Here is a 50281-nt window from a genome sequence, read left to right on the forward strand (position 1 = left end):
TGACCGGCGATGTCCGGAGCGGACCCGTGCACCGGCTCATACATCGCCTTGCGCTTGCCGGTCGCCGGATCGGGCGCGCCGAGCGAGGCGGAAGGCAGCATGCCGAGCGAGCCGGTCAGCATCGCCGCCACGTCCGACAGCATGTCGCCGAACAGGTTGTCGGTGACGATCACGTCGAACTGCTTCGGCCAGCGCACAAGCTGCATGCCGCCAGCATCGGCCAGCATGTGCTCCAGCTCAACATCGGCATAGTCGGCATGGGCCTGGGTCACGACCTCGTTCCAGAGCACGCCGGACTTCATGACGTTGCGCTTTTCCATCGAGGTGACCTTGCCGCGCCGGGTGCGCGCCAGATCGAAGGCGACGCGGGCGATGCGGTCGATTTCGTAGGTCTCGTAAACCTGGGTGTCGACGGCCCGCTTCTGGCCGTTGCCGAGATCGGTGATCTCCTTCGGCTCGCCGAAATAGACACCGCCGGTCAGCTCGCGCACGATCAGGATGTCGAGGCCTTCGACCACGTCACGCTTCAGCGAGGAGGCGCCGGCCAGCGCCGGGTAGCAGATCGCCGGGCGCAGGTTGGCGAAGAGCTGCAGATCCTTGCGCAGGCGCAAGAGGCCGGCCTCGGGGCGCACGTCATAGGGAACGCCGTCCCACTTCGGGCCGCCAACCGCGCCGAAGATCACCGCGTCGGAGGCCTGAGCCAGGTCCATCGCCGCGTCGGAAATCGCCGCGCCGTGTGCGTCATAGGCCGCACCACCCACCAGATCCTCTTCGGTCTCGAACTGCGCGGTGCCGCGCGCGTTGAACCAGGCGAGGACCTTCTTCACTTCCTGCATGATTTCCGTGCCGATGCCGTCGCCCGGCAGGAGGAGGAGCTTGTGGGTGGACATATGATGCGTTTCCTCTTGAACGTCTGACGATGGGTCGCTCTGCCGGATCGGGAGAGCCGAGGCGGGAAGCGGAGCGTTGCGCTCCGAAAAAGGGCCGCTCGCCCGGGGCGGCCGGAGCAACCTGGCGTCTGATGGGACGAAGGTTGCTCTAGAACGTTGCGCCGGCCTTGGCAAGCGCCGGACGGGTGCGAAGGGTCCCGGGCCGGTGCGGTGTCATCACCACGCTTCGCCGGTTCCAACGGTTGCGGCGAGGCTTTCCAGCGCGACATTGCCGCCGCAGACGAGAACGCCGACCCGTTCGCCGGGCGCGGGCCGGTAGGCGCCGCTCAGCAGCGCGGCAAGCGCGGTCGCCGCGCCCGGTTCGGCGGCGATCTGCGTCTCGGTCCAGAGCCGGGCCTGGGCCGCAAGGATCGCGTCATCCTCGACCAGCACGCTGTGATCGAGCCGGTCCGCGCAGATCCGGTAGACCAGATCGCCGCAGCGCCGGGCGCCGAGACTGTCGGCGGCGATGCTCTCCACCGGCACGTCGACCGGCCCGCCGGCGGCGAGCGCGGCATTGAGCGCGGCGGAACCGCTGGGTTCGACGCCCACCACCTTTATCCGTCCCTGCAGCCAGGTGGCCATGCCGGAGATGAGACCGCCGCCGCCGACGGCGATCAGCACGGTGTCGAGATCAGGCGTCTGTTCTTCCCATTCGGCGGCGGTGGTGCCCTGGCCGGCGATGGTCGGGGCGGCGTCATAGGCGTGGATGTCGCGAGCGCCGGTTTCGGCCCGGTGACGGGCGCAGGCCTCGGCCGCATCGGCATAGCGGGCGCCGCCCACATGCAGCCGGGCGCCATAGGAGCGGATCCGGGCGATCTTCGCTGGCGAGGAGGTTTCGGGCACGAAGATATCGGCCGGCACACCGAGCGCCCGGGCGGCATAGGCGACGGCGGCGCCATGGTTGCCGCCGGAGGCGGCAGCAACGCCCGCCGCCGGGATCTCCTGCGACAGCAGCGTGTTGAACGCGCCGCGCACCTTGAAGGAGCCGGAATGCTGGAACAGTTCGAGCTTGAGGGAGACCGAATAGGGTAGCCCGAAACTGCCGGCGCCGCTCTCCATCACCGGCGTTTGCCGGATCCGCTCGCGCACCCGTTGCCAGGCCGCTTCGATATCCTGCCGATCCACTGTCATGTCCGGTTCGTTCTCCTGTTGCGCCATCAGCGCGATATCATCCGCCGGCCGCGAGCGCCATCGCGCCGCGCCAGACCAGACTTCCGGCCAGTCCCGTCATGAGAAGGCGAAAGCCGATGCGGAAGCCGTGTTCCGGCATGCGTCCGAGCAGCCGGGTTCCGAGCAAGGTGCCGATGAACCCGGCGGCGATCATCAGAACGATCAGCCCGGCCCAGGGGGCGAAGGCGAAGCCGAGCAGGCCGAAGACGACGATCTTCAGGACGTGCATCATCAGCGCGGTCATCGCCTGGGTCGCGACGAAGCCGTGGCGGGTCAGACCGAGCGCGGAGAGGACCGCGCCACCGATGGGGCCGGCGGCGCCGAAGAACATGCTGAGAGTGGTGGCGACGAAGCCGGCTGCGGCCATTGCCCGTTTCGGCATGTGGCCGAGGCGCGGACCATGACCCCAGACCATCCACAGAAGGAACAGCCCGAGACCGATCCGCAGCACCGGCGCCGGCAGGGTGATGGCGATCGAGCCGCCGAGCAGGGCGCCGGCCAGCCCGCCCAGCGCGAACCACAGGGCGGCGGGCCAGTTGACATGACGGCGCAGGACAAGCGCCCGGCCGGCGTTGGAACCCAGCTGCACCACCCCATGGACCGGCACCAGCGCGGGTACCGGCAGCACCTGCGCCATCACCGCGATCAGGGTGATGCCGCCACCAAGGCCGAGAGCGGCGGACAGCGCCGAGGTCAGCAGGCTGATGGCGATCAGCAAGAGGGCAACGGCCGGCGCCATGTCCGGCGGCAGCCAGGCGGCCAGGCTCATGTCCAGCGGGTCCGGGCGTAGTCCATGGCCTCGCGCAGATCGAGCTTGCGGGTGGAGTTGCCGCTGCGGACATAGAAATGCAGTTTGCCGCCCTCGCTCAGATAGACCGCGCGCGGCGCCGGCTGGACCAGCACCATGCACACATCCTTGCCGTCGATGACGGTGAAGGTGGTCTGGATCGCCGGGCAGAGGTCGCCGCCGAGAAAGCGGGTGACAATGTCGTTGACGGTGCGTTCGAAACCGTCCCGGTTGGGATGGCGCAAGGTGGCGTAGTCGGCCTCAAGCCCGAGCACCGTGCCATCGTCGGCCACGCCGATCAGCAGCCGGCCGCCATGGGCATTGAAGAAGCCGGCGATGGTCTTGGCAATGACCGTCTCCAGCCCCTTGTTGATGTTCCGTTCCTTCAGGTCCCAGCGCATGGTCGACTTGAATTCCACCTCGGCGGTTTCGCCGCCGCTGATGAACTCGGGAATCTGTTCGCCATGGGCGGCGCTGAGAAAGCGCAGACGGCGCGAGGTTTCGAGGTAGGAACGGGTGAAGAGGCCAAAGCCGAGGCCGACGAGCCCGCCGACCGCGGCGAAGGCGAGCACCATGTGCAGGTGCCGGGGGACCACCAGCAACAGCAGCCGGTCAGTGAGAAAGTCCCCCAGAGAGGGGACATTCGGCTGGATCGCCCGGTATTCCAGCCAGACGATGGTCAGCACCGCCGGATGCAGCAGAACGATGCCGATCAGCGCGCCGGCAAGCACGTAGACGACGAGAAGAGACAGGCGTGAACTTAGGAGAGCCATGAACCGCTCTTGGATGATGGGTGGGCAATGGAAACCGCCTGCCCGTCCGTGTCAAGGCATCGGACCGGGGAGAGGGTGTTCCCGTTTCCCCGATCCGCTTCGGTTCTGGCCTCAGGCGGCCGGCATGGCGGTCTCCACCAGCTTGACCCAATAAGAGCAGCCGACCGGGATCAGCTCGTCGTTGAAGTCATAGGCCGGGTGGTGAAGGCCGGCGCTGTCGCCATTGCCGGCGAAGATGAAGGCGCCGGGCCGTTCCTCCAGCATGAAGGAGAAATCCTCGCCGCCCATGGTCGGCGCGATGTCGGTGTTGACGTTGTCCTTGCCAACGATCTCGCGGGCGACGGAAACCGCGAAGTCGGTCTGGTCGGCGTGATTGGCGGTGATCGGGTAGTCGCGCCGATAGGTGACGGTGGCCTTGGCGCCATAGGCTTCGGCGATGGTCGGGACGAGCGCCTTCAGCCGTGCTTCGGCCAGATCGCGGATGTCCGGATCGAGGGTGCGCACCGTGCCGCGCAGGGTGGCGGTCTGCGGGATCACATTGTCGGTGAAGCCGGCATTGAAGGTGGTGATCGACACGACCACCGACTTCAGCGGATCGGCGTTGCGGCTGGCGATCGACTGCACCGCCTGGACGATGTGGCTGCCGACCAGGATGGTGTCGATGCCCTCATGCGGCTTGGCGGCATGGCAGCCCTTGCCTTCGATGTCGATCTGCAGCCGGTCGGCGGCGGCCATGATCGAGCCGGGACGAATATGGAAGGTGCCGACCGGCGCGCCGGGCAGGTTGTGCATGCCATAGACTTCCTGGATGCCGAAGCGGTCCATCAGCCCATCGTCGATCATGGCCTTGGCGCCGGCGCCGCCCTCTTCCGCCGGCTGGAAGATGACGATGACCGTGCCGTCGAAATTGCGGGTTTCGGAGAGGTATTTCGCCGCGCCAAGCAGCATGGCCGTGTGGCCGTCATGACCGCAGGCGTGCATCTTGCCGGGAATGGTGGAGGCATAAGGCTTGCCGGTGATTTCCTCCAGCGGCAGCGCGTCCATGTCGGCGCGCAGGCCGATCACCTTGCCGGAGCCGTTGGCGCGGCCCCTGATCACGCCGACCACACCGGTGCGGCCAATGCCGGTGGCGATCTCGTCGACGCCGAAGGCCTTCAGCTTGTCGGCAACCAGCTCCGCCGTGCGATGGGTGTCGTAAAGCAGCTCCGGATGGGCATGGATATCCCGGCGCCATTCGGTGATTTCCTCGGCAAGGTCGGCAAAGCGGTTGATTGTCGGCATGGGGGTCCCCGGTGAAGTCGATAGACGGCTGGCGCCAAGCGCCGAATGGCGCGTGGCGAGAGGTGTATATCTGACGCGGACAATCGTCCCGACGCAAGCCCCGCCGGCGTCTGCCCGGCAGAATTCGCCCGTTCGCGAAGGGGGCAGGGCCGATCAAATCGGGAGGGGGTCAGGCCAGCAGCCGGTAGACGCTGCTGCGTTTGATCGAAAGATCCTCCAGCGAGCGGTTGACCGGAACTTCATAGGTGGCGACGGCGCGCAGCCGGTCGGTCGGCAGGTAGGTACGGCCCGGATCGCCGATATAGACCTCGCTGCCGGCGGCGAGCACCCGGTCGAGCCAGGCAAGCACCTGATCGGCCATCGGCTTTTCGTAAAAGACGTCGCCGCAGAACAGAACATCGGCTTGCGGCGGCGGTTCCTTCAGGCGATCGCCCTCGGCGAACTCGATCCGGACGTCATTGAGCTCGGCATTGAGCGCAGTGGCGACACGGGCGAAGCGGTCGATGTCGCAGGCGGTGATGCTGGCCGCGCCGGCCCGGGCGGCGGCGATGGCGACGAGACCGGAGCCGGTGGCGAAATCGAACACCTGGCGGCCTGCGACCAACTCCGGCGTGTCGAGGACGAACCGGGCCAGCGCCTGACCGCCGGCCCAGGCGAAGGCCCAGAACGGTGGCGGCAGGCCGAGTTCACCCAGATCGTCCTCGGTCTTCTGCCAGAGGGCGACGGCCTCGTCCGCCAGATGGAGGCGGAGTTCCGGTGCGTGCGGGACCGGGTGCACCCGGGTGTTCTCGCGAATGAAACGCACCGGATCGGTGATGGCGCTCATTCCGGGTCGAGACCGCCCATCTCGCAGACGATGGCCCATTCCTCCGCCGTCACCGGCTGGACCGACAGGCGCATGGAGGTGACCAGCGACATCTCCGAAAGGCGCGGCTCGGCCTTGACGGCGGCGAGGGTGACGGGTTTGGGCATGTCGCGCACGGCCTTCACGTCGACGCATTCCCAGCGCGGATCATCGGTGGTGCTGTCCGGATGGATCTCGCGGCAGATCTCGACAATGCCGACCACCTCCTTGCCGATGTTGGAATGGTAGAAGAAGCCACGGTCGCCGATCTTCATCTCGCGCATGTTGTTGCGCGCCTGATAGTTGCGGATGCCGTCCCATTCCTCGCCGGCGTCGCCCTTGGCCTTTTGCATCTCCCACGACCATTTGTCGGGTTCGGATTTGAACAGCCAGTAGCGCACCTCAGGCCTCCGGATTCTTGAGGGCCCAGTTCCAGGGCCGGATCTCGACGGTTTCGAACAGTCCAGCCCGCGCATAGGGGTCTTCCTGGGAGACGGCGAGCGCCTCGTCGCGGCTTTCGGCCTCGATCACCACCAGGCTGCCGGTCATGCCGCCATCGTCGTTGAGGAACGGGCCGGCGGCCTTCAGCCGATCGCCCATGGCGGTGAGGAAGGCGAGATGGTCGGCGCGGGTGTCGAGGCGAATTTGCTGCGCACCGGGTTTGTCGGTGCAAATCAAGGCGTAGAGCATGGAAGGGTCCTTGTCTGTCGTGGACGCCGGTCTGTCTGGGGCGCCGGTTTGTCTGGGACGCCGGATCGGCGATCGCCGCTGGCGGGAAGGATAGACGGAACGGCGCGGTCTTCAAGATGGGGAAACGGGCCGATCAGGTCTCGCGCCGGAGCGGCCGGGTCATCAGCCGGGTCAGCGCATCGTCAAGGTCGAGCTCGCCCGCCAGCACCGACGCCACCGCCTCGCAGATCGGCAGGTCGACGCTTGTCTTGCGGCCAAGCGCCACGGCGACGGGGGCGGAAAAGACCCCTTCGGCCAGCTTCTGCCCCTTCTCGGTCAGCGAGGCGACCGTCGCCCCTTCGCCGAGCGCAATGCCGAAGGCGAAATTGCGCGATTGCGGCGAGGCGCAGGTCAGCACCAGATCGCCGAGGCCGGAAAGGCCGGTCAGCGTCTCGGGCCGGGCGCCAAGGGCAAGGCCGAGGCGGGTCAGCTCGGCAAAGCCGCGCGCGGTCAGCGCGGCAAGGGCGCTCGCCCCCCATTTCTTGCCGGCGACGGCGCCGCAGGCGATGGCCAGGACATTCTTCAGCGCCCCGCCGATCTGCACCCCGACAATGTCGGTGGCCGCGTAGGGGCGGAACTGCGGGCTGGCGAGGGCCTGGGACAGGGCGTCGGCGAGGGCGCCATCGGCGGCGGCGACGGTAACCGCAGTCGGTAGGCCGGCGGCAACGTCGGTGGCAAAACTCGGCCCGGAGAGGATCGCCGGGCGGGCCGCTTTGAGCGTTTCGGCAAGCACGTCGGTCAGCAGGAGGCCGCTGTCGCGTTCGATGCCCTTGGCGCAGAGCACCACCGGGGTTGCCGGGGCGAGCAGCGGGGAAAGAGCCGCGGCCATCGTCCGGGTGGTCTGCGCCGGGGTGACCAAGAGCACCGCATCGGCGCCGCTGACGGCTTCGGCAAGATCGGAGGTGGCGGGAAGGCGCGGGGTCAAGGTCAGGCCGGGCAGATAGGCCGGGTTCTCGCCGCGCGCGTTGAGCGCGGCAACGGTGGCCGGATCGCGTGCCCACAGCACGGTGTCGCGGCCGGCGCGGGCGGCGACGAGGGCAAGCGCCGTTCCCCAGGCGCCGCCGCCCAGAACGGCAATCCGCCGGATCTCGCTCATGCGCCGGCTCCGAGCCGGTCCCACAGCGTCGGCAACGGGGCATGAAAGCCGGTGAAGAACCGGGTGGGGAGCGAGGCGGCGGCCTCGGCGATGTCCAGCCAGAACAGTTCGAAGCGGATCGGGTCGCCGCCGGCGGAGGGGCTCATCTCGAAATGCTCCCAGGAGTGATGCGGCTTTTGCGGCGCGCGGGCATGATAGAGCCGGCGTAGATGCACATCCCGCCCCTGGTCGTTGTCAAACAGCACGGTCTGCTCGGCGATGGGCTCCAGCGCGTGCGGCAGACCAAGGCCGGTTTCCTCGGAAAACTCGCGCAAGGCCGCCTGCAGGTGGCTTTCGCCCGGATCGACGGTGCCGCCGGGGACCTGGAGCCCGACATAGGGCTGGTCCGGCTGGCGGAAGACCAGAAGATCCCGGCCCACGGTCAGGTAGACATAGGCCTTGTGCTTGATCCGGTCGATCCGCTCCGGCATGGCGGTGACGACGACACCTTCAAGGAAGCGGGCATCCATCAGGCTTTCGCTCCCTTGCGGCCGGAGCCCAGGAGGGCGGCGGCATTGGCGTCGAGCGGCCAGCGCGGGCGTGGCGGCACGGCGCGGTCGTCGATGCTCTCGCCCCGGGCGGCAGCGTCGCGCAGCCGTTCGATCCCGGCCCAGGCGATCATCGCCGCGTTGTCGGTGCACAGCCGCGCCGGCGGGGCGGCAAGCCGGGCGCCGGCCTCACCGACCATCTGCGACAGGCGCTGGCGGATCGCACCATTGGCGGCAACGCCGCCGGCGACCACCAGCACGGGCGGGGTGCCGGGGTACGCCTCGGAAAACAGCGCCAGCGCCCGTCGGCTCTTCTCGCCGATGACATCGGCAACCGCGCTCTGGAAGGCGGCGCACAGGTCGGCGACATCGGCCGGGGACAGCGGCGCGGCCGCATGAGCGGCGGTGCGCACGGCGGTTTTCAAGCCGGCAAAGGACATGTCGATCCCGGGCCGGTCGAGCATCGGCCGGGGCAGGGCAAAGCGGGTCGGATCGGCCGAGTTGCCGGCGGCCTGTTCCACCGCCGGTCCGCCCGGATAGGCAAGGCCCAGCAGCTTGGCGGTCTTGTCGAAGGCCTCGCCCACCGCATCATCGATGGTCGAGCCGAGGCGGCGGTAGGTGCCGACCCCTTCCACCAGCAGAAACTGGGTGTGCCCGCCGGAAACCAGCAGCAACAGATAGGGGAACGCCAGATCCTCGGTCAGCCGGGCGGTGAGGGCATGGCCCTCCAGATGGTTCACCGCCACCAGCGGCTTGCCGGCGGCCATGGCCACCGCCTTGGCGGTCATCAGGCCGACGATCACGCCGCCGATCAGCCCGGGGCCGGCGGTGGCGGCGATGGCGTCGAGGTCGTCCCAGCCGGTGCCGGCCTCGCTCATGGCGCTCTGGACGATCCGGTCCAGCAGGCTGATATGGGCGCGGGCGGCGATTTCCGGCACGACGCCACCAAATGCCGCATGTTCACTTGCCTGCGAGCGTATGATGTTGGACAACACATGGGCGCGGCCGTCGGCGTCAAGACGCACCACGGCGGCCGCGGTTTCATCGCAGCTCGTCTCGATGCCGAGCACGGTCAGTGGCGCCGGGGCGCTCGATCGGGATATCATGCCGGCCGCATCGGCCGACGACAGGTCAGGGCTTATCATTCCACTCCGCCTACCGGACATCACCGCCTAACACCAGGAACGATCTCCTTGCAAACAAAACAATCCGGGCACACGCAACAATCCGGGCAGCCGGACGCAGGCGACCAGGCCTGGCCCGCCGGCCGCATCCTTCGAATCGGCACGCGCGGCAGCGCGCTGGCGCTGGCTCAGGCGCATGAAACCCGCGCCCGGCTGATGGCCGCCCATGGCTTGAGCGAAGAGGCGTTCGAGATCGTCGTCATCAAGACCTCCGGCGACCGCATTCTCGACCGGCCGCTGTCGGAGGCCGGCGGCAAGGGGCTGTTCACCAAGGAGCTGGAAAACGCCATGCTGGCGGGCGAGATCGACATCGCCGTCCATTCCTCCAAGGACATGCCCACGGTGCTGCCCGATGGGCTGGAGCTGGTCGCCTTCCTGCCGCGTGAGGATGTGCGCGACGCCTTCATCTCGCCCAAGGCGGCGCGGCTGCAGGATCTGCCGCAAGGGGCGGTGGTCGGTTCGTCGAGCCTGCGCCGTCAGGCGATGATCAAGCGCCTCAGGCCGGATATCGAAGTGGTAATGTATCGCGGCAACGTGCAGCGGCGGCTGGAAAAGCTGGCCGAGGGCGTGGTTGATGCCACCCTGCTGGCCAATGCCGGATTGCGCCGGCTTGGCATGGCCCACGTGATCACCTCGGTGATCGAGACCTCGGAGTTCCTGCCGGCGGTCGGACAGGGGGCGATCTGCATCGAGGCGCGGGGCGACGATCAGGCAGTGCGGGCGTTTCTGGCGCCGATCCATCACCGGGAGACGGAAATCTGCCTTGCCGCCGAGCGGGCGTTCCTGTTCGAGCTGGATGGCTCCTGCCGCACGCCGATCGGCGGGCTGGCGCGGCTTGAGGGCGACACCCTGTCGTTTCGCGGGCTGATCCTGTCGCCGGACGGGCGCGAGGCGCATGAGACCGAGCGCGAGGGGCCGGCGGCGCAGGCGGCGGCCCTTGGCCAGGATGCGGGCGCGGAGCTGAAACGGCGCGGCGGACCGAATTTCTTCAAGGTCTGACCCGGTGACGCGCGTGCTCGTCACCCGTCCGGAACCTGCCGCCTCGCGGACGGCGGAGTTGTTGCGCCGTCATGGCCACGAGCCTGTCGTCGCGCCGCTGTTCAAGCCGGTCGATCTGGATGTGGACGACTGGCCGGAGCCTGAGGGGCTCGGGGCGCTGGCGGTGACCAGTGCGCGGGCGATCACCGCCATGGAGGCGCATCCCATCTGGCCACGGCTGGCTGCCTTGCCAGTGTTCGCGGTCGGTCCGGCCTGCGGCGCGGCGGCCCGTGCCGCCGGCTGTTCGCGGGTAACGGTTGCCGGTGGTACCATGGACACGCTGGCCGAAACGATTGTCGAGGGGCGACCGGCACGGCCGGTGCTCTATCTTGCCGGGCGGCATCGCTCGGGCGATCTGTGCGGCGCGTTGGCGCAGTCGGGTATCGGCTGCGGCATGCGTGAGGTCTATGCCATGGAACGGGCCGGCGACCCGCCTGCCATGGTGCGGGCGGCGCTCACATCGGGTGCGCTGCGGCATCTGCTGGTGTATTCGCGGCGGGGCGGGCAGGCGCTGGCGGATGTGCTGGGGCGCCTCGACCGGCCGCCTCCGCCCTTGCGGGTCTACGCGTTGTCGGAGAATGCGGGGGACCCGCTGCGGCCATTCGGCACATTGGCGGTTGCCGAAAACCCGAGCGAGGCGGCGTTGATCGCGCTTTTTGACGCTGCATGTTAAGCAGGGTTTGTTTTGCGCTGCGAAACCGGCGATCCTGAAGGCAGGGCCGGGGCGGGCGAGGATGGACAGCGGGCGCTGAGCGCCCGGGAAGGGAGAGACAGTCGATGGCTGCTGACAGCAAGAAGCCGGATTCCAAGGGCGCGAGCGGCAAGGAAAAGCCCGGGGCTGCCTCGGCTTCGGGCCGCAAACCTGTCACGATCGACCTGGAGGCGAGGGAAGTGAAGGGTGGCGCGACGCCCAAGACCGCTTCCGGCTCCGCGACGGCTGCCGGTGCCGCGCGCGGCGGATCGGTTTCCGCCCAAAGCAAAACGCCGGATCAGGGCAAGCCTGCGTCCGAGGCCCCCAGTCCAAAGGCCCCCAGTCAGGCGGCAGCCAGTCAGACGACCTCCGGCAAAGCCGCTTCGGAAAAGCCGGCGAGCGACAAGCCGGCAGCGGCAAAACCGACGGGCGCTCAGGCCTCGGCACAGGCCGCTTCGGCGAAACCGGCTGCGACCGCCGGGCAATCCGCCGCGACCGCTTCGGCGGCCAGTGCCAGCGGTGCTACTGCGAAACCGGCCTCTGGTCCTTCCGCTTCTGGCGCCGCTGCCTCCGGCACGACCTCCTCGCCCCCAGGGGATGCGGGTACGGCGCGAACCGAAACGCCGAAGGACGACAAGAGCGCATCCGCCGCCGCAAAACCGGCATCCTCAGGTGCTGCGCCGGCAAAGGAGCCGGTCACGGCAGAGCCGGCGGCACGGCAATTCGGCAGTGGGATCGGCGGGCTTCTGATTGCCGCGCTTGCCGGCGGCGCGGTGGCGCTTGGCGGTGCCTACGGGCTGCAGCGGGGCGGATATCTGCCGCTGCCATCCGGCCCGGCCGGACAGGAGATGCAGGCGGAGGTCGCGGCCACGCAAAGCCGTGTTGCCGGGCTTGAGGATCGGCTTGCGGAGCTGGCCAAGGGCGGGGACACCGGCGCGGCGCTGACCGCGCTGACGAGCCGGGTTGCCGCGCTTGAAACCGCGCTGAAGGCGGCGGAAGGCGCCGGTGCGCAGGAGGTTGCCGCGCGGGTGGCCGACGTCGAGGCGGGCCTTGGCGAATTGCGCCGCTTCGTCTCCTCCGGCGGCGCCGGCGAGACCGCCGCGCTGGCCAGCCTGCAGGAAAGCCAGGCGGCAATGGACAAGACCCTTGGCGCGGTGAGCAAGAGCCTTGGCGAACAGGGCGAGCGGATCGGGGCGCTGGCAACCAGCGTCGAGCCGCTGAGCGCGCGCCTCGACCAGACCGGCGGCGCGCTCGCCGGACTGACGCAGACGGTGACGGAACTTGGCGAGAAGACCGCCACGCTCGGCACCAAGCTGGAAGAACGGGCCGGCGAGATGGCCAGTCTTGTCGCCCGTGTCACCACTTTGGGTGATCAGGCGGGCGCGGCGCGTGAGGCGATCAGCGAACGGCTTGCCACGTTGGAGGGCCGGTTCACGCCGCTGGAAGAGCAGCTTGGCGGCATCGGCGCGCGGGAAACCGCCGCCCGCGCCATCGCCGTGTCGACGCTGAAGGCGACCCTCGATCAGGGCAAGCCCTTCGAGACCGAGCTTGCCGCCGTCGCCTCGGCCCTGCCGAAGGACACCGACCTCGGCGCCCTGCGCGCGGTGGCCAAAACCGGTGTTGCGACCCGGCAGGCGCTGCTTAGCGAGTTCCCGGCGGTGGCGCGGGCGATGACGGCGCGGCTCGACCAGCCGGCGGAGGGCGATTTCGTCGACAGCTTCCTGTCCAACGCCCGCTCGCTGGTGTCCATCCGGCAGCCGGGCGAGAGCGATGCGGCAACGCCGCAGGGCGCGCTGGGCCGCATGGAGGCGCGGGTCGCCCGGGGCGATCTGACCGGGGCGCTGGAAGCCTATGACAGCCTGCCGGAAAACGTTCGGGCGGCTGGTGCCGACTGGGCTGCGGCGGCGCGGGCGCGGCTTGCCGCCGACCGGCTGGTGGATCAGGTGACCGGGGAGGTGCTGTCCTCCCTGTCTGGATCCGGAGGCTAAGGGAATGCGAAAGGCAGGCGTTGCTGCCGTGCCCAAGATATGTCCGGTGTGCGCCGGATCACCCGGGACACGGCGCGTGCCGGGCGGTCGGTGACCTCAGGGGGAGAACAAGGCCATGATACGTGTACTGATTTTCATTGCCCTGGTGTTTGCCGCGGCGCTTGGTCTCGCCTGGGTGGCGGACCGCCCCGGCATGTTGACCCTGGACTGGCAGGGCTACCGGATCGAAACCGGTCTGATGACCGCGGCGGTGGCGCTGGTGGCGTTCGTGGCGCTGGCGATCATCGCCTGGAACGTGGTGCTGGTCATCCTGCGCTCGCCCGATCTTCTCGGTCGGTTCTGGCGCCGCCGGCGCAAGGACCGCGGCTATGCCGCCTTGTCGAAGGGCATGCTGGCGCTGGGTGTTGGTGATGCGGCGGCCGCGACTCGCCATGGCGGCGAAGCGGCCAAGCTCTTGAAGGGCGATCCGGCCAGCGCCTTGCTGCTGGCGCAGACCGCACAGCTCGCCGGTCGTCATGACGAGGCGCGGGCTCGGTTCGAGAAGATGCTGGAGGATCCGGCACTGCGTCCGGTCGGCCTGCACGGGCTTTACGTGGAGGCGGAGCGGCTCGACGAGCCGGTGGCGGCGCGGCACTACGCGGAAGAGGCGGCAGCGCTGGTGCCCGGTCTCGACTGGGCCGGGCGCGCGGTGCTTGGCTACCAGGCGGTGGCCGGCGACTGGGCCGATGCGATCAAGACGCTGGAAAAGAACTACGCGGCCAAGCTGATCGACAAGAAGACCTTCCGCCGGCACAAGGCGGTGCTGCTCACTGCCCATGCGCTGGAGCAGGAAGACCGGGATCCGGATGGCGCGCGGGCGCTGGCCAACGAGGCGGCGGGCCTCGCTCCGGGGCTGGTTCCGGCGGCCGTTCTGGCGGCGCGGCTGGCCACCCGGCGCGGCGATATCCGCAAGGCGCTGAAGGTGGTCGAGGCGGCCTGGAAGGTGACGCCGCATCCGGAGCTGGCCGAGGCCTATGCCCATGCGCGCACCGGCGATTCGGCGCAGGACCGGCTGAAGCGGGTCAAGGCGCTGGCGGCGCTGCGGGCGCATAGCACGGAAGGGACGTTGGCGCTGGCCCGGGCGGCAATCGAGGCGGGCGATTTCGCCCTGGCCCGGACCCAGCTCAAGGGCGCGCTGCGCAATGCGCCGACCCAGCGGGCCTTCCTGATGATGGCCGACCTGGAGGAAAAGGAACACGGCGATCGCGGCCGGGTGCGCGAATGGCTGGCCCGGGCGGTGCGGGCGCCGGCGGATCCCATGTGGGTCACGGAGGGCGCCGTGAGCGAGACCTGGGCGCCGGTGTCGCCGGTGGATGGGCGGCTCGATGCGTTCGAATGGACCACGCCGCCGGCAACGCTCGACCATCACGGTGACGCGCTGGAGGCGATTGACGACGCGCTCCTGGAAGCACTGCCCGAGCCGGTCCGTGGGGCAGAAGATGATGCGCTGGTGATCCTGCCGTCGACGCCAACGGAGGCGGAAGACGCGACCTCCGGTGATGCGGAAGTGCCTGCCGTGACGTCCGCACCGCAGCCCGAGCGCGCCGCTGCAAAGGCAGAAAAGCCTGAGGCGGAGGCGGCGAAACCCGCCGAGGCCAAGCCCACGGCGGGCGATGCTTCGCCTGCGAAGACCGAGGCGCCGCAGCGCATGGAGCCCGCGCCGGAGAAGAAGGCGGCGACCGGCGATGGCGCGGCGAGGGTAGGGGACGCGGCGAAGCCCGCGCCGGAGTCCGGGACGGGCAAGGCAGCGCCGGCGAAGGGGCCGGGCTCGGTCGCCGATGTGATTGCCGGCGGCGACGCCTCGCGGCCAATCGAGTTTCCGCTGAAGCACATGCCGGACGATCCCGGGCCCGAGGGGGACGAGGATGACGAGGCGCCGCGCAAGCCGGGGTTCCGCTTCTTCAACTGACGGGCGGCCCGGGGCCCGGGTGCCTTTTCGGCGGCGGGTGAAAACCGGTGAGGTCTGGCGCAAAACCCTCTTGCGCCGGGCCGCCCGGTCCGCTATCAAGCGGCCACCTCGGTCGTTCTTCGCGTGCGGGACCAATCTGGTTTGCGGGCGATGATTTTGAATGATGAGGGAAACATACGGGGCCTTGATGCCCCGGTTTGGTGCGCCGGTGTAGCTCAGTTGGTAGAGCACGTCATTCGTAATGATGGGGTCGGCGGTTCGAGTCCGTTCACCGGCACCACTTCCCCTGAAAATCCTTTCAGAACAGCCCGTTACCGTCAGACCTACCCATGGGCGTCTCACCGGCGGCTCATGCCGCCGTCTCGGCGTCATTGAGGGCGAGAGATCGTCCCGGTGAGCGGCCGTTCTCGCTTGTTTCCAGTTTCTGGCGGCAATCGCCCGGCCCGATGTCCATGCGGCGTAGGGCGCCTCAGAAAAGAGCGGTGTTTCGCCCGCTGGTGCTCAGGCACCCCCACAGACGGCGGCGGTGGCCGGATCGCCGGCCACCGGCTCCCAGGCGTTCTCGGGCAGGCTGACCGGGTCGACGGTCTCATTCGGCATCAGGTCGATGCGCCGCTGACCCTCGCAATCGTAAACCTGTCGCAGCTCGCGCGGGGGCATCAGCCGGGTGAACAGATGCAGGTTTACCTGGCGATAGCGGGCGGCCTTGGCATTGGTCTGGACGCTGCCGAGATCGACAGCGGCGAAGCGGTTGATGCGCGGCACCAGATAGGTCCAGGGCTGCAGCAGGTTCGAGGTCTCGTAGGTCTGGGTCACCGTGAAGCTGTCGGGCAGCTCCTGCGCGGTGCGGCTGAACCAGGTGTATTCCGACCAGATGGTGAAGGTGATCATGGCGATGGCGGCGGCGAAGGGGGCGATCCAGCCCGGCATCCGCCGGCCGGTGGTGCGATTGATGATGATGAATGTGCCGGCAACGGCGATACCGAGGACAAAGGTGCCGATCAGGGTAAAAATCATGCTGTGTGCCGTCTTTCGTGGTTGTTCGCCGGTGTCGGGATGCAGTGCGGGGCTTGGGGGCCGTGCGGTCAGCTCAGCGCGGCGTGACCGTAGCTGATGGCCGACTGCATGGTCTTGATCACGCCGAATGCATCCCGGAGATGGTTGCGCTCCAGCTCCGACAGGCTGTTCGGAGCCATGAAGTTATCCGGTTTCTGGCCGGCGCGCACTTGCCGCGCCTGATGGGCAAGGCGGATGTTGCAGATCAGGTCATAGGCGTCGAGAAGATCGCTGCCGCCGGAGGGGCTGAGCACGGGGGTGTCGCGCGCCGCGATCAGCCGGTCGCGGGTGTTGACCGGTTCCAGACCCGCCTGCAACGCATAAAGCCGGGCAAGGTCGACGATCGGCACGACGCCGGAGTGTTTCAGATCGACGGTGTGCTTGTGCTCGCCCGAGCGGATCAGGGCAAAACCCCGGAACAGACTGAGCGGCGGGGTGTGCTTCAGGGAATTGGCGGTCATGTGGGCGCGAAAGATCGAGTTGCGCCGGGCCTTGTCCAGGGTGGCGCGGTGCATGCCGGCAAAAAGGCTTTCCTCGCCATGGATCGGCCGCAGATCGAACATGACGCTGGCCAGCATCTGCGCCATGGGATCGGGGCGGGCGATCCAGCCGTCGAAATAGCCCTTCCAGACCGACACCGGCTGCCGCCAGCGCGGATTGGTCGCCATCATGTCGCCGGGGCAATAATAGTAGCCGCAGGCGTCGAGCCCGTCGCTGACGGAGCGGGCAAAACCGGCAAACCATGCGTCATGCTCTTCGGGAACGAAGGCGTCGTCGAGGATCAGGCAATTGTCCTGATCGGATACGCCGGTCTGCTCGCTGCGTCCCTGCGAGCCGCAGGCAAGCCAGAGATAGGGCACCGGCGGCGGGCCGAGATCGGCCTCGGCCAGCTGGATCAGCCGGCGGGTCAGCGCATCGGTGACACTGGTGATCAGCTGGCCGATCCGATGCGCCTCGACGCCGAGGCCGACGAGCTTGGCAAGCAGGCGCGGGACCGTGCCAACGACGGCGGCAAGGTCGGCGATCTCGGTCAGACCGCCGATGTCGGAAATGATCGCCACCGCCGACAGGGACTGACGCTGGATGAGGTTGGTGCGGGTCAGGATGCCGACGGGCCGGCCGTCATCGACGACCGGCAGATGGCCGATGCCGTGCGAGCTCATCGCCAGCAGCGCTTCGAACAGCAAGGCCCCCGGGGCCAGGGACAGGGCGTTGGGGGTGATCACTTCGCCGATCGGTAGCTGCGGATCGCGGCCCTCGGCAAGCACTCGGGTTGTGAGGTCGCTGGTGGTCAGGATGCCGTCGAGGTGGTTCTTGGTACCGACCAGCACACAGGAGATGCCCCGGTCGCGCATCACTTCCGCCGCGGCCCTGGCGCTGGTGCTTGCCGGCAGGATCACCGGCGCGGGGGTCATCACATCGCGGATCTCGGCGAGCCCCAGGGCGGCGCCGTTGTCGGGGTTCGCGGCGGGCTGGCGCTGGGGCGTGTTGCGCAGCCGGTCGAAATAGGCTCCGAAGGAGGGGTGTCGCTCCAGCAACTGGCGAAACACGGTGACCGGAAGGCGCAGGATGGTGGTGTCGCTTTCCGCAACCGCCCGATGGGCGGACCGGCCGTTGCGCAAGAGGCTGCGGGCGGCGAAGATCTCGCCGGGCATGGAGCGGGAAATCAATCGCCCTTCGGGAGAATAAAGGTCGACCACACCGTCAAGAACGATGTGCAGCGCGTCCAGCGGAGCGTCGATGCCGAGGATCTCGGCGTCCGCCGGATAGCTCTGCGGATCGAGCAGGCCGGAGAGGGTGTCCAGCGCTGAGGCGGGCAGAAGGTCGAATGGGTGATGGCGGGAAATGAAGCTGTGCAGCGCGGCCGGGTCTGCGGTCATGAATGCGCCTTTCGCCGGAAAGCGGATCGGGCGGGCCGGTCCGGGAGGGGCGAACCCCGCCCATGGGCGGGGTTCAGGCTTGTCACGGTGACCGACGGCCTTAATGGTCGACGGCGGCCCCGGCTCCGGAGGGCACGCGAATGCTCTCCACCAGTTCCTGGATCTCCCGCGGCGGGGCTTCCGACGCATTGGAGACGAAATAGGCAACGGCGAAGTTGATGATCGCGCCAACCGCACCGAAGGCCTCCGGCGAGATGCCGAGCAGCCAGTTGGATGCATTGTTGGGCAGCATATTGGTTCCCGGAATGAAGAACCAGCCCTTGTAGATGAAGATGTAGACCACGGTGATGATCAGGCCCGACAGCATGCCGGCGATCGCCCCCCTGGAGTTCATCCGCTTGGAGAAGATGCCCAGCATCAGCACCGGGAACAGGGACGCGGCGGCGATACCGAAGGCCAGTGCCACCACCTGTGCCGCGAAGCCCGGCGGGTTGAGCCCGAGATAGGCGGCAATCACGATCGCCACGGCCATGGACAGACGGGCTGCCAGAAGCTCTCCCTTTTCCGAAATGTTCGGATTGTAGATGCTCTTGATCAGATCGTGCGACACGGCCGAGGAAATGGCCATCAGCAGGCCGGCCGCAGTGGACAGCGCCGCGGCAAGGCCGCCGGCCGCCACCAGGGCGATCACCCAGTTGGGCAGGTTGGCGATTTCCGGATTGGCAAGCACCATGATGTCCCGGTCGACGGTCACCATTTCGTTGCCCTTCCAGCCGAACTCGGCCGCCTTGGCGTTAAAGGCCTCGTTCTTGTCGTTGTAGTACTGAATCCGGCCGTCGCCGTTCTTGTCCTCGAACTTGAGAAGACCGGTGGTCTCCCAGCTCTTGAACCAGCGCGGGCGCTCGTCATAGGCAAGGTTGCCATCCGGAGCGCCGATCTCGCCGGTCTGGATGGTGTTCATCAGGTTGAGCCGCGCCATCGCACCGACGCCCGGAGCGGTGGTGTAGAGCAGGGCGATGAAAACGAGCGCCCAGCCGGCCGACCAGCGTGCATCGGCTACCTTCGGCACCGTGAAGAAGCGGATGATCACATGCGGCAGCCCGGCGGTGCCGATCATCAGCGACAGGGTGAAGAGGGTCATGTTGAGGACACTGAGTGGATCGCCGCTTTGGGCTGTGTACTCATTGAACCCCAGATCGGTCACCACCTGGTCAAGCGTGGCGAGAAGCGGCTGGCCGCTGCCCACGTGATCGGAGAACAGGCCGATCTGCGGCAGGGCATTGCCGGTCAGGGCCAGCGAGATGAAGATCGCCGGAACGGTGTAGGCGAGGATCAGCACGCAATACTGCGCCACCTGGGTGTAGGTGATGCCCTTCATGCCGCCAAGCACGGCGTAGATGAAGACGATGCCGGTGCCGATCAGGAGACCGGTGGAGGCATCCACCTCAAGGAAGCGCGAGAAGGCAACGCCGACGCCCTTCATCTGGCCGATCACATAGGTGATCGAGGCGACGATCAGGCAGATCACCGCGACGATACGGGCGGTCTGCGAGTAGAAGCGGTCGCCGATGAATTCCGGCACGGTGTATTTGCCGAACTTGCGCAGATAGGGCGCAAGCAGCATCGCCAGCAGCACATAGCCGCCGGTCCAGCCCATCAGGTAGAGCGAGGCGCCATAGCCGTTGAAGGCGATGATGCCGGCCATGGAGATGAAGGAGGCGGCCGACATCCAGTCCGCCGCGGTGGCCATGCCGTTGGTGACCGGGTGAACGCCGCGGCCGGCGGCATAGAATTCGCTCGTCGATCCGGCACGTGCCCAGATGGCGATGCCGATGTACAGCGCGAAGGACGCGCCGACGACGATATATGTAAGTGTCTTGAGATCCATCGAATTTCCTCCCGGTCTACTCTTCGACGCCGTACTTCTTGTCCATGGCGTTCATGCGCCAGGCATAGAAGAAGATCAGGAACAGGAAGACGTAGATCGATCCCTGCTGGGCAAACCAGAATCCGAGATCGCTGCCGCCAATCTTGATCGAGGTCAGGAGGGGCCGGAACAGGATGCCCAGGCCAAACGAGACAAACGCCCAGACGATCAGGCAGTTCCGGATCAGGCGTACATTGGCCTTCCAATAGGCTTGGCCGGAGTCACTTTCGCTGCTCATGCAATTTCCTCCACTTTGTTCTTTCCGTTCGCGCGGGGGAAAGGGCATCTGCATGGTTTGCGGCGACTGGGCCGGAGGGAGCGCTGCCGCCGCCTTCCGCAGGTCCCGATCCGCCCGACGCAATCGGCGCTCCTCTCGCCATGCGTCACCGCCCTTTTCCACACGTGCCGATTGATGGATCCGCTCCGCTCGACCGGCCGGCAATGGACCGTGCAAATGCCGCAAGGTCATCACCATGATCTCGACAATACAGGCAAGTCAGGGGCGGGCGAACCGCGACATTCGGGTAATACGGTGGTGGCAAGAGGACCAAGAGTCGCGGAGGGGCGAGCGGAGAGAAATCCGTTCAGGCAATTGAATAGTCACGAAAAACTACTTCTTGGCCGGGGCGCGGTCGATCAGCCGGGTCAGGGCCGTGCGCAGGGTGTCGATTTCCTCGATGCCGATGGCCGCGATCAACCGGTCCTGGTGTTCCTGGGCGCGCGCAATCAGCTCATCCACCCGGGCTTCTCCTTGCGGAGTGAGCGCAACCCAGGCCCGGCGCCGGTCGTCCGGGTCGGTGGTGCGGGTGAGGAGCTGTTGGCCGACCAGCTTGTCGACGGTCTTGCTGATCGCCGGCTGGTTGGCAAGGCAACGGCTGGCAAGCTCGCCGATGGTCAGCCCGTCGGTTCCCTTCAGGGAGGCGAGCACCCGCCAGACGGCGACGGAGACCCCGCTGGCGCGGACCTGGTCGTGAAACTCGGCACTGGCAACGCTGGAAGCGCGGGCCAGCAGGTAGAGCAGATAGCCGTCGACGAACCGGTGCTGGGTGCTCATGAACTGGAAATACCGTAATGCGGTGTTGCATAGCGGCCGCCATGATAGATCAGCGGTTCGCGATCGGCGTGGTCGAAGGCCTCGACCTGCCCGAGAAACACCACGTGGTCGCCTCCGTCCACCCGGGTGCTGTTGCGGCATTCGAACACGGCGGTGACGCCGGCCAGCACCGGCACGCCGCAGGCGCCCATCTGCCAGTCGACCCTTTCGAAGCGGTCCTGCTCCGGACGGGCGAAGCGGTTCGACAGGCCGGTCTGGTCGGAGGCGAGAATGTTGATCGCGTAGTGGCCGGCCCCTTCGAAGGTGGCCATATTGCGTGAGGTGCGGGCAAGGCTCCACAGCACCATCGGCGGATCGAGCGAGACCGAGTTGAAGGAATTGGCGGTCAACCCCACCGGCCGACCAGAAGCGTCGACAGTGGTGACGATCGTCACCCCGGTGACGAAACGGCCCAATGCGTTGCGCAGGCTGCGGTGGTCGGTCGACATCGCCATCCGGATCCTCGAGTTCGTTCAGAGTTCAAAATATTCCTTTTCATATAATAATGATATTGCTACGATCCGCAAAATTCTTTTTGCATCCTGCGTGGAATGGGGGTTCTGCGTAACATTGGGAGGGGTGGATGCTGGCAGACCGGATTGAGGGCAAGTGGATCGATGCCTTCGCGGCGGTGTTTCGCCTGTGCAAGGTCACCGAGACCGAAACGGTGGCGATCCTGTCGGAAACCCAGTCGCGGCATCTCAATGTGCATCTCGCCGAACTGGCGTTGCAGCGGCTCGGAGCGAAGGTGTTTCACGTGGTGGTGCCGACCCCGCGCCAGGACGCGCCGGTGCCGGTGCGCTCCACCGGCGCCTCGTCGGCGCTCACCGGACAGGATGCGGCGATTGCCGGGCTGGCGGCCTGCGCCATGGTGGTCGACCTGACCGTCGACGGGTTGCTGCACGCACCGGAATTGCCCCGGGTCATCGCCCAGGGCGCGCGGCTCTTGATGATCTCCAACGAGCATCCGGAGGCGCTGGAGCGGCTGGTGCCGGCCGTGCGCGACAAGGAGCGGGTGAAAAAGGCGATTGGCCTGTGCAAGGGCGCGGCGCGGATGCGGGTCAGCTCTCCCGCCGGTACCGATCTGACAATCGACATGGACGGCGCCAGCACCGTCGGTGTCTGGGGCTGGTGCGACCGGCCGGGCAGTGTCGCCCATTGGCCGGCCGGGCTGGTGGTCAGTTTCCCCGCCGCCGGCAAGGTCAATGGCACGCTGGTGCTCGATGCGGGCGACGTCAATCTCACCTTCAAGCGCTATCTGGAGCGGCCGGTGACGCTCACCATCGTTGATGACTATGTCACCGCGATTGATGGCGAAGGCACGGATGCGGAGTTGACCCGGCGCTATTTCGCCGCCTGGAAGGACAAGGACGCCTATGCGGTGTCGCATGTGGGCTTCGGCATGAACGAGGGCGCCCGCTACGAGGCGCTTGCCATGTACGACCAGCGCGAGACCAACGGCACCGAGGTGCGGGCGTTTGCCGGTAATTTCCTGTTTTCCACCGGCGCCAATGAATTCGCCGGCCGCTACACCAAGGGCCATTTCGACATTCCGGTGCGCGGCTGCACCATCGCGCTCGACGGGGTGCCGGTGGTCGAGGAGGGCAGCCTGGTGGAGGATTTGCGGTGAGGGTGGCCGGGGTCGTGCGGCCCGGGCACTGCGGCGCGCCGGTCGTCCTGTTGCATGGCATCGGTGCGGGCGCGGAGATGTTCGCGCCGCAGCTCGCCGGTCTTGCCTCCGGTCACGACGTGATCGGCTGGAACCTGCCGGGCTACGGCGGCACCAGGCTCGCCGGGCCGATGAGCTTCGAGAGCCTGTCGGACGGGCTGCTGGCGCTTTTCGATGAGCTTGGGCTGGACCGGGCGGTGATCGTCGGCCATTCCATCGGCGGAATGGTGGCGCAGGAGTTCACCGCCCGCCATCCGCAGCGGGTGCGGGCGCTGGTGCTGTCGGCCACCACCTCCGCCTTCGGCAGCCGCGACGGGGCGTTTCAGAAGAAATTCGTTGCCGACCGGCTGGCGCCGCTCGATGCGGGCCGGACCATGGCGGAGCTCGCCGGGCAGTTCGTTCCGGGCCTTGTCGGGTCGGCGGCGCACCCGGATGCGGTTCCGGCGGCCATCGCCGCCATGAGCCGGGTGCCGGACGACACCTTCCGCGCGGCGATCCGCTGCCTTGCCACATTCGACCGGCGGGCGGATCTCCCCCGGATCTGCGTTCCCACGTTGCTGATCGCCGGGGAGGAGGATCGCAACGCGCCGGAGCCGACCATGCGCAAGATGGCCGAACGGATCGCCGGCGCGCGCCTTGTGGTGCTGCCCGGCATCGGTCATCTCGCCTCGCTGGAATGCCCGGAGGTCTTTACCGATCATTTGCGGGGGTTTCTAGCGTCCCTGCCGGAGGAGGAGAGCCGATCATGAACGCCGCCGACCCAGACACGTTCGACCTGGACGCCCCGATTTTCGATCCGGATGCGTTTCGCCTGACCGATCAGGAGCGAGAGTTGACGGCGCTGGCCCGGCGCACCGGCAAGGCCCGGTTCGCCCCGCGCGCGGCCGAGTTCGACCGCGATGCCCGTTTTCCCACCGAGAACTACCGGGACATGCATGAGGCCGGTCTGCTCGGCGCCTGCGTGCCGAAGGAAAACGGCGGGCATGGGGCGCCGTTTCGCACCTACATGATGACGGCGGCGGAAATCGGCCGCTACTGCGGCTCCACCGCCCTGACCTGGAACATGCATGTGTGTTCCTGCCTGTGGACCGGCGCCCTCACCGACGATCTCGACATGACAGCGGAGCAGCGCGCCAAGCATATGGAGCGGCGGGCGGTTCACTACGCGCGCATTCTGAAGGACGGGGCGATCTACTCCCAGCCGTTTTCCGAGGGCGGCGCGGCGGCGGCCGGCGCGGTGCCGTTTTCCACCAGCGCCCGGAAGGTTGATGGCGGCTGGCTGATCAACGGCAAGAAGATCTTCGCCTCGCTCTCCGGACACGCCGACTATTATGGTGTCCTCTGCGGTGAGATGAAGGAGGGGGAGCGCCCCTCGCGTCGGGACACCATGTATATCGCCGTGCCGGCCCGGGCCGAGGGGGTGGAGGTCGTCGGCGACTGGGACCCGCTGGGCATGCGCGGCACGGTCTCGCGCACGCTGCTTTTCAAGGACGTGTTCGTCTCCGAGGATGAGCAATTGATGCCGCGCGGCGTCTATTACCAGGCGGCGAGCCGCTGGCCGCACATGTTCATGACCCTGTCGCCGACCTATATGGGCATTGCCCAGGCGGCGTTCGATTTCACCGTCAAGTATCTGCGCGGTGAATGGCCGGGCCTGCCGCCGGTCAAGCGGCGGATGTTCCCGACCAAGCAGATGGGCGTTGCCCAGATGCATCTGATGCTGGAGCAGACCAAGGCGCTGTGGTTTCAGGCGATCACCGAGGCCGGGCCCGATCCCTCCCGCGAACAGATGCTGCGTGCCTGGGCCGCCCATTACACGGTGATGGAGAACGCCAACGAGATCTGCCAGCTTGCCATTCGCACCTGCGGCGGCCAGTCGATGCTGAAGACCTTGCCGCTGGAACGGCTTTACCGCGACAGCCGCTGCGGCGCGCTGATGCTGCCCTGGACGGCGGAGATCTGTCTCGACCGGATCGGCCGGGAAAGCCTCTACCTGCCGGGGGAAGACGACACGTGACGTCGATCGACAGCTGGATCGAGGCCCATGCGCGGTTCACGCCGGACAAGGCGGCGATCCGGTTCGAGGCTGGCGATCTGACCTATGCGCAATTCGCCGCGGCCATCGGCGGGGCCGCGCACTGGCTGGCCCGCGCCCATGGCATCGGCCGGGGCGACCGGGTGGCGTTTCTCGGCACCAACGCGCCGGACATGCTGGTGCTTCTGTTCGCTGCCGCGCGCCTCGGTGCGATCCTGGTGCCGCTCAACTGGCGCCTGGCCCCGCCGGAACTGGCTCACGCGGTTCGCGACAGCGGCGCGGCGCTCTTGGTGCATCAGCCGGCGTTTGCCGCAACGGTGGCGGAGATGGCGGTGCTCGGCGCGGCGCCTCGGGTCCAGATGAGCGATGCGCGCTCCGGCGGGCTTGCCGCATTCTTGGCCGGCACCGCCGCGCTGTCGGCGGGTGAGGGCGAAGGCGGGGCGGAGGATCCGCTGCTGATCGTCTACACCTCCGGCACCACCGGCCGGCCGAAGGGGGCGGTGCTGACCCAGCGGGCGTTGACCGCCAATGCGCTGAACGCCCTGCACATGCACGACATGACCAGCCGCGATCTGGTTCTGACCGTGCTGCCGATGTTTCATGTGGGCGGGCTCAACATCCAGACCACGCCGGCGCTCTATGCCGGGGCGACGGTGCTGCTGCACGAACGCTTTCATCCCGAGAGCTGTCTGGAGGCGATCGCCGGCGAGCGGCCCGACCTCACCGTGCTGGTACCGGCGACCCTCTCGGCGCTGATTGCTCATCCGCGCTGGAGTGATGCGGATCTGTCGTCCTTGCGGGCAATCGCCACCGGCTCCTCCGATGTGCCCCGGCATCTGATGCAGGCCTTTTGCGAACGCGGCGTGCCGGTGATCCAGATCTACGGCTCGACCGAGACCGGTCCGGTGGCGATCTACCAACGGGTGCAGGATGCGGCGGAGGAATTCGGCGCCATTGGCCGACCGGGTCTGCACACCGAGGCGCGGATCACCCGGGACGGGGAGCCGCTGGGGGTCGGCGAGATCGGCGAGATCGAGCTGCGCGGCACCAATATCACCCAAGGCTACTGGAACCGGCCGGAGGCACGGACGGAGAGTTTTCGCGCCGGCGGGTGGTTTCGCACCGGCGATCTCGGGAGCATCGACGCGCGGGGTGTGTTCTGGTTTCGCGACCGGCTGAAGAACGTGATCATTTCCGGCGGCGAGAACATCTACCCCGCCGAACTGGAACGGGTGCTGGGCGAGCTTTCCCAGGTGGCCGAGGCGGCGGTGGTTGGGGTCAAGGACCCGCAATGGGGCGAATGTCCCGTGGCGGTGGTGGTCGCCCGCGCACCGCAGGAACGGGACGCGCAGGCGGTGCTGGAGGGGTTCAACGGCCGTCTTGCCCGCTACAAGCATCCCAAGTCGGTTGTTTTCGTTGAGGAGTTGCCGAGAAATGCCCTCGGCAAAGTGAGGCTGGATCGGGTAAGAAATATGGCGGAGGATGCGCTTGCATCCGGGACGGAGACAAAAGAAGCCTGATTTGCGCCGGTCGCGGAACGATACCAAGGAGAGGGAACTTCATGCGGAAAGTCATTGCAGCGCTGGCGACGGCGGTCACGCTCGGTCTGGCACCGGCGGCTTTTGCCGACACCACCTTGCGGGTTTCGAACTGGCTTCCGCCGTCGCATCCGATCGTCAAGGACATCCTCGCCCCCTGGGGCAAGCAGGTGGAGACGGCAACGGACGGCCGGGTCAAGGTGGAGATCATGTCCTCGCCGATCGGCAAGCCGCCGGCACAGTTCGACCTGATCCGTTCCGGCGCTGCCGATATCGGCTATGGCGTGCATGGTTACACGCCGGGCCGTTTCAAGCTGACGCCGCTGGTCGAGGGCCCGTTCCTGTCCGACAGCGCCGAGGCGCTGTCCGTCGCCTACTGGAAGGTGCATGAGGCGATGCTCGCCAAGGCGGAGGAGCACAAGGGTGTCAAGGTTCTGACCGTCTTCACCCATGGTCCGGGCATGATCTACACCACCGCCAAGCCGGTGGCGAAGCTGGCAGATGCAGCTGGCCTGAAGATGCGGATCGGTGGCGGTATCGTTGCCGAAGTGGCCGAGCGGCTCGGCATGGTCGGTGTTCCGGCGCCCTCGCCGCAGGTCTATGAAATTCTCGCCAACGGCGTGGCCGATGGCATCCTGTTTCCCGCCGAATCCGTTCCGTTCTTCCGCATCGAGGAGGTTATCCGGCACGGGGTGTCGGTGCCCGGCGGGCTCTACAACACCTCCTTCTTCGTGGTCATGAACGCCAAGACCTGGAACCGGCTGTCCGATGAGGACAAGGCGGCGATCGACAGCGTCTCCGGCGAGGCGATGGCGCGGCTGGCGGGCGCCGCATGGGATGCGGCGGATGAGGCCGGGCTTGCCGTGATGACCGCGAAGGGTGTGACCCTGACCGAGGCCGACGAAGCCATGACGGCGGAACTGGCCGAGGCGCTGGCCGGCATCGAGGACGGCTTCCTTGCCGCCGCGCAGGAACGGGGCATCGACGGCAAGGCGGCGCTGGAAATGCTGCGGGCGGAAGTCAACGCGGCCGAATGAGCGCCTCTCCCACCAGAACCCCGGGGTCGGGCGATCCCGGGGGCGTTGCCGGAGTGCTCGCCTGGGGCTTGCGGCTCGCCGCGTCTCTGCTGCTGCTGGTGATGATGATCGTCACCTTTGTCGATGTGGTCGGGCGCTATGTCTTCAACGCGCCGCTTGCCGGCGCCTATGAACTGACCGAGGTGCTGCTGGCGCTGGTGGTGTTCATCGGCCTGCCGATCGTCACCTTTCGCCGCGAACATGTCACCGTCGATCTGGTGACCAGCCGGTTGCCCGCCGTGCTCCGTCGGGGCCTTGCCGTTCTGGCCGGGGTGGTGGTGCTCCTGGTGCTGGCGGTGCTGGCCTGGCGGCTGGGGCTGCTGGCCATCGACTTCACCGAGTATGGCGACACCACCGTCAACCTGAAGATCCCGCTCGGCCCCGTGGCCGCCGTGATGGCGGTGCTGGCCGCCCTGTCCGCGCTTGCCGCCCTTCTCGTGCTGTTTCGGCGCTGAAACCTGGACCTTTCTGCCATGGAAACCTGGCTTCCCGGCCTTGTCATCCTCCTGATCGTGATGTTCGCCGGCGTGCCCATCGCCATGGCGATGGCCGCCGTCGGCGGTCTCGGCCTTGCGGTGATCCTCGGCTTCCAGCCGGCGATGACCATCGTCGGCCAGACCACCTTCGATACCGGCCTGTCCTATCCGCTTTCGGTGGTGCCGCTGTTCGTGCTGATGGGCAATCTGGTGACGCGGGCCGGGCTGTCGGACGAGCTCTACGCTGCCTGTCATGCCTGGCTGGGGCACCGGCGCGGCGGTCTTGCGATGGCCACGGCGGTCGCTTGCGGCGGCTTCTCGGCGGTGTGCGGCTCCTCGCTGGCAACGGCGGCGACCATGGGCAAGGTGGCGCTGCCGCAGATGCGCCGCTACCGCTATGACGACGGGCTCGCCAGCGGGGTGATCGCCGCCGGCGGCACGCTGGGCATCCTCATTCCGCCGAGTGTCATTCTGGTGCTCTATGGCGTGACCGCCCAGCAGGACATCGCCCGGCTGTTCATCGCCGGCATCGTGCCCGGCCTACTCGGCGTTCTCGGTTATATGGCGGCGGTGCAGGTGGTGTGCTGGCGTCGTCCGGAGGCGGGCCCGCGCGCCGAGCGGATGGGCTATCGCGACCGGTTCGCCGCGCTCGGCGGGGTTGCCGGGATCCTCGGCCTGTTCGTCTTGGTGATCGGGGGCATTTATGCCGGCATCTTCACCGCCACCGAGGCGGCGGGCATCGGCGCCACCGGCGCCTTCGTTATCGCGCTGGCCCGGCGGCGGCTGACCTTGCGCAATCTCCTGGAAACGCTGGCCGACACGGCGGCGACGACCACCATGATGTTCATGGTGCTGATCGGGGCGCTGATCTTTTCCAATTTCGTCAACATCGCCGGGTTGCCCGACTTTCTGTCCTCTATGGCGCGGGCCTCCGATCTGCCGGCCTGGGCGATCCTGGCGGCGGTGCTGATGGTCTATCTCTGCCTCGGCATGGTGCTGGAAAGCCTGTCGATGGTGCTCCTGACCGTGCCGATCTTTGCGCCCGTCATGGCCGGGCTCGGCTACGATCTGGTGTGGTTCGGCATCATCGTCGTGGTGGTCACCGAGATCAGTCTGATCACCCCGCCGGTCGGTCTCAACGTCTTCGTGCTGAAAACGGTGCTGCCGGACGTGCCGCTGTCGACGATCTTCCGCGGCATCCTGCCGTTCGTCGTCGCCGATGTGGTGCGGCTGGCGCTGCTGGCGGCGGTGCCGACGCTGGTGCTCTTCCTGCCGGATCTGATGCGCTAGCGCCAAGGCCTTGCGGGGCGGGAGCGCCGGTTCTGGCGGCAATCGCGATAAATTGTCGGGTCGGGGAGGCTGGTTTGACCGCCTGGGGGCGCATTTGCGACAACTCCAATCTTGACCCGGATCGCGTTTCTGCGCCATTGAAGGGCGTGGGTGCGATAGATCCACCCAAAGGTTTGGAGCGGATGCGGATCACGGGCATATCAACACGCGACAGGCGGGCCTTCCTGGCCACGCGCCTTGCATCGCGCGTCGTGATGCAGGACCGGCGACGTCTGCCCTCGCGCTTCCACGCCAGGCTGAGCGCGGCGTACGGGACGCGGCTCGCCGGCTGATCCGCCCGCGAGCCCCGGCCGGCGCATCCGGCCCGCATTCCCCCTGTTCCCAAGGAGACACCGATGAGCACGTCGAGAACCCTCTACGACAAGATCTGGGACGACCATGTCGTCGACACGCAGGACGATGGCACGGCCCTGCTCTACATCGACCGCCACCTGGTGCACGAAGTGACCAGCCCGCAGGCCTTCGAAGGTCTGCGCATGACCGGGCGCGCCGTGCGCCAGCCGGCCAAGACGCTGGCGGTGGTCGACCACAACGTGCCGACGACCGACCGCAGCCATGGCATCGACGATCCGGAATCGGCCCTGCAGGTCGACACGCTGGCGAAGAACGCCGGCGAATTCGGCATCGAGTATTACAGCGAGACCGACCAGCGTCAGGGCGTTGTTCATATCGTCGGTCCGGAACAGGGCTTTACCCTGCCGGGCATGACCATCGTTTGCGGCGACAGCCACACCTCGACCCATGGCGCCTTCGGCGCGCTGGCCCACGGCATCGGCACCTCGGAGGTGGAGCATGTGCTCGCCACCCAGACGCTGATCCAGAAGAAGGCCAAGAACATGCGGGTGACCGTCGACGGCGAATTGCCCGACGGCGTCACCGCGAAGGACATCATCCTGGCCATCATCGGCGAGATCGGCACCGCCGGCGGCACCGGCCATGTGATCGAATACGCCGGCGAAGCGATCCGCGCGCTCAGCATGGAAGGGCGGATGACCGTCTGCAACATGTCGATCGAGGCTGGTGCCCGCGCCGGCCTGATTGCGCCGGACGAGAAGACCTTCGAATATATTCAGGGCCGGCCGAAGGCGCCGAAGGGCGCTGCCTGGGACCAGGCCGTGGCTTATTGGAAGACGCTGTTCACCGACGAGGGCGCGACCTTCGACAGGGAGATCCGGCTCGATGCCGCCAACCTGCCGCCGATCGTCACCTGGGGCTCCAGCCCCGAGGACGTCATTTCGGTGACTGGGTGTGTGCCGGATCCGGAAGAGATCGCGGACGAGAACCGCCGCGCCTCCAAGCGCCGGGCGCTGCAGTACATGGGCCTTGAGGCGGGTACGCCGATCACCGACATCGCCATCGATCGGGTGTTCATCGGCTCCTGCACCAACGGCCGGATCGAGGATCTGCGCGCCGCCGCCAAGGTGATTGGCGGACACAAGGTCAAGGACGGCGTCAGCGCCATGGTCGTTCCGGGCTCCGGTCTGGTCAAGGCGCAGGCGGAAGCCGAAGGCCTCGACAAGATCTTCCGCGAAGCCGGCTTCGAATGGCGCGAGCCGGGCTGTTCCATGTGTCTGGCGATGAACGCCGACAAGCTGGAGCCGGGCGAGCGCTGTGCCTCCACCTCGAACCGCAACTTCGAGGGTCGGCAGGGCTTCAAGGGCCGCACCCATCTGGTGTCGCCGGCAATGGCGGCGGCGGCGGCGATCGCCGGTCATTTCGTCGATATTCGCGATTGGCCGACCGCCTGAGCCGTTTCCGCGTCGACTTGACGCGGTGGCACCGGTTCAGCTCGAAGAGCTATTTGTTTTTCAAAGGCTTCGATCTGAGCCAGATAAGACTTTCATGAGAAACGGAGCGGGCAGCGGTGAAAAAACCGCTGCCCGCTTGTCTTTTTTGCGGGCTTCACAAGACTGTCACTGTCGCTCTACACTATGGGGGACGTCGGGAGACGCAACGTCGTTGCGTGATGTCGGCGGACTTATGCATGAGGAGCGAAGGTGTGAACGTCGCCGTCTCTCCAGGTGCTCATCCGGCCCTGGTGCTTAACGCGGACTATCGTCCACTCGCCTATTATCCGCTGTCCCTGTGGGCATGGCAGGATGCGGTCAAGGCCGTTTTCCTCGATCGGGTCAACATCGTCTCGGAATATGACCATGTTGTCCGAAGTCCGAGTAGCGAGTTCCGGCTTCCCAGCGTCGTCAGTCTCAAGAGTTACATCAAGCCAAGTCGTTTTCCCGCCTTTACCCGTTTCAACGTTTTCCTTCGCGACAGATTTCAGTGCCAATATTGCGGCGCCCGCGACGAACTGACCTTCGATCATCTCGTGCCCCGCTCGAAGGGTGGACAGACCACCTGGGCCAATGTGATCACCGCCTGCTCTCCCTGCAATCTCAGAAAAGCCAACAAATCCTGTGCCGAAATCGGCATGTGGCCGATGCAGATGCCGTTCCCGCCGACGGTTCAGGACCTGCACCGGAATGGCCGCCTCTTCCCGCCCAACTACCTGCACGACAGCTGGCTCGACTTCCTCTACTGGGACACCGAACTGGAGCCGTGATCGGGTGGACCGTGGCCTTAGGCCCACAGCGGGTGAACCCGTTAGCCGTTTGCTAACCTCTTCGCGAAGTTGATCTGTTCCCGGTTCGGGATCTTAACGCTGCGGCAGCGCCGGTGTGGCAGTGTACCGGCGGCGGCAGGCGCCGGAAGAACAGGGCCGGGCGTGACGAGGTGAAGAGGAAAAGCGGTGTGAGCGACAAACCCGTGTCCAGGTGCGGTCGGCGCCTGGTTCGCCGTTTTGGCGGCGACCGGCGCGGCGCGGTGTTGCCGCTGGTGGCGATCGTACTGGTCTTTCTGATCGTGGTTGCTGGCGCGGGGCTCGATTTCGCCCGGGCGATCAATCAGAAGCAGGGCATTTCCCAGAGCCTTGATGCGGCGATGCTGGCGGTGGCCCGGGAACTGTCGGTGCGCAACATGAGCGCGGCGGAAATCAAGGCCTATCTCGATTCCAACTACGCGGCCTATTTCGGTGCGAATGCGGCCGGCTCCCTCATTCCCGGCGTCGAGGTGGTGGTCGATGAGCCGGTGGTCGATTCGCTCGCGCGGCGTGTGCAGGTGTCCGCCAGCTCCAGCGTGCCGACTTATTTCATCGGCCTGGCCGGGCTTGGGCCCGACAAGCTGGAGGTGGCGGTTTCGGCGCAGGCGATTTACCCCAAGAGCATCGAAGCGGCGCTGGTGGTCGATGTGACCGGCTCGATGGGCGGCAGCAAGATTGAAGCGCTACAGGATGCGGCGGCCGGCTTCGTCAACACCCTGATCCCGCCGGAGACGGTCGGCAGCAACGAGAAGATGCGGATCGCGCTCGTGCCCTACGCCACCGGGGTGAATATCGGCAACACCCGCGCAAGCCTGGCGACGGCCGGCGCAAACGCCAGCCGCTCGAGCTATCCTTACTGCGTGTCGGAACGGACGGGGATTGAGGCGGCGACGGATGCCAGCTACACCACGGCGCCGGTCGGTCCGGGTACCAACCAATACAGCTACAAGCGCGGGCGCTTCGTCAGGTGGGATGGCAACCTGATCTATTCGAGCAGCTACATCTGCCCGAATTCGGCGCTGGTGCCCCTGACGCGCGATCCGGGGAGCGCATCCCGGTCGGGGACCCTGCTTTATGAGATCGCCAATCTGCAGGCGCGCGGCAACACCGCCGGCCAGACCGGGATCGCCTGGGGCTGGTATGCCCTGTCGGCCAACTGGGCCTCGCTGTGGCCAACCGGCTCCAAGCCGGCGAGTTATTCGGATCAGCGTGTGCTGAAATATCTCGTCATCATGACCGATGGAAATTTCAACACCGTGTTCGGCCCGCGGAAGGTGAACTGGACCAATTACGACTGGATCGCCCAAAGCAGCAATGCCTCCGATGACCGGGCGCAGGCGCTGTGCACGGCAATCAAGGCCTCGGGCATCAAGGTCATCACCGTCGGCTTTCAGATTGCCAGCGGGTCGAGCGCCGACAAGCTGATGCGCGCCTGCGCCTCTTCCGCCGCCGATTACTACAAGGCCGACAGCAATGCGGCGCTGATCGCCGAATTCGCCAAGATCGCCAATCAGATCAAATCCACCTTCCTGATCCGCTGAAGGCGGGGAGGCAATGCGGGGGCGCAACAAAAACCGGCGGGCCGTACGGCCCGCCGGTTTTGTCGTTCGCAGGACCTGGTGATGGTCGGGCACCGCCGCCGGGATGGCCCCGGCGGCGACCCTCCGTATCAGGCCCGGTTCTGCCGGTTCTCGATCAGGTCCTCGACCACCGCCGGATCGGCCAGGGTCGAGGTGTCGCCGAGATTGTCGAAGCTGTCCTCGGCGATCTTGCGCAGGATCCGCCGCATGATCTTGCCCGAGCGGGTCTTCGGCAGTCCGGGGGCGAACTGGATCAGGTCCGGCGAGGCGATCGGGCCGATTTCCTGCCGCACCCAGCCGCGCAGCTCCTTGGCGAGCTCCTCGCTCGGCTCCTCGCCATCCATCAGGGTGACGTAGACATAGATGCCCTGGCCCTTGAGGTCATGCGGATAGCCGACGACGGCGGCCTCGGACACCTTGGGATGGGCGACCAGCGCCGATTCCACTTCCGCCGTGCCCATGCGGTGGCCGGAGACGTTGATGACATCGTCGACCCGGCCGGTGATCCAGTAATAGCCGTCCTCATCGCGGCGGCAGCCGTCTCCGGAGAAATACATCCCCTGATAGGTGGAGAAATAGGTCTGCACGAAGCGCTCGTGGTCGCCATAGACCGTGCGCATCTGCCCCGGCCAGCTGTCGAGCAGCACCAGATTGCCTTCGGTCGCGCCTTCGAGGATCTGGCCTTCCGCGTCGACCAGCGCCGGCTGGACGCCGAAGAACGGGCGGGTCGCCGAGCCCGGTTTCAGGGCGGTGGCGCCGGGCAGCGGCGTGATCAGGATGCCGCCGGTCTCGGTCTGCCACCAGGTGTCGACGATCGGGCAGCGCTTGTTGCCGACATGATCGTAGTACCACTGCCAGGCTTCCGGATTGATCGGCTCGCCGACCGATCCGAGAATCCGCAGCGACGAGCGGTCGGTCTTCTCCACATGCTCGACGCCGGCGCCCATCAGGGCGCGGATCGCTGTCGGCGCGGTGTAGAAGATCGACACCTTGTGCTTGTCGACCACATCCCAGAAGCGGGACGGGCTGGGGTAGGAGGGGATGCCCTCGAACATCAAGGTGGTGGCACCGTTGGCGAGCGGGCCATAGACGATGTAGGAATGGCCGGTGACCCAGCCCACATCGGCCGTGCACCAGTAGATGTCGTCGTCCTTGCAGTCGAAGACGTATTGATGGGTCATCGAGGCGTAGACCAGGTAGCCGCCGCTGGTGTGCAGCACACCCTTGGGCTGGCCGGTCGAGCCGGAGGTGTAAAGAATGAACAGCGGATCCTCCGCGTTCACTTCCACCGGCTCGCAATGATCGGAGACCCGCTCCGCCTCGTCATGGTACCAGACGTCGCGCCCTTCGGTCATCGACACGTCGCCGCCGGTGCGCCGGACCACGACCACCTTGTCGACATCGAGCGTTTCCAGGGCCTTGTCGACATTGGCCTTCAGCGGCACCTTGCGGCCGCCGCGCAGGCCCTCGTCGGCGGTGACGACCACCTTGGAATCGCAGCCCGAAATCCGCTGCGCCAGGCTGTCGGGGGAAAAGCCGCCGAAGACGATGGAATGGATCGCGCCGAGCCGGGCACAGGCGAGCATCGCATAGGCGGCCTCGGGGATCATCGGCAGGTAGAGCGTGACCCGATCGCCCTTCTTCACGCCCATGGCGTGCAGCACGTTGGCGAATTTGTTCACCTCCGCATGGAGCTCGCGGTAGGTGATGACCTTGTGCTCCGACGGATCGTCTCCCTCCCAGATGATCGCCGGTTTGTCGCCCCGGGTCTCCAGATGCCGGTCGACGCAGTTGGCCGAGACGTTCAAGGTGCCGTCCTCGAACCATTTGATCGACACGTTGTGCGGGTCGTATGAGGTGTTCTTCACCTTCGTGAACGGCTTGATCCAGTCGATGCGCTTGCCATGCTCGCCCCAGAACCCGTCCGGGTCGGTGATCGATGCCTTGTACATTTCCTGATACTTGGCGTCGTCGATGTAGGCGGCGGCGGCAATGTCCGCCGGAACCGGATAAAGTGTTTCGGACATACGGACCCTCCCAAATTGTATAGCAGCCGGCTGCCTCGCGGTCCGGCCCTGATGGTCGAGCGCATTATGAGGATCGCGGCATAGCACGTCCACCGCGACCCGCTCGTTCTTTCGTAGGTTCGGGATCCTACCCAAGGGAAGGGTGAGGGCGGGCGCGGAAAACCCTGCGTCAGATTGTGCTCGGGTTTTGCACCGGATTTGGAAAACGTCCGGTTTCAAGGACATGGGGGATGAGGCAGCGCGCGCCGGTCGGGTCCGGTCGGTCAAGAGGGGCGGCCCTTGCGCCCTGCATCAGCTCCTGGGCCGCAATCCGCCGCGTTCGGTGACGAAGCGGGTGACGCTTTCCACCCCGGTGCCGTCGCGGACATTGGTGAAGACGAAGGGGCGGCCCTTGCGCATCATGGCGGCATCCCGGTCCATCACCTCCAGCGAGGCGCCGACCAGGGGCGCCAGATCGGTCTTGTTGATCACCAGAAGGTCCGACCGGGTGATGCCCGGCCCGCCTTTGCGCGGGATCTTGTCGCCGGCGGACACGTCGATGACATAGATGGTGAGATCGGCAAGCTCCGGCGAGAAGGTGGCGGCGAGATTGTCGCCGCCGGATTCGATCAGCACCAGATCGAGATCGGGAAAGGCGGCGTCAAGATCGGCAATGGCGGCCAGGTTGATGGAGGCGTCCTCGCGGATCGCCGTATGCGGACAGCCGCCGGTTTCCACCCCGCGAATGCGCTCGGCTGGCAGGGCGCCGGAGCGGGTCAGAAACTCCGCGTCCTCGCGGGTGTAGATATCGTTGGTGATCGCGGCGAGCTGGAACCGGTCGCGCAGGGCCTTGCACAAGGCGTCCATGAGAGCGGTCTTGCCGGACCCGACGGGACCGCCGATGCCGACGCGCAAGGGGCCGTTTGGATGGATCATCTGAAACCTCCGAAAGCTGATCTGGGAGTGTCGGTTGCGGCGCGGGGCCGGGGAAGCGCGAGAGCGGTGGCGATGGAAGGGGTGCGGCGGCTCATGAACGGAACAGCCGCGTGTATTGGGTCTCATGGCGCATGGAGGCGATATCGGCGGCAAAGGCGCAGCCGCCGATCTCCTCCACCGGTGCCGTCAGCGCCAGATCGGCAAGCGCGGCGACCGCCGGGGCAAGCCGCTGCTGCACGGTCTGGCCGGCGGTCTGGCCGAGCGGCACGGCGCGCACGGCAGCGGAAATGAGGTTGGCGGTGAAGGCCTGAAGACAGGCGGTGACGACCGGACCGGGCGGCATCTGCCAGGCGGCGGCGGCAAGGGCCAGCGCCAACGGGTAGCTCCAGTCTCCACGCGGGATCGCTTGCGGTCCGGCAGTGAGGTCGGCGAACAGGCGTTGTGGTGGTCCGTCGCCAGCCGGTGGCCAGGCGGCGGCAACGGCGGCGATGAAGGCGTCGCCCTGGGCCGTGGTTTCCAGCCGCCGTTCGGAGCTGGGCTGCAGCGCCAGCGACAGGTCGAGCAGATCGCGAAAGGTGGCCGTATCGCCAGCGTGCGCCGCCGCCTGTCCGCGGGCCAGCAGGATGGCGTCGGTGCGGCCGGCGCCGTGATGCAGCACGTCGCGGAGCCAGGCCTCCAGTGTCCCGGCATCGCGCACGGTTCCCTCCTCGACCGCCCATTCCAGCCCGTGGCTGTAGGTGTAGGCGCCGATCGGGAAGGCCGGCGACATCCAGGCCAGCAGCGGGTAGAGATATCCGGCCGGGCCGGTGGCCTCACCGGTCCGGCTGATGGTCATGGGTGTCCGGGGGGGCATGCGGCGGGTGATGGGGGCCGCCGTGGGAATGGCTATCGTGGCCGTGCGCGCCCGCCCCGCCATAGGCGCCGCTTTCCGGATCGAACGGAGCGGCCAGCGCAGTCATCCGCCCGCCGAGCCGGGCGACCAGGTCCTCGATCACATGATCGCGGCGAATGCGCAGGGCGCCGGGCAGCAGTTGCACCGGAAGGTGGCGATTGCCCAGATGCCAGGCGATGCGGACCAGCGCATCCGCGCTCGCCGCCTCGATCTCCACCAGATCCTCGGCGGCGGCGAGGATGGCGACGATGCGCCCGTCCTCCAATTGCAGACCGTCGCCGTGGTGCAGGTGCCGCGCCTGGGGCAGGTCGAGCAGCACCCGGGTGCCGCCGGCGCAGTCGAGGACGGCGCGGCGACGGTGCCGGTCTTCCCGATCGAGCAGAATGCTGTCCACTGGTGCGCCCTCCCAGCTTCCGGCCGGCAGGATCGCCGCGACCCGGTTCACGCCACCGCCTCTTCGCCGCGCGCCATCGCCCGGAGGAAGGCGGGGCGGGAAAGCAGCCGTTCGAAATAGCTGGCCAGCGGTCCCGTGTCCGGCACATCGAACTTGGCGACCCGGGCCCAGCCGACCGCATGGCCGATCAGGATATCGGGGACGGTGAGGTTCTCGCCCATGACATAGCTGTTGCTACCGAGCTTTTCCTCCAGCCGCCGCATCGCTGTGTCGAATTCCATGCGGCAGACGCGCTTGATCTCGGGCACGCGCATCTCTTCGGGATGAATGAAGGTGTTCTTGGCGGCGGTCCAGAGCGCGCCCTCGATCTCATCGACGACGAACTGGGTGATGCTGTCCTGCCGGGCGCGTTGCGGCGTTCCGGCGGAAAAGGTGAGCTTGCCGTGCTTGTCGGCGAGATACTGGCAGATCGCCACGGAATCGGTGATGGCGAAGGCGCCATCCTTCAGCACCGGCACCTTGCCGGACGGGTTCAGCGCCCGCACCTCGTTGCTCTGGGGCATGGCCGGGATCAGCTCATAGGGCTCGCCGAGCTCCTCCAGCATCCAGATGACGCGCATGGCCCGCGTGCGGGGATATCCGATGACCGTGTACATGAAGGTCCTTTCATTGCGAATGGATCGGGACGGGCAGAACATGTCGCGCCCGGCGCCGAAACCCTAGTTGGTTAGAACATAAAATACCGCTGTGCCATCGGCAGCACAGTGGCCGGTTCGCAGGTCAGCAATGCACCATCGGCACGCACCTCGTAGGTTTCCGGGTCGACCTCGATGGTCGGCAGGGCATCGTTGAGGATCATCGACCTCTTGGAAAGCCCGCCCCGCGTGTTGGTGACCGGCAGCACCGCCTTTTCCAGCCCGAGACGTTCCTTGATGCCATCGTCCAGGGCGGCCTGGGAGACGAAGGTCACGGCAGACTGGGCCGCCGCTGGTCCGAGGCCGGCGAACATCGGACGGTAGTGCACCGGCTGCGGCGTCGGGATCGAGGCATTGGGATCGCCCATCGGCGCGGCGGCGATGCTGCCGAGCTTGAGCACCAGATCCGGTTTGACGCCGAAGAAGGCGGGATCCCAGATCACCAGATCGGCGAGCTTGCCGGTTTCGACCGACCCCACATGGGCGGAAAGTCCATGGGCGATGGCCGGGTTGATGGTGACCTTGGCGATGTAGCGCCGGACCCGGAGATTGTCGTTCTCGCCGGTCTCCCCGGCCAGCCGGCCGCGCTGCTGCTTCATCTTGTGGGCAGTCTGGAAGGTGCGGATGAGCACCTCGCCGACCCGGCCCATGGCCTGGCTGTCCGACGCGATGATCGAGAACGCCCCCATGTCGTGAAGAATGTCCTCCGCGGCGATGGTCTCGCGGCGGATCCGGCTTTCGGCGAAGGCGACATCCTCCGGAATCGATCCGTCGAGGTGGTGGCAGACCATCAACATGTCGAGATGCTCGTCGATGGTGTTCGCCGTATAGGGACGGGTCGGGTTGGTGGAGGAGGGAATGACATTCGGCTCGCCGCACAGGCGGATGATGTCCGGCGCATGGCCGCCGCCGGCCCCTTCCGTGTGGAAGGCATGGATGGTGCGGCCCTTGAAGGCGGCGGTGGTGTTTTCCACGAAGCCGGACTCGTTCAGCGTGTCGGTGTGGATCATTACCTGGATGTCATGGGCATCGGCCACCGCCAGGCAGCAGTCGATGGCCGCCGGTGTCGTGCCCCAGTCCTCGTGCAGCTTCAGCGCGGCGGCGCCGCCCAGCACCTGCTCCTCAAGAGCTGCGGGAAGCGAGGCGTTGCCCTTGCCGGCAAAGGCCAGGTTCATGGGATAGCCATCCGCCGCCTGCAGCATGCGGCCGATGTGCCAGGCGCCGGGGGTGCAGGTGGTGGCGTTGGTGCCGGTCGCCGGGCCGGTGCCGCCTCCGACCATGGTGGTCACGCCGGACATCAGCGCTTCCTCGATCTGCTGCGGGCAGATGAAGTGGATATGCACGTCGAGCGCGCCGGCGGTGACGATCTTGCCTTCGGCGGCAATCGCTTCGGTGCCGGGGCCGATGACGATATCGACCCCGGGCTGGATGTCCGGGTTGCCGGCCTTGCCGATGCCGGAGATGCGCCCGTCGGTCAGGCCGATATCGGCCTTGTAGATGCCGGTGTGGTCGATGATCAGCGCATTGGTGATCACCGTGTCGACCGCGCCCTCCGCCCGGCTGCGCTGGGACTGGCCCATGCCGTCGCGGATCACCTTGCCGCCGCCGAATTTCACCTCCTCGCCATGGATGGTGAAATCCTTCTCCACCTCGATGATCAACTCCGTGTCGGCAAGGCGGATCCGGTCGCCGGTGGTGGGACCGAACATGTCCGCATAGGCGGCGCGGGACATCATATGGGGCATCAGGGTCTCCAGGATGGGCGGGGCGGTCCGAAACGGACCGCGACCGGTCAGTTGCCGAGGCCGGTGGCCAGCTCCTTCAGATCCGCCGTCCGCTGCCGCGTCAGGTCGGCGCGGCACTGGTAGATCAGCATCGGTTCCATGGTGCCGCCCCGGGCGAGAAAGCCATAGGAGGCACAGGCATTGTCGCGGAACGGGATCCAGGCGCGCTGGGCGGCCTTGAGCGCATCGGCGGCGCCCTTCATCGACCCGTCGAGATAGCTGTCGGTCTGGCGCATGGCGGCCATGGCGGTGGCGTAGGCGGCGTTCAGCTCCTTGTCGGCGGCCTGCCAGTCCAGCTCGGCGCAATAGGTCATTTCCATCTGGGTGACCGGGGCGGCGCAATCGACCTTGGGCTGGGCATTCGCGGAAGCGCCGGCCAGGGTGGCCAGCGGGGCGGCAAGGGCGATGACGAGAGGCAGCTTGCGGATCACGGAAGGTTCCTTTCGTGGCAGGGGGCGTTCGCCTAGAGTGCGCCCATCACCTTGCCATTGAAACCATGGATTGTGCGATCCCCAACATAAGGGATCAACGCGATTTTTCGGGTCTGGCCGGGTTCGAAGCGGATCGCGGTGCCGGCGGGAATGTCGAGACGCATGCCCCGCGCCGCGCTCCTGTCGAAGGACAGCGCCGGATTGGTCTCGGCGAAATGGTAGTGGGAGCCGACCTGCACCGGCCGGTCCCCGGTGTTGGCGACCTCCAGTTCGGTTGGGCTGCGTCCCTTGTTGAGTTCGATCTCGCCTGCGGCGGGAAACAGCTCTCCGGGGATCATGGCGGTTTCCTCCTAGCGGATCGGGTGATGGACGGTGACGAGCTTGGTGCCGTCGGGAAAGGTCGCCTCGACCTGAACGTCGTCGATCATCTCGGCGATGCCTTCCATCACCTGATCGCGGGTCAAGACGCGGCCGCCGGCGGCCATCAGATCGGCGACCGAGCGCCCGTCGCGGGCGCCCTCGACGACGAATTCGGAAATCAGGGCCACCGCTTCGGGGTGGTTCAGCTTGACCCCGCGCGCCAGCCGTTTGCGCGCGACCTCGGCGGCCATCGCCAGCAGCAGCTTGTCTTTTTCCCTCGGTGTCAGTCGCATGGTGTCTCCCGCCTTGTCAGCAATGCCAGGTGCGCGGCAGCGGCGCGGCGCGCCAGCTTTCCAGAAACCGGATCAACCCCTCGCGCAGCGCCTGCCCGGTCATGGCGATGAAGCGCAGGATCAGCACCCCGGGCAGCGCGCTGGCGCCGATGCCGAGATCGCCGTCTTCAAGGCTGAGGGCCAGGTCGCGGGCGGCGCGGAGCTGTGCCTCCGCATCCGGCCGGCAGTCGATCAGGGTGGCAAAGGCCCGCCCGCCGGCGGCGGTCGCCGGGCCGGACATGATGTCGGTGGCATTGCCCTCGATGCGGCTGTCCTCGGCGAAGAAAAGCCGTCCGTCACGGCGGATGCGCCACCGGTCGCGGAAGGTGAGCTGGCGCACGCTCTCACCCATGGCGGCACGGCCGAGCAGCAGGCTTTCCACCGCCAGCATGCGTCCCTCCGGGGCGAGATCGGCGGAAAAGCTGCGGGCAAGACCGGCCCGGTCGAACAGAATGGTTTCCTGCGGCAGCCATTCCAGTAGTGCGCCGGCGCCGACCGTTACCCGGTTGTCGACCCGGGCCGTGCCGGACAGGCGCCGGTAGATCCGTTCCGCCGCCTGGGTGGTGACGATGGCATGGGCTCCGTCCCCCACCGCTGCGTCATAGGTCAGCCGGTCTCCGCCGGTGAGGCCGCCGGCGGTGTTGAGGAGCACGGCGACCGGAACCTCGGTGTGAGTTTTCGGCAGGCGGACCCGGGCCGAGCCGCCTTGTTCGAGACGGTCGAGGCGGGTGTGGTCGCCGTGGCGGCAAAAGGTCACCCGCGCGCGTCCCTCGACCCGTTGCAGCTGCGGCGAGGCCGGAACCTCCCTTGGTGAGATCTGCGGGCGCGGGGTGGGACGGGCGGTCATCGGCGTTCCTGATCCGGTGCGTGCATGGGGCGGCGGTGCTTTGAAGGCACGTAGCAAGAGCGGGGCCAGTTTGCGGCGCAAGGTGCGCGGCGGGGATACGTCTGCCCGCACGCTGGGCAGACGGCGGGAGTGGCTCTGGCGGTCAGCCGTCAGAGTGCCTGAAATTTCGGCAGTTGCATTTTTTCTGGGCGAAAGCTGTCACGCGAACCCGTCTGCCGCCGATCCAAGGACGATGCGTCGTGCGATCTGCCAAGGACGTCCGGCGTTTCGGTACAGCGGTTTCAGCGGATTCTTGGATTTTATCGGCAAGATCGGGTAAGAAGGAGGGAAAGCGGGCAGGGCGAAAACGCAACAGCGTGAAGGACGGAACCACCGTGCTGGAAAGTGTGAAGGCAGGTCTGGAACGACTTCAGGGTGCGCGTCGCGCTGCCGGCGCGCTGGTGATTTGCGCCGGGTTGGGCCTGGCGGCTGTGTTCAGTGCCGCCCCGGCGCGGGCGGAGGTTGCCGCCTGGATCGTCATCGATGCAGAGAGCGGCGCGGTGCTTGAGCAGAAGCAAGCGCGGCGGCAATGGTATCCGGCCTCAATCACCAAGCTGATGACCGCCTATGTGACCTTTCGGGCCATTGGCGCTGGCCGCGCCAGCATGAATTCCGCTGTCGTGGTCTCCGCCAACGCCCACGCGGAACCGCCCAGCAAGATGGGCTTCAAACCGGGCACCCAGCTGACCCTCGACAATGCGCTGAAGATGCTGCTGGTGAAGTCCGCGAATGATATTGCCGTGGCGGTGGCCGAGGCGATCGGCGGTTCGGAACCGGCCTTTATCGCGATGATGAATGCGGAGGCGCGCCGGCTTGGCATGAGCGCGACCCATTTCGTCAATCCGCACGGGTTGCCCGACAACCGGCAGGTGAGTTCCGCTCGCGATCTGGCGCTGCTCGCGCGCGTGATCTGGCGAGAATATCCGCAATACCGGAGCTACTTCAGCCATGGCGGCATTCGCGTCGGCAAGCGCACGCTGAAGTCGGCCAATCGCGAGTTCCTGCTCCGGGTGCCGGGCGCGAACGGAATGAAGACCGGGTACATCTGTAACTCGGGCCTCAATGTCGCGGTGTCGGCAACCCGGGGCAACCGGACGGTGATCGCCGTCATTCTGGGCGCGGCCTCGGGCGTGGAGCGGGTGGCGTTTGCGCGCGAGTTGATCGACAAGGGGTTCGATAGCCGCCGTGGCCGGTCGATCGAGCAGCTCACCGGCGTGTCCGGCGGGCCGCCGGCCGACAAATACTGCAAGCGCAACCCCCGCCCGACGGCGGAGGAATTGCTCGCCCGCTTCGGCAAGAAGAGCACCAAGCGCTCGCCGCTGATGGCGCTGTTCAGCGAGGATATCGAAGGCGGGCGCATCCGGCGCGGCGTGATGCCGGCCATGGCGGCGCCGGCTGCCGAGGGCGTGCCGCTCAAGGCCGATGGCAAGACCGACTGGGCCAAGGTGATGGACCAGGCGATCGGCCCGCGCCGGCAAGCGCTGCAGGTGATCCCCGTCGGCATCGGCACATCAGGTGGCAGTGCCCTGCCTTCGGCTCCGGCCGGGGCCGGCTCGACCCTCAAGGTGGTGGATGTGCCGACGCCCAAGGTGAAGCCGCTGGGACCGGCCGCGGCCTCGCTCGTGCCGATGGGCGCGGAGAAGGCCGGCAAAGCGGCCGCCGGTCCGGCGCCTGGGGCGATCTTCAACGGCCAGCCGCTGTTGCTGGTGCCGGTGCCCAGCCCGCGCCCTTGAGCGCGGTGCGACCCCGATCCGATACAAGGAGCCTGACGTGACCGAACCTGCCACCGGCGGCGCACCCGCGCGCGGTCCCAAGCCGCCGATCCCGCTGACCGTGATCACCGGCTTTCTCGGCGCCGGCAAGACGACCCTGCTGAACGCCCTGCTGCGCGATCCGGCGCTGGCCGATACGGCGGTGATCATCAACGAGTTCGGGGAGGTCGGGCTCGATCACCTTTTCGTGGAAGGCAGCGGCGAGGGCATCATCGAGCTCTCCTCCGGCTGCCTGTGCTGCACCATTCGCGGCGATCTGGTGACGACGCTGGAAGATCTCTTGCGCCGGGTCGACAATGGCCGGACCGAGCGGCTCGCCCGGGTGGTGATCGAGACCACCGGCCTCGCCGATCCGGCGCCGGTGCTGCACACGGTGATGCAGCATCCCTATCTGGTGATGCGCTACCGTCTCGACGGGGTGGTGACCTTGGTCGATGCGGTCAATGGGCTGGCAACCCTCGATGCCCAGGAGGAAGCGGTCAAGCAGGTGGCGGTCGCCGACCGGATCGTGCTGACCAAGACCGATCTTGCGGCGGGCGCGCAGGCGCGCGATCCCGCCAGCCCGCTGCGCCGGCGGATCGCCGCGCTCAATCCGGGCGCGCGGGTCGTCGACGCGGCGCTGGGCGAGGCCGGGGCCGGGACCCTGATCGGCACCGGCCTTTACGATCCGGAGACGAAGACCGCCGATGTGCGGCGCTGGCTCAATGCGGAAGCCTATGCGGGAGAGCAGGGCAGACACGATCACGCGCATGATCATGATCACGCCCACCATCGCGGGCATCACCACCATCACGGCGAGGCGCACGGTCATGGTCACGGGGGCCACGCCCACGACGTCAACCGGCACGGCGCGGATATCCGCGCCTTTTCCCTGACCAGCGAGGCGCCGGTGCCGGTGGCCGCGCTCGATATGTTCCTGGATCTGTTACGCTCGGCCCATGGGCCGAAGCTGCTGCGGATGAAGGGCATCGTTCACACGGTGGAGGATCCGGAGCGGCCGCTGGTGCTGCACGGGGTGCAGCATGTGTTCCATCCGCCGGTGCGGCTCGACGCCTGGCCCGACGCGGACCGGCGCACCCGGCTGGTGTTCATCACCCGCGATTTGCCGGAGGAGTTCATTCGCAGGCTGTTCACCGCTTTCACCGGCGGCGTCGCCAGCGATACCCCGGACCGGCAGGCGCTGGCGGAAAACCCGCTGGCGATCACCGGGTTTTCCGGCCGCTTCGGCTAGGATCCTGACGCTGGGGGCGGGACAGCGCTTCGACACGTCCCGCCGGCCTCATTTGTTCGAACGCACGCGGATCAGCCCTTCCTGTGCCACCGAGGCGACAAGCCGCCCGGCGCGGTCGTAGAGCGCGCCGCGGGTGAAGCCGCGCGCGCCGGAGGCCGACGGGCTGTCTTCCACATAGAGCAGCCACTCGTCGGCGCGGAACGGGCGATGGAACCACATGGCGTGGTCGAGGCTGGCAACCTGCAGCTTCGGATCGAAGACGCTGGTGCCATGGGCGAACAGCGAGGTGTCGAGCAGGGTCATGTCCGAGGCATAGGCGAGCACGCAGGAATGGATGCGGCTGTCATCGGGCAAGGGCGCGCTCGCCCGCACCCAGACATTCTGGGCCGGGGTCAGTTTGTTGCGGCTGAAATAATGGGTCAGATCGACCGGGCGCAGCTCGATCGGCCGGTCCCGCTCCCAGTATTTGCGCACGCTCTCCGGCGCGACGGCCAGGAACTTTTCCTTAAGCTCCGCTTCGCTCGGAAGGTCCTCGGGCATCGGCACGTCCGGCATGTCGACCTGGTGCTCCAGCCCCCCCTCGACCACTTGGAACGAGGCGGACATGGAAAAGATCGCGTGACCATGCTGGATCGCCACCACCCGGCGGGTGGTGAAGCTGCCGCCGTCGCGGATGCGGTCGACCTCGTAGATGATCGGCACCGCCGGATCGCCCGGCCGCATGAAATAGCCATGCAGGGAATGCACGGGCCGGTCTTCGGGGACGGTGCGGGAGGCGGCCACCAGCGCCTGACCGATCACCTGGCCGCCGAACACCCGCTGCCATCCCGCCTGCGGGCTCATGCCGCGGAATAGATTGTGTTCCAACGGTTCCAAATCGAGTATCGAAAGGAGATCGTCGACGGCTGAACGCATCGGGAAATGCCTCTGTTTTTTTGAGGTAACGGGACGGAGCGCCCGGGACCGTGCGGTTGCCCGCGACGAAAAGTCAAGACTGACGTATGGTCACGCGTCATCATCGGGCGGGACGGGCGAATCGCGCGGCGGCGCGGATACATGACAGGAGATGGCGGCGCGGCGCGCGTCGCCGGAATGAAAAGGACATCCAGATGGCAAGCGACCAGATGGCGGGCGACAGGCAAGGCGATCCGGCGGCGCCCCTCGACGTGCTGGTGGGCGGAGGCGGATATGTCGGCCTGTCGCTGGGGGTGGCGCTGAAACAGGCGGATCCGGCGATCTCGGTGGCGGTGGTCGACCAGCGGCCGCGCGCGGCGCTGGAAACCGATCCGCGCGCCTCGGCGGTGGCTGCCGCCGCCAGCCGGATGCTCGACCAGCTCGGCGTCTGGGACGAGATCGCCCCGCACGCCCAGCCGATGACCGAAATGATCGTCACCGACTCGAAGCTGCGCGATGCGGTGCGACCGGTGTTCCTGACCTTCGACGGCGAGGTCGAGGAAGGCGAACCTTTCGCCCATATGGTGCCGAACGGCCAGATGGTGGCGGCGCTGTCGCGGCGGGCCGAAGCGCTCGGGGTGGAGTTGATCGCGCCGGACGGGGTGCGGGACTTCGCCGTGGGCACCGGCATGGTGGAGGTGGAACTGGCCTCGGGCGCCCGGCGCCGGGCACGGCTGCTGGTGGCTGCCGACGGGGTGCGCTCGCGGCTGCGTGATCTCGCCGGCATCCAGACCGTGCGCTGGGAATACGATCAGTCGGGCATCGTCACCACCGTGCGACACGAGCGCCCGCATCATGGTCGGGCCGAGGAGCATTTCCTGCCCTCCGGCCCCTTTGCCATCCTGCCGCTGACCGGCAACCGCTCGTCGCTGGTGTGGTCGGAAAAGCGGATCGAGGCAGAGCGGCTGGTCAAGGGCGACGATTTCACCTTCGAACTGGAGCTGGAGCGTCGGTTCGGTCATCACCTGGGCAAGATCACGCTGGAGGGACCGCGCCATGCATTTCCGCTCGGCCTGACCCTGGCGCGCAGTTTCGTGCGGCCGCGTTTCGCGCTCGCCGGCGACGCGGCGCATGGCATTCACCCGATCGCCGGTCAGGGGCTGAACCTGGGGTTCAAGGATGTGGCGGCGCTGGCCGAGGTGCTGGTGGAGGCCCGCCGGCTTGGTCAGGATGTCGGCGCGCTCGACGTGCTGGAGCGCTATGAGCGCTGGCGGCGGTTCGACACCTTCCAGATGGGTGTCGTCACCGATGTCTTGAACCGCCTGTTTTCCAACGATATGGATGGTGTTCGCGCCGTGCGGGATGTGGGGCTCGGTCTGGTCGACCGGATGCCGTCGCTGAAGAAATTCTTCATCCGCCAGGCAGCAGGGCTTCAGGGGGAAGCACCCCGCCTGTTGACGGGGCAGCCGATCTGACGAAGGGTCTTTCTCGGGAAAGGCCTTTGGCTGTGAGCGATTGACCTTGGAGGAATTCCGGAGACGGGACTCTGACTTCAGAACGGGAGGGGAAGATCGGAGTGATGCCCGGGTCAGAGACGGCCGTAAGCGACCAGCCGCAGCGGATCATTCTGATCACCGGCTGCTCCTCCGGGATCGGCCGGGCGGCGGCCCATGCGCTGCGCGGCCGGGACTGGCGCGTGATCGCCACGGCGCGGGCGCAAGCCGATGTAGAGATCCTGCGCGACAAGGGGTTTGAGAGCTTCCGTCTCGATTATGAGGATGAGGACAGCATCACGGCGGCGGCGAGCGCGGTGTTGGAGCGCACCGGCGGCCGGCTCGACGCGCTGTTCAACAATGGTGCCTATGCCATTCCCGGGGCGCTGGAGGACCTGCCGACCGCGGCCCTGCGTGGGTTGTTCGAGGCGAATTTCATCGGCTGGCACACGCTGACCCGGGCGATCTTGCCGGCGATGCTGGCGGAGGGGCAGGGGCGGATCGTGCAATGCTCCTCGATCCTCGGCTTCATCGGCATGCCCTATCGCGGTGCCTACAATGCCTCGAAATTCGCCCTTGAAGGCTACAGCGACACCCTGCGGCTGGAGCTTGCCGGCACCGGCGTTCATGTCTCGCTGATCGAGCCCGGGCCGATCGCGACGCGCTTCACCGAAAACGCGCTGGCCAATTTCGAGCGGGTGATTGGCCCGGAAGGCATCGCCAGCTCCCGGTTTGGCGCCATCTATGAGCGGCGGCTGGCGCGGATGCGTGCGGGCGAGCCCTCGCCGTTCAAGCTGCCGGCCAGTGCGGTCGTCAAACAGCTCGTTCATGCGCTGGAGGCGCCGCGCCCGCGCCCGCGCTACCGGGTGACCCTGCCGACCAAGGTGATGGCGACGGTGAAGCGGCTGTTGCCCACCCGCGCCTTCGATCATGTGTTGCGCCGTGCCGCGCGCACCGAAGAATAGCCGGCGGGGCTGAGCACTTATGGTTTGTTTCCAGGAGAGGACGTAAGGATGGGAGAGGTATTGCGGACGCTCGTGCCGTTCGCTGTCGGGGCGGTGGCGGTGGTGCTGCTGCTGGGCTTGTGGAACATGGTGCGGGGCGGCTCGTCCTCCCGGTCGCAGACCCTGATGCGCTGGCGGGTCGGGCTGCAGTTCCTGGCCATCGTTCTGGTGATGGCGTTGCTCTATGTGTCCGGAGTCCGGCCGTGAGGCGGGAACCGGCAGGGAGGCGGTGATGGTCGTACTCAACAAGATTTATACCAAGACCGGCGATGCGGGCACCACGGCGCTCGGCTCCGGCGAGCGCCGGGTGAAGCACGATCCGCGCATCGACGCCTATGGCACGGTGGACGAGACCAACGCGATCCTCGGGCTCGCGCGTCTGGTGACAGCGGCAGCGTTTCCCGATCTGGATGCGGTGCTGGCGCGGATCCAGAACGATCTGTTCGATCTGGGGGCCGATCTGGCGACGCCGGACACCGGCGAGGATCTGGGCTACGAGCCCCTGCGCATCACCGCAGGGCAGGTGAAAGCGCTGGAGGCGGAGATCGACCGGTTGAATTCCGAGCTGTTGCCGCTGCGCTCCTTCGTGTTGCCGGGTGGTACACCGGCGGCGGCGCATCTGCATCATGCGCGTACCGTGGCGCGGCGGGCCGAACGGCTGATGACGGCGCTGGCGGAACGGGAAGCGATCAATCCGCAGGCGGTGATCTACATGAACCGGCTGTCCGATTTCTTCTTCGTGGCCGCGCGCTGGGTCAATCATGCGGGTAGCGGCGCGGGCGATGTGCTGTGGGTGCCCGGCAAGAACCGGTGACAAGGTCGGCAAGGCCGGCCAAAGGATGAGGCGGGGCGTATGTTCATCCCCTTGCATGACCACAACGGGCTTGAATATGTCCGGCGACAATATGTCACCTGGGGCCTGATCGCGCTCAACGTGCTGGTGTTCCTGTTCGTCCAGAAAGGCGGGTTGTCGGAGCCGGCGATGCAGGCCTCAAGCCTCTCCTACGGGCTGATACCGGCGGTACTGTTCGACCTGCGCGATCTTGCACCGAATCTGGTGGTGTTTCCGGAAAAGGCCTCGCTGGTAAGTTATGCCTTCGTCCACGGGAGCTGGATGCATCTGGGCGGGAACATGCTGTTTCTCTGGGTCTTCGGCGACAATGTCGAGGACGCCATGGGTCATTTCCGGTTCCTGGTGTTCTACCTCCTGTGCGCGGCGGCGGCCGGGTTTGCTCATGCGCTGCTCGATCCGGCTTCGACGATCCCGCTGATTGGCGCCTCCGGCGCCGTTGCCGGGGTGATCGGCGCCTATCTGGTGCTGCATCCACATGTGCGGGTCTGGGTGCTGGCGCTCGGGCGCGTGCCCTTGCGGTTGCCGGCGAGCTGGGTGCTGCTCGCCTGGATCGGTTTTCAGCTGGTGATGGCGCTCGGCTATGGCGAGGAAGGGGTCGCCTGGTGGGCGCATGTGGCCGGAGCGGCGGCCGGGGCGGCGCTGGTGGTGGTGATGCGCCGCCGGGGAGTGCCGCTGTTCGACCGGGCGGGCTGAAACGGGCCGCGCCCGGTCCTCTTGAGCGCGACCGAGCGCGCCGTTGACACCGCAACACAGCATCATTACGGTCGCCGCCCGATGGCTGAAACCTGCGGGCGGCGACCGTCAGTGACAGGTGTCCTTGCGGCAGGGCGAGCGGTCACCCGACAGGGGGAACGGACGTCCGGCCGGGCGTTTTGGAAGAGATCAACGCGATGGCGGTCGAGCGAGCGCGGGTTGATCGAGCGGGAGGTTGAAAAACCGATGAAGATCCTTGTGCCCGTAAAGCGGGTTATTGACTACAACGTGAAGGTTCGCGTGAAGTCTGACGGTTCTGGCGTTGATCTTGCGAATGTTAAGATGTCGATGAACCCGTTTGACG

Annotated in this window: 49 protein-coding genes, 1 tRNA gene and 1 pseudogene (1 of these 51 running past the window's edge); 23 read left to right on the forward strand and 28 right to left on the reverse strand. The window is 67.1% G+C overall.

Annotated features, from left to right (window positions below):
* The 11 genes from leuB to tsaD form a co-directional block, all read right to left on the reverse strand.
* On the reverse strand, positions 1-890 hold the 5' portion of the coding sequence (gene leuB, locus LC062_RS15510) for a 3-isopropylmalate dehydrogenase (protein WP_224911938.1). Its footprint begins 220 nt before the window's first position; the window shows 890 of its 1110 coding nt (coding positions 1-890); it begins with the start codon at positions 888-890; its stop codon lies beyond the left edge, outside the window.
* Between the two features lie 216 nt (positions 891-1106).
* Positions 1107-2063 (reverse strand): threonine/serine dehydratase, encoded by a 957-nt coding sequence (locus tag LC062_RS15515; RefSeq protein ID WP_224911939.1) that lies wholly within the window; start codon positions 2061-2063, stop codon positions 1107-1109.
* A 37-nt stretch (positions 2064-2100) separates the two neighbouring features.
* Entirely contained in the window at positions 2101-2871 is a 771-nt protein-coding gene (locus LC062_RS15520) for a sulfite exporter TauE/SafE family protein (protein WP_224911940.1), read from the reverse strand.
* A complete protein-coding gene (locus tag LC062_RS15525) occupies positions 2868-3662 on the reverse strand; it encodes an AlbA family DNA-binding domain-containing protein (protein ID WP_224911941.1) in 795 nt (264 codons plus the stop codon). The genes LC062_RS15520 and LC062_RS15525 overlap by 4 nt, the downstream gene beginning before the upstream one ends.
* A 111-nt stretch (positions 3663-3773) precedes the next feature.
* Positions 3774-4943: a M20 aminoacylase family protein gene (locus tag LC062_RS15530; protein WP_224911942.1), complete on the reverse strand. Its 1170-nt coding sequence runs from the start codon at positions 4941-4943 to the stop codon at positions 3774-3776.
* 169 nt (positions 4944-5112) lie between these two features.
* Positions 5113-5769 (reverse strand): class I SAM-dependent methyltransferase, encoded by a 657-nt coding sequence (locus LC062_RS15535; protein ID WP_224911943.1) that lies wholly within the window; start codon positions 5767-5769, stop codon positions 5113-5115.
* Complete coding sequence (locus tag LC062_RS15540) at positions 5766-6188, reverse strand: EVE domain-containing protein (protein ID WP_224911944.1); 423 nt, start codon at positions 6186-6188, stop codon at positions 5766-5768. Before LC062_RS15540 ends, LC062_RS15535 begins: the two co-directional genes overlap by 4 nt.
* 1 nt (position 6189) lies before the next feature.
* Positions 6190-6477, reverse strand: coding sequence for a YciI family protein (locus LC062_RS15545; protein WP_224911945.1), 288 nt, complete (start codon positions 6475-6477; stop codon positions 6190-6192).
* A gap of 133 nt (positions 6478-6610) precedes the next feature.
* Complete coding sequence (locus LC062_RS15550; RefSeq protein ID WP_224911946.1) at positions 6611-7612, reverse strand: NAD(P)H-dependent glycerol-3-phosphate dehydrogenase; 1002 nt, start codon at positions 7610-7612, stop codon at positions 6611-6613.
* Positions 7609-8121: an NUDIX hydrolase gene (locus LC062_RS15555; protein WP_224911947.1), complete on the reverse strand. Its 513-nt coding sequence runs from the start codon at positions 8119-8121 to the stop codon at positions 7609-7611. Before LC062_RS15555 ends, LC062_RS15550 begins: the two co-directional genes overlap by 4 nt.
* Positions 8121-9245, reverse strand: coding sequence for a tRNA (adenosine(37)-N6)-threonylcarbamoyltransferase complex transferase subunit TsaD (gene tsaD / locus LC062_RS15560; protein ID WP_224911992.1), 1125 nt, complete (start codon positions 9243-9245; stop codon positions 8121-8123). Before tsaD ends, LC062_RS15555 begins: the two co-directional genes overlap by 1 nt.
* Before the next feature lie 87 nt (positions 9246-9332).
* Here tsaD and hemC point away from each other — a divergent pair, with 87 nt between their 5' ends.
* The 5 genes from hemC (at position 9333) to LC062_RS15585 (ending at position 15268) form a co-directional block, all read left to right on the forward strand.
* Positions 9333-10322, forward strand: coding sequence for a hydroxymethylbilane synthase (gene hemC, locus LC062_RS15565; protein WP_263625718.1), 990 nt, complete (start codon positions 9333-9335; stop codon positions 10320-10322).
* 4 nt (positions 10323-10326) lie between these two features.
* Positions 10327-11034, forward strand: coding sequence for a uroporphyrinogen-III synthase (locus LC062_RS15570; protein ID WP_224911948.1), 708 nt, complete (start codon positions 10327-10329; stop codon positions 11032-11034).
* A gap of 104 nt (positions 11035-11138) precedes the next feature.
* Positions 11139-13040 carry a COG4223 family protein gene (locus tag LC062_RS15575; protein ID WP_224911949.1) on the forward strand — a complete coding sequence of 634 codons (1902 nt, stop codon included), beginning with the start codon at positions 11139-11141 and terminating at the stop codon, positions 13038-13040.
* A gap of 115 nt (positions 13041-13155) precedes the next feature.
* Positions 13156-14988 (forward strand): heme biosynthesis protein HemY, encoded by a 1833-nt coding sequence (locus LC062_RS15580; RefSeq protein WP_224911950.1) that lies wholly within the window; start codon positions 13156-13158, stop codon positions 14986-14988.
* A 204-nt stretch (positions 14989-15192) separates the two neighbouring features.
* Positions 15193-15268, forward strand: a tRNA-Thr gene (locus LC062_RS15585).
* A 221-nt stretch (positions 15269-15489) separates the two neighbouring features.
* On the opposite strand, the gene LC062_RS15590 is transcribed toward LC062_RS15585, so the two are convergent.
* From LC062_RS15590 to LC062_RS15615, 6 genes are all read right to left on the reverse strand, one after another.
* Positions 15490-16005: a hypothetical protein gene (locus LC062_RS15590; protein WP_224911951.1), complete on the reverse strand. Its 516-nt coding sequence runs from the start codon at positions 16003-16005 to the stop codon at positions 15490-15492.
* A gap of 68 nt (positions 16006-16073) precedes the next feature.
* Positions 16074-17924, reverse strand: coding sequence for a DUF294 nucleotidyltransferase-like domain-containing protein (locus tag LC062_RS15595; RefSeq protein ID WP_224911952.1), 1851 nt, complete (start codon positions 17922-17924; stop codon positions 16074-16076).
* 100 nt (positions 17925-18024) lie between these two features.
* Positions 18025-19812 carry a sodium:solute symporter family protein gene (locus LC062_RS15600; RefSeq protein ID WP_224911953.1) on the reverse strand — a complete coding sequence of 596 codons (1788 nt, stop codon included), beginning with the start codon at positions 19810-19812 and terminating at the stop codon, positions 18025-18027.
* Between the two features lie 16 nt (positions 19813-19828).
* Entirely contained in the window at positions 19829-20326 is a 498-nt protein-coding gene (locus LC062_RS21655; RefSeq protein ID WP_224911954.1) for a DUF4212 domain-containing protein, read from the reverse strand.
* Positions 20327-20461: 135 nt separating this feature from the next.
* Positions 20462-20905 carry a MarR family winged helix-turn-helix transcriptional regulator gene (locus LC062_RS15610; RefSeq protein ID WP_224911955.1) on the reverse strand — a complete coding sequence of 148 codons (444 nt, stop codon included), beginning with the start codon at positions 20903-20905 and terminating at the stop codon, positions 20462-20464.
* Positions 20902-21393: a flavin reductase family protein gene (locus tag LC062_RS15615; RefSeq protein WP_224911956.1), complete on the reverse strand. Its 492-nt coding sequence runs from the start codon at positions 21391-21393 to the stop codon at positions 20902-20904. Before LC062_RS15615 ends, LC062_RS15610 begins: the two co-directional genes overlap by 4 nt.
* 134 nt (positions 21394-21527) lie before the next feature.
* Here LC062_RS15615 and LC062_RS15620 point away from each other — a divergent pair, with 134 nt between their 5' ends.
* The 10 genes from LC062_RS15620 to LC062_RS15665 all read left to right on the forward strand — a co-directional run bounded on the left by LC062_RS15620 (position 21528) and on the right by LC062_RS15665 (position 33222).
* Positions 21528-22574, forward strand: a complete 1047-nt coding sequence (locus LC062_RS15620; protein ID WP_224911957.1) for a M29 family metallopeptidase — start codon at positions 21528-21530, stop codon at positions 22572-22574.
* A complete protein-coding gene (locus tag LC062_RS15625; RefSeq protein ID WP_224911958.1) occupies positions 22571-23362 on the forward strand; it encodes an alpha/beta fold hydrolase in 792 nt (263 codons plus the stop codon). Before LC062_RS15620 ends, LC062_RS15625 begins: the two co-directional genes overlap by 4 nt.
* Positions 23359-24630, forward strand: coding sequence for an acyl-CoA dehydrogenase family protein (locus LC062_RS15630; protein ID WP_224911959.1), 1272 nt, complete (start codon positions 23359-23361; stop codon positions 24628-24630). The genes LC062_RS15625 and LC062_RS15630 overlap by 4 nt, the downstream gene beginning before the upstream one ends.
* On the forward strand, positions 24627-26168 hold the full coding sequence (locus tag LC062_RS15635) for a class I adenylate-forming enzyme family protein (RefSeq protein ID WP_224911960.1): 1542 nt from the start codon (positions 24627-24629) through the stop codon (positions 26166-26168). The genes LC062_RS15630 and LC062_RS15635 overlap by 4 nt, the downstream gene beginning before the upstream one ends.
* Before the next feature lie 41 nt (positions 26169-26209).
* Complete coding sequence (locus LC062_RS15640; RefSeq protein ID WP_224911961.1) at positions 26210-27223, forward strand: TRAP transporter substrate-binding protein; 1014 nt, start codon at positions 26210-26212, stop codon at positions 27221-27223.
* Positions 27220-27717 (forward strand): TRAP transporter small permease, encoded by a 498-nt coding sequence (locus tag LC062_RS15645; RefSeq protein ID WP_224911962.1) that lies wholly within the window; start codon positions 27220-27222, stop codon positions 27715-27717. The genes LC062_RS15640 and LC062_RS15645 overlap by 4 nt, the downstream gene beginning before the upstream one ends.
* Before the next feature lie 18 nt (positions 27718-27735).
* Positions 27736-29028, forward strand: coding sequence for a TRAP transporter large permease (locus LC062_RS15650; RefSeq protein ID WP_224911963.1), 1293 nt, complete (start codon positions 27736-27738; stop codon positions 29026-29028).
* A gap of 395 nt (positions 29029-29423) precedes the next feature.
* Positions 29424-30836 carry a 3-isopropylmalate dehydratase large subunit gene (gene leuC, locus LC062_RS15655; RefSeq protein WP_224911964.1) on the forward strand — a complete coding sequence of 471 codons (1413 nt, stop codon included), beginning with the start codon at positions 29424-29426 and terminating at the stop codon, positions 30834-30836.
* Between the two features lie 251 nt (positions 30837-31087).
* Positions 31088-31645, forward strand: a complete 558-nt coding sequence (locus LC062_RS15660) for an HNH endonuclease (protein ID WP_224911965.1) — start codon at positions 31088-31090, stop codon at positions 31643-31645.
* Between the two features lie 188 nt (positions 31646-31833).
* On the forward strand, positions 31834-33222 hold the full coding sequence (locus LC062_RS15665; RefSeq protein ID WP_224911966.1) for a pilus assembly protein TadG-related protein: 1389 nt from the start codon (positions 31834-31836) through the stop codon (positions 33220-33222).
* 128 nt (positions 33223-33350) lie between these two features.
* Here the strand turns inward: LC062_RS15665 and acs are convergent, their stop codons facing one another.
* The 10 genes from acs to LC062_RS15715 form a co-directional block, all read right to left on the reverse strand.
* Positions 33351-35288, reverse strand: coding sequence for an acetate--CoA ligase (acs, locus tag LC062_RS15670; RefSeq protein WP_224911967.1), 1938 nt, complete (start codon positions 35286-35288; stop codon positions 33351-33353).
* 291 nt (positions 35289-35579) lie between these two features.
* Entirely contained in the window at positions 35580-36203 is a 624-nt protein-coding gene (gene ureG / locus LC062_RS15675) for an urease accessory protein UreG (protein WP_224911968.1), read from the reverse strand.
* A 91-nt stretch (positions 36204-36294) separates the two neighbouring features.
* Entirely contained in the window at positions 36295-37038 is a 744-nt protein-coding gene (locus LC062_RS15680) for an urease accessory protein UreF (RefSeq protein WP_224911969.1), read from the reverse strand.
* Positions 37016-37540, reverse strand: coding sequence for an urease accessory protein UreE (locus LC062_RS15685; RefSeq protein ID WP_224911970.1), 525 nt, complete (start codon positions 37538-37540; stop codon positions 37016-37018). Before LC062_RS15685 ends, LC062_RS15680 begins: the two co-directional genes overlap by 23 nt.
* Positions 37537-38145 carry a glutathione S-transferase family protein gene (locus tag LC062_RS15690; RefSeq protein ID WP_224911971.1) on the reverse strand — a complete coding sequence of 203 codons (609 nt, stop codon included), beginning with the start codon at positions 38143-38145 and terminating at the stop codon, positions 37537-37539. The genes LC062_RS15685 and LC062_RS15690 overlap by 4 nt, the downstream gene beginning before the upstream one ends.
* A gap of 71 nt (positions 38146-38216) precedes the next feature.
* Positions 38217-39929, reverse strand: coding sequence for an urease subunit alpha (gene ureC, locus LC062_RS15695; protein ID WP_224911972.1), 1713 nt, complete (start codon positions 39927-39929; stop codon positions 38217-38219).
* A 47-nt stretch (positions 39930-39976) separates the two neighbouring features.
* On the reverse strand, positions 39977-40399 hold the full coding sequence (locus LC062_RS15700) for a lysozyme inhibitor LprI family protein (RefSeq protein ID WP_224911973.1): 423 nt from the start codon (positions 40397-40399) through the stop codon (positions 39977-39979).
* Between the two features lie 32 nt (positions 40400-40431).
* Positions 40432-40737: an urease subunit beta gene (locus tag LC062_RS15705; protein ID WP_224911974.1), complete on the reverse strand. Its 306-nt coding sequence runs from the start codon at positions 40735-40737 to the stop codon at positions 40432-40434.
* A gap of 12 nt (positions 40738-40749) precedes the next feature.
* A complete protein-coding gene (locus tag LC062_RS15710) occupies positions 40750-41052 on the reverse strand; it encodes an urease subunit gamma (RefSeq protein ID WP_181761052.1) in 303 nt (100 codons plus the stop codon).
* Between the two features lie 16 nt (positions 41053-41068).
* Entirely contained in the window at positions 41069-41938 is an 870-nt protein-coding gene (locus LC062_RS15715; RefSeq protein WP_224911975.1) for an urease accessory protein UreD, read from the reverse strand.
* Between the two features lie 356 nt (positions 41939-42294).
* On the opposite strand from LC062_RS15715, the gene LC062_RS15720 reads away from it, so the two are divergent.
* Both LC062_RS15720 and LC062_RS15725 read left to right on the forward strand, forming a co-directional pair.
* On the forward strand, positions 42295-43710 hold the full coding sequence (locus tag LC062_RS15720) for a D-alanyl-D-alanine carboxypeptidase family protein (protein WP_224911976.1): 1416 nt from the start codon (positions 42295-42297) through the stop codon (positions 43708-43710).
* 37 nt (positions 43711-43747) lie between these two features.
* Positions 43748-44980 (forward strand): CobW family GTP-binding protein, encoded by a 1233-nt coding sequence (locus LC062_RS15725; RefSeq protein ID WP_224911977.1) that lies wholly within the window; start codon positions 43748-43750, stop codon positions 44978-44980.
* Positions 44981-45028: 48 nt separating this feature from the next.
* Here the strand turns inward: LC062_RS15725 and tesB are convergent, their stop codons facing one another.
* Positions 45029-45895 (reverse strand): acyl-CoA thioesterase II, encoded by an 867-nt coding sequence (gene tesB, locus LC062_RS15730; protein ID WP_224911978.1) that lies wholly within the window; start codon positions 45893-45895, stop codon positions 45029-45031.
* A 209-nt stretch (positions 45896-46104) separates the two neighbouring features.
* Between tesB and LC062_RS15735 the strand changes: the two genes are divergently transcribed.
* The 6 genes and pseudogenes from LC062_RS15735 to LC062_RS15760 all read left to right on the forward strand — a co-directional run.
* Complete coding sequence (locus tag LC062_RS15735; protein ID WP_224911994.1) at positions 46105-47349, forward strand: ubiquinone biosynthesis hydroxylase; 1245 nt, start codon at positions 46105-46107, stop codon at positions 47347-47349.
* Between the two features lie 104 nt (positions 47350-47453).
* On the forward strand, positions 47454-48332 hold the full coding sequence (locus tag LC062_RS15740) for an SDR family oxidoreductase (protein ID WP_224911979.1): 879 nt from the start codon (positions 47454-47456) through the stop codon (positions 48330-48332).
* Between the two features lie 48 nt (positions 48333-48380).
* The gene (locus tag LC062_RS15745) at positions 48381-48578 is read left to right on the forward strand and encodes a twin transmembrane helix small protein (protein WP_181761048.1); all 198 of its coding nucleotides are present in this window, start codon (positions 48381-48383) and stop codon (positions 48576-48578) included.
* Positions 48579-48603: 25 nt separating this feature from the next.
* Complete coding sequence (locus tag LC062_RS15750) at positions 48604-49185, forward strand: cob(I)yrinic acid a,c-diamide adenosyltransferase (protein ID WP_224911980.1); 582 nt, start codon at positions 48604-48606, stop codon at positions 49183-49185.
* Between the two features lie 39 nt (positions 49186-49224).
* The gene (locus LC062_RS15755; RefSeq protein ID WP_224911981.1) at positions 49225-49917 is read left to right on the forward strand and encodes a rhomboid family intramembrane serine protease; all 693 of its coding nucleotides are present in this window, start codon (positions 49225-49227) and stop codon (positions 49915-49917) included.
* A 246-nt stretch (positions 49918-50163) separates the two neighbouring features.
* A pseudogene (locus LC062_RS15760) lies at positions 50164-50281 on the forward strand (electron transfer flavoprotein subunit beta/FixA family protein); the annotation flags it as partial.

It is taken from the genome of Stappia indica (genome assembly GCF_020177335.1).
GTDB classification, from domain to species: Bacteria; Pseudomonadota; Alphaproteobacteria; order Rhizobiales; family Stappiaceae; genus Stappia; species Stappia indica_B.

Excerpts from the sequence above, each read along its gene's own strand:
- acs (WP_224911967.1), bottom strand. The coding sequence starts at position 35,288 with ATGTCCGAAACACTTTATCCGGTTCCGGCGGACATTGCCGCCGCCGCC.
- LC062_RS15710 (WP_181761052.1), bottom strand. The coding sequence starts at position 41,052 with ATGCGACTGACACCGAGGGAAAAAGACAAGCTGCTGCTGGCGATGGCC.
- LC062_RS15620 (WP_224911957.1), top strand. The coding sequence starts at position 21,528 with ATGCTGGCAGACCGGATTGAGGGCAAGTGGATCGATGCCTTCGCGGCG.
- ureG (WP_224911968.1), bottom strand. The coding sequence starts at position 36,203 with ATGATCCATCCAAACGGCCCCTTGCGCGTCGGCATCGGCGGTCCCGTC.
- LC062_RS15650 (WP_224911963.1), top strand. The coding sequence starts at position 27,736 with ATGGAAACCTGGCTTCCCGGCCTTGTCATCCTCCTGATCGTGATGTTC.
- LC062_RS15580 (WP_224911950.1), top strand. The coding sequence starts at position 13,156 with ATGATACGTGTACTGATTTTCATTGCCCTGGTGTTTGCCGCGGCGCTT.
- LC062_RS21655 (WP_224911954.1), bottom strand. The coding sequence starts at position 20,326 with ATGGTGATGACCTTGCGGCATTTGCACGGTCCATTGCCGGCCGGTCGA.
- LC062_RS15615 (WP_224911956.1), bottom strand. The coding sequence starts at position 21,393 with ATGTCGACCGACCACCGCAGCCTGCGCAACGCATTGGGCCGTTTCGTC.
- LC062_RS15575 (WP_224911949.1), top strand. The coding sequence starts at position 11,139 with ATGGCTGCTGACAGCAAGAAGCCGGATTCCAAGGGCGCGAGCGGCAAG.
- LC062_RS15595 (WP_224911952.1), bottom strand. The coding sequence starts at position 17,924 with ATGACCGCAGACCCGGCCGCGCTGCACAGCTTCATTTCCCGCCATCAC.
- LC062_RS15525 (WP_224911941.1), bottom strand. The coding sequence starts at position 3,662 with ATGGCTCTCCTAAGTTCACGCCTGTCTCTTCTCGTCGTCTACGTGCTT.
- LC062_RS15745 (WP_181761048.1), top strand. The coding sequence starts at position 48,381 with ATGGGAGAGGTATTGCGGACGCTCGTGCCGTTCGCTGTCGGGGCGGTG.
- LC062_RS15645 (WP_224911962.1), top strand. The coding sequence starts at position 27,220 with ATGAGCGCCTCTCCCACCAGAACCCCGGGGTCGGGCGATCCCGGGGGC.
- LC062_RS15520 (WP_224911940.1), bottom strand. The coding sequence starts at position 2,871 with ATGAGCCTGGCCGCCTGGCTGCCGCCGGACATGGCGCCGGCCGTTGCC.
- LC062_RS15735 (WP_224911994.1), top strand. The coding sequence starts at position 46,105 with ATGGCGGGCGACAGGCAAGGCGATCCGGCGGCGCCCCTCGACGTGCTG.
- LC062_RS15535 (WP_224911943.1), bottom strand. The coding sequence starts at position 5,769 with ATGAGCGCCATCACCGATCCGGTGCGTTTCATTCGCGAGAACACCCGG.
- LC062_RS15590 (WP_224911951.1), bottom strand. The coding sequence starts at position 16,005 with ATGATTTTTACCCTGATCGGCACCTTTGTCCTCGGTATCGCCGTTGCC.
- tesB (WP_224911978.1), bottom strand. The coding sequence starts at position 45,895 with ATGCGTTCAGCCGTCGACGATCTCCTTTCGATACTCGATTTGGAACCG.
- LC062_RS15705 (WP_224911974.1), bottom strand. The coding sequence starts at position 40,737 with ATGATCCCCGGAGAGCTGTTTCCCGCCGCAGGCGAGATCGAACTCAAC.
- ureC (WP_224911972.1), bottom strand. The coding sequence starts at position 39,929 with ATGCCCCATATGATGTCCCGCGCCGCCTATGCGGACATGTTCGGTCCC.
- LC062_RS15630 (WP_224911959.1), top strand. The coding sequence starts at position 23,359 with ATGAACGCCGCCGACCCAGACACGTTCGACCTGGACGCCCCGATTTTC.
- LC062_RS15550 (WP_224911946.1), bottom strand. The coding sequence starts at position 7,612 with ATGAGCGAGATCCGGCGGATTGCCGTTCTGGGCGGCGGCGCCTGGGGA.
- LC062_RS15515 (WP_224911939.1), bottom strand. The coding sequence starts at position 2,063 with ATGACAGTGGATCGGCAGGATATCGAAGCGGCCTGGCAACGGGTGCGC.
- tsaD (WP_224911992.1), bottom strand. The coding sequence starts at position 9,245 with ATGATATCCCGATCGAGCGCCCCGGCGCCACTGACCGTGCTCGGCATC.
- leuC (WP_224911964.1), top strand. The coding sequence starts at position 29,424 with ATGAGCACGTCGAGAACCCTCTACGACAAGATCTGGGACGACCATGTC.
- LC062_RS15750 (WP_224911980.1), top strand. The coding sequence starts at position 48,604 with ATGGTCGTACTCAACAAGATTTATACCAAGACCGGCGATGCGGGCACC.
- LC062_RS15610 (WP_224911955.1), bottom strand. The coding sequence starts at position 20,905 with ATGAGCACCCAGCACCGGTTCGTCGACGGCTATCTGCTCTACCTGCTG.
- LC062_RS15545 (WP_224911945.1), bottom strand. The coding sequence starts at position 6,477 with ATGCTCTACGCCTTGATTTGCACCGACAAACCCGGTGCGCAGCAAATT.
- LC062_RS15690 (WP_224911971.1), bottom strand. The coding sequence starts at position 38,145 with ATGTACACGGTCATCGGATATCCCCGCACGCGGGCCATGCGCGTCATC.
- LC062_RS15640 (WP_224911961.1), top strand. The coding sequence starts at position 26,210 with ATGCGGAAAGTCATTGCAGCGCTGGCGACGGCGGTCACGCTCGGTCTG.
- LC062_RS15755 (WP_224911981.1), top strand. The coding sequence starts at position 49,225 with ATGTTCATCCCCTTGCATGACCACAACGGGCTTGAATATGTCCGGCGA.
- LC062_RS15530 (WP_224911942.1), bottom strand. The coding sequence starts at position 4,943 with ATGCCGACAATCAACCGCTTTGCCGACCTTGCCGAGGAAATCACCGAA.
- LC062_RS15715 (WP_224911975.1), bottom strand. The coding sequence starts at position 41,938 with ATGACCGCCCGTCCCACCCCGCGCCCGCAGATCTCACCAAGGGAGGTT.
- LC062_RS15600 (WP_224911953.1), bottom strand. The coding sequence starts at position 19,812 with ATGGATCTCAAGACACTTACATATATCGTCGTCGGCGCGTCCTTCGCG.
- LC062_RS15740 (WP_224911979.1), top strand. The coding sequence starts at position 47,454 with ATGCCCGGGTCAGAGACGGCCGTAAGCGACCAGCCGCAGCGGATCATT.
- LC062_RS15680 (WP_224911969.1), bottom strand. The coding sequence starts at position 37,038 with ATGACCATCAGCCGGACCGGTGAGGCCACCGGCCCGGCCGGATATCTC.
- LC062_RS15555 (WP_224911947.1), bottom strand. The coding sequence starts at position 8,121 with ATGGATGCCCGCTTCCTTGAAGGTGTCGTCGTCACCGCCATGCCGGAG.